This is a genomic window from Bacillus sp. AMCV2 (assembly GCF_056033925.1).
This window is the reverse complement of sequence record NZ_JBVYIB010000002.1, coordinates 92672-149552: the sequence shown is the minus strand read 5'-3', so window position 1 is coordinate 149552 and position 56881 is coordinate 92672. Positions and strand designations below refer to the sequence as shown.

Below are 56881 nucleotides of genomic sequence, written 5' to 3'. Positions count from 1 at the left end.
GCGTTTGCCAAGCGTGATCATTTTTTCAACTACAGAGCGAAGTTCTTTCGCACGTGTTTCAGTTGTTTCGATTCTTTCGTTGATGATCAAATCAGTTGTAAGATCACGAAGCATAGCTTTACGCTGTGCACTCGTACGTCCTAGTTTTCTGTATGACATGTGATGTCCCCTCCTTTATTGGAATGCTGTTTCTGAATAAAAAACACACGAAAATCCTAGTTCACAAGGGAAACTAGTCAATCGTCTTTGCGAAGTCCGAGTCCAAGTTCTTCTAGTTTCGCTTTCACTTCTTCAAGTGATTTGCGTCCTAGATTTCGAACTTTCATCATATCTTCTTCCGTCTTGTTCGCAAGCTCTTGAACCGTGTTAATACCCGCACGCTTTAAGCAGTTGTAAGAACGAACAGAAAGATCCAATTCTTCAATTGTCATTTCAAGAACTTTCTCTTTTTGATCTTCTTCTTTTTCAACCATGATTTCAGCATGTTGAGCTTCGTCAGTTAAACCAACGAATATATTAAGGTGTTCAGTTAAAATCTTTGAACCAAGCGCAATTGCTTCTTTCGGTCCAGTGCTTCCATCAGTCCAAACATCAAGTGTAAGTTTATCATAGTTTGCAACTTGGCCTACACGAGTGTTCTCTACCTGATAAGATACACGAGAAACTGGCGTATAGATAGAATCGATCGGAATCACGCCGATTGGCTGATCGTCTCTCTTGTTTGCGTCAGCAGGCGTATACCCACGTCCTCTTTGAGCAGTAAGGCGAACTCGGAAACTCGCATTCTCACCAAGAGTCGCGATATGAAGATCAGGATTTAAGATCTCTACATCACTATCGTGTGTAATATCAGCTGCCGTTACAGTTCCTTCACCCTGTACATCAATTTCTAGCGTCTTCTCTTCATCAGAGTAGATTTTCAATGCAAGCTTTTTAATGTGTAAGATAATCGTTGTAACATCTTCCACAACGCCTTCAATTGTCGAGAATTCGTGCAGTACACCATCTATCTGGATTGATGTTACAGCGGCACCAGGGAGTGAGGATAAGAGGATACGACGTAAGGAGTTACCCAGAGTTGTACCATATCCACGCTCAAGTGGCTCTACGACAAACTTACCAAATTTGGCATCGTCGCTGATTTCAACCGTTTCGATTTTTGGTTTTTCAATCTCGATCATTACTTAAAACCCTCCTTCAAAACGTCGAAACCTCGAATAGAATCATATGAGATTCCATCCGAAATTCCCCATTGTTTAGTCCCGTATGTGCTCAGGCAACGAGTCGGTGCATTCGTTTCATAAATAACTGTATCATAACCCATTATTGACAGGGACACAAAATCTATACAAACAAATTACACGCGGCGACGTTTTGGTGGACGGCATCCGTTATGAGGAACAGGAGTTACGTCTCTGATAGCAGTGACTTCTAGTCCAGCAGCTTGAAGTGCACGGATTGCAGCTTCACGGCCTGAACCAGGTCCTTTAACAGTAACCTCTAGAGTTTTAAGACCATGTTCGATTGAACCTTTAGCAGCTGTTTCTGCAGCCATTTGCGCAGCAAAAGGAGTAGATTTACGAGAACCTCTGAATCCTAAAGCTCCGGCACTAGACCAAGAAATAGCATTACCATGAGTGTCAGTGATCGTAACGATCGTGTTATTGAAAGTTGAACGAATATGAGCAATTCCAGACTCAATATTCTTTTTCACGCGACGTTTACGCGTGTTAGATTTACGAGCAGCAGCCATTGTTTAAGAACCTCCCTTACTTATTTTTTCTTGTTAGCTACAGTACGACGCGGACCTTTACGAGTACGCGCGTTGTTTTTAGAGTTTTGTCCGCGAACAGGTAATCCTCTGCGATGACGGATTCCGCGGTAGCTTCCGATTTCGATCAGACGTTTGATATTAAGAGAAACTTCACGGCGAAGGTCACCTTCTACTTTCAGTTTGTCAATAATATCACGGATTTTACCAAGTTCTTCTTCAGTAAGATCGCGCACACGAGTATCTTCTGAAACTCCAGCTTCTTTTAAAACTTGCTGAGCCGTTGTGCGGCCAATTCCGAAGATGTATGTTAAAGAAATAACAACACGTTTGTCACGTGGGATATCTACACCAGCAATACGAGCCATTCTCTGGGCACCTCCTTATAAATTATCCTTGTTTTTGTTTATGCTTTGGATTTTCACAGATCACCATTACTTTTCCTTTTCTGCGAATAACTTTACATTTTTCGCAGATTGGTTTAACTGATGGTCTCACTTTCATGTGTTTCCAACCTCCTTCAGTTTCCGGAGTGCTTTATTTGTAACGGTACGTAATCCTGCCACGAGTTAAGTCATATGGAGATAATTCTACCGTAACTTTGTCTCCAGGTAAAATGCGAATGAAGTGCATGCGGATTTTACCAGATACATGAGCCAAAACAGTGTGGCCATTTTCAAGTTCAACTTTGAACATCGCGTTTGGCAGTGTTTCGACTATAGTACCTTCCACTTCAATTACATCGTCTTTCGCCATTCAAGTGTTCTCCCTTCTTCAAATCAGTAACTTGCTTTCTGACAAATTTCAAAAGAAGTTTGTCACACGCCCTGTTTCGTTTATACTGTTCTGAACTTCCGGAGATACGCAATCATAAAGGGTTAAATGATTGATATTCTTTTTCTTAGGAGAATGAAATGTACGCTTTTCTCCGTCTGCTGTTAGTACATTGATGATGGTTAAAATTCCAACGACAAGCAGCAAGATGAATTCGGTCTTGCCAATGTTCCCCCAAGCTTTCTGCCCTATCAAGCTTGAAAAACATCTGTCTTCGGAATTATTTTCATCATCTAGACTCTCGTCAGTATATCAAAACCCGTTTCCGTAATCGCAATCGTATGTTCAAAATGAGCACACTTTTTCCCATCTACCGTAACAACCGTCCAGTTATCAGCCAATGTTTTCACGTAGCGGCTGCCAGCGTTCACCATAGGTTCAATAGCGAGAACCATGCCAGGTTTAAGCCGTGGTCCTTTGTTGGGCGGACCGTAATGAGGAATTTGCGGGTCCTCATGCAAGTCTTGACCAACACCATGTCCGACATACTCCCTAACAACTGAAAACTGCTCATTTTCGACATACGTTTGTATTGCGTGGGAAATATTCGACAAACGTTCACCTGGTTTTGCTTCCTGCAAGCCTTTATATAAAGACTCCTCTGTCACTTCCAGAAGTTTTTTGTCATCATCGCTGATGTTTCCTACCGGATATGTCCATGCAGAGTCACCATGATAACCATTTAATTTAGCACCGATATCAATACTGATGATGTCACCGTCCTTCAGCACCCTGCTGCCAGGTATGCCGTGAACCAGTTCTTCATTAACTGATACGCAAATGCTCCCGCGAAACCCATTATACCCCTTAAAAGATGGGATTGCACCCTGCTTCTTAATAAAACGTTCGGCAATTTGATCCAATTCTTTTGTCGAGATTCCTGGTTTAATGTGCCTTTTTAACTCTTCATGAGTTAAAGCCACGATTCGCCCTGCTTCCCGCATGATACCAAGTTCACGTGGGGTTTTACAGATAATCATTTTTTTAATCCTCCAAGAAGATCCTTCACATCTGCATAAACGTCTTGAATGTCCTGTTGGCCATTCACGTTTGCAAGATAACCTTTCTCTGAATAGAAATCGAGTAAAGGCTGAGTTTGCTTCATGTTTACCTCAAGCCGTTTAGAGACGGTTTCCTCATTATCATCTGCCCGTTGATAGAGTTCGCCTCCGTCTTTATCACAAATACCCGGCGTTTTCGGCGGATTAAAGACTAAATGATAGGTTGTGCCGCAAACACTGCAAATTCTGCGTCCAGTCAGACGTTCCATAAGAGCGTCTTTGTCGACTTCAATGTTAATGACATAATCAATCGGCTTGCCGTATTCCTCAAGAATTTCTTCAAGAGCTTCGGCTTGAGCGACTGTTCGCGGAAATCCGTCCAGAAGAAAACCTCTTTCACAATCATCTTTGCCAAGTCTCTCTTTTACAATTCCGATTGTGACTTCGTCAGGTACGAGCTCTCCCTTATCAATATAAGATTTTGCTTCGAGTCCGAGTGGTGTTTCTTCTTTCATAGCAGCACGGAACATATCTCCTGTTGAGATATGAGGAATCCCATAATCCTCAACAATTCGTTCGCCCTGTGTGCCTTTACCGGCACCAGGAAGCCCCATTAAGACTAAGTTCATTCGGATTTCCCCCGTCCTCTCTTTATTAAGAGGGAATGGATAAATCCATTTCCTCTAGTTTTTCATAAATCCACGGTAGTTTCGTTTCACCAACTGGCTTTCTAGTTGTTTCATTGTCTCCAAGGCTACCCCGACAACAATTAACAAAGATGTTCCGCCAATTTGTGCACTTTGAGGCAATCCAGCGAATTGAATGAAAAAGATAGGAAGAATGGAAATCACGGCTAAGAATATAGAACCCACAAACGTAAGTCGATACAAAATGCTCGTAATTCTATCTTGAGTCATTTTCCCTGGACGAACCCCCGGGATATAGCCACCCTGTTTTTTAAGGTTATCAGCCATTTGTTCAGGGTTTACCTGTACAAAAGCATAAAAGTACGTAAAGGCAATAATCAACGCAACATATATCGCCATACCCACCGGATGCGTATTATCAAAGTTGTTTTGAATCCACTTTGTCACATCGTTTGTTCCAAAGAATGACGCGATCGTCCGCGGCGTTATCAAAAACGCAACCGCAAAGATTACCGGAATAACCCCTGCAGGATTCACTTTCAATGGAAGGTGTGTAGACTGACCTCCGCCAGCAGGTGAACGACCTGTGCCTTTAGCATATTGAATCGCAATTTTCCGTACGGCTTGCTGAATGAAAATAACTCCAACAATAACTGCTAAAATCGCAATCACAAGAAGTGCGATTTTCACAATATGAATAAACAACTGATCGTTGCTACCGACAAATTGAGTCTCATATATTTGCCCAATTGTTTTTGGAATACTAGACACAATCCCCGCGAAGATAATGATCGATATTCCGTTGCCTACTCCATGAGAAGTAATTTGTTCCCCAAGCCACATTAAAAAGGCAGTTCCGCCAGTGAGCACTAAAGCAATGATAAGATATGTCGATACACCGGATTTTTCGATCAGCATACCGTTTGCCAGATTGTTGAATCCATATGACATACCTAACGCTTGGATGAAACCAAGCACAATCGTAAAGTACCTTGTGAACTGAGCTAATTTACGGCGGCCAACTTCACCTTGCTTAGACCACTCGGTAAACTTCGGTACAACATCCATCTGAAGCAGCTGAATGATGATCGAAGCCGTGATATAAGGAGTAATTCCCATTGCGAAAATGGAAAATTGGTAAAGCGCACCGCCGCCAAATGTATTAAGGAGATCAAAAACACCCATTTGAGACTGCGCCTGTAACGCTTCAGCGTTAACATAAGGCACAGGAATAAACGCACCTATGCGAAAGACGATAAGCATGAGTAAAGTGAATATGATTTTATTCCTGATATCACTCACACGCATAAAGTTGGAGATTGTTTTAAACAAGTTAGATCACCTCAGCTGTACCGCCAGCAGCTTCAACAGCTTCTTTCGCAGAAGCAGAGAATTTATTGGCTTTTACAGTTAATTTTTTCTCTAATTTACCGTTGCCAAGAATCTTTACTCCTGCATTAAGTTTGCTAATAACACCAGTCTCTAGAAGAAGTTCAGGAGTGACTTCCGTTCCTTCTGCAAAACCGTTCAATTTGTCTAGGTTGACTACAGCGTATTCCTTGCGGTTGATGTTAGTGAAACCGCGTTTAGGAAGACGTTGGAATAAAGGCATTTGTCCCCCCTCGAATCCAGGGCGTACACCGCCGCCAGAACGAGCGTTTTGACCTTTGTGACCTTTACCAGCTGTTTTACCGTTGCCAGAACCAATACCACGACCTACGCGATTACGCGTTTTGCGTGAACCTTCTGAAGGTTTTAATTCATGAAGTTTCATTAGGACACCTCCTTATCCGATCAAATATTTTTATTGTTCTTTAACAGAAACTAAATGAGATACTTTATTAATCATACCACGGATCGCAGCGTTGTCTTCATGAACAACAGTTTGGTTTGTTTTCTTTAAACCAAGTGTTCTTACAGTAACGCGTTGGTCTTCCGGGCGACCGATTACACTTCGTTTGAGGGTAATTTCTAATTTAGCCATTAATGTTCCCTCCTTATCCTAACAGTTCTTCTACAGATTTTCCACGAAGCTTCGCAACGTCTTCAGCACGTTTAAGTTCACTTAAACCTTGAAGTGTTGCACGAATCATGTTGATCGGTGTGTTAGAACCTAAAGACTTAGAAAGGATATCAGCTACACCAGCTAGCTCAAGTACCGCACGTACAGGGCCTCCAGCGATAACTCCAGTACCTTCAGAAGCAGGTTTTAACAAGATGTTACCTGCACCGAAACGTCCGATGATTTCGTGTGGAATTGTAGTTCCAACCATTGGTACTTCAATCAAATTCTTTTTCGCATCTTCAACAGCTTTGCGGATCGCTTCTGGTACTTCTTGTGCTTTACCAGTACCGAATCCTACGTGTCCGTTTTTGTCACCGACAACGACTAGAGCTGCGAAGCGGAAACGACGACCACCTTTAACAACTTTCGCTACGCGGTTAACCGTAACTAAGCGTTCTTCTAACTCTAATTTGCTTGGGTCAATACGACGCATAATCATGTGTCCCTCCTTCTTTTATTAAAATTTAAGTCCAGCTTCACGAGCGGCATCAGCCAAAGCTTTTACACGTCCATGGTATAAGTATCCGCCACGGTCAAATACTACGTCAGAAATGCCTTTTTCAGCAGCGCGTTTTGCAACTAATTCTCCAACTTTAGTAGCAGCAGAAGTATCTCCAGTGCTTTCAACGTTCAAGTCTTTATCGAGAGTAGATGCACTAGCAAGTGTTACACCATTTACATCATCGATGATTTGAGCGTAAATGTGCTTGTTAGAACGGAAAACGTTCAGGCGCGGTCTTTCAGCAGTACCGGAAAGTTTAGCGCGAACACGAGCGTGTCTTTTAAGACGAGCAGCATTTTTGCTAGTTTTCGTAATCATCTAGGTCACTCCTTTCTTCACTTTAAGCGATCTTACTTAGCAGATTTACCTTCTTTACGGCGAACAACTTCACCTTCGTAGCGGATTCCTTTACCTTTGTAAGGCTCTGGAGAACGTACAGCGCGGATGTTAGCAGCAATAGCTCCTACGCGTTCTTTGTCTGTACCTTTTACAACTACTTTTGTTTGAGAAGGAACTTCGATTTCGATGCCTTCTTCAGGAACGATCTCAACAGGATGAGAGTATCCAACGTTTAAAACAAGTTTATTTCCGGATTTAGAAGCACGGTAACCGACACCGACTAATTCCAAACCTCTTTCAAATCCTTTAGATACACCTTCAACCATGTTGCCAAGCAGACTGCGAGTCGTACCATGCAGGGCACGGTGCTCTTTTTGATCAGAAGGACGAGCGACTGTAAGCACATTGTCCTCTACTTTAATCTCCATATCAGGGTGAAACGTACGAGTTAATTCTCCTTTTGGTCCTTTCACAGCTACAGTGTTGTTATCATTTAACGTTACTGTAACATCAGAAGGAATCTCAAGTAGCTTCTTACCTACACGAGACATACCAAACACCTCCATTCATGTTAAACTTCTTACCAAACGTATGCTAGAACTTCTCCACCAGCTTGTTTTGCACGGGCTTCTTTGTCCGTTAAAACACCTTGTGATGTAGAAATAATCGCGATTCCAAGACCGTTAAGTACGCGAGGTACTTCATTAGATTTAGCATAAACACGCAAACCAGGCTTGCTGATTCTTTTAAGACCAGTGATAACGCGCTCGTTGTTTTGTCCGTATTTCAAGAAAACGCGGATGATACCTTGTTTGCTGTCTTCTACGAACTCAACGTCACGAATGAAACCTTCACGCTTTAAAATTTCAGCAATTTCTCTTTTCAATTTAGAAGCAGGAATTTCAAGCTTCTCATGACGTACCATGTTTGCATTGCGAATACGAGTTAGCATATCTGCAATTGGATCTGTCATAACCATTATATAATTACCTCCTTCCCTTTCTTGGGGATTACCAGCTGGCTTTTTTCACGCCAGGAATTTGTCCTTTATATGCAAGCTCACGGAAACAAATACGGCAAAGTTTAAATTTACGAATGACTGAATGCGGACGTCCGCAGCGTTCACAGCGTGTGTACTCTTGTACTTTAAACTTTGGTGTACGTTGTTGTTTCGCAATCATAGACTTTTTAGCCACGATTTCGCCTCCCTTTCATTGATTATTTCTGGAACGGCATACCTACTTGAGTTAATAGCTCACGAGCTTCTTCGTCAGTATTAGCAGTTGTTACGATAACGATGTCCATTCCGCGAACCTTTGTTACTTTATCGTAGTCAATTTCAGGGAAGATTAACTGTTCTTTGATACCAAGTGTGTAGTTACCGCGACCGTCGAAAGATTTTTTAGAAACCCCGCGGAAGTCACGTACACGCGGTAAAGATACAGAAATAAGTTTATCAAGGAAATCATACATGCGCTCTCCGCGAAGAGTTACTTTCGCACCGATAGGCATTCCCTCACGAAGACGGAATCCAGCAATTGATTTCTTCGCACGAGTAACGACAGGTTTTTGACCTGCGATAAACGTTAATTCTTCAACAGCACTGTCGATTGCTTTGGCGTTTTGAACAGCGTCACCAACACCCATGTTGATTACGATTTTTTCGATTTTAGGCACTTGCATGACTGAATCATAGTTGAACTTAGTCATTAAAGCAGGTGCAATTTCTTTATTGTACTTTTCTTTAAGGCGGTTCATGAGATAGACCTCCCTTCCTTTTAATACTATTTATCTAGAACTTGCCCAGATTTTTTTGCTACACGAACTTTTTTGCCATCTTCCACTTTGTATCCTACGCGAGTCACTTCACCTGTTTTAGGATCGAGCGGCATAACGTTTGATACATGAATTGGCGCCTCTTGATTAGAAATACCGCCTTGAGGGTTAGCTTGAGTTGGTTTAGAGTGTTTCTTTACCATGTTAACACCTTCAACTAAAACGCGGTCCTTTTTAGGGAAAGCAGCAAGGATTGTTCCTTGTTTGCCTTTATCTTTACCAGAGATAACCATAACTTTATCGCCTTTTTTTACATGCATCCTGATCGCACCTCCTTGAGTAAGGCATTTATTTCATTAGATAACTTCTGGAGCTAGAGAAACAATTTTCATAAAGTTGTTTTCACGCAATTCACGAGCAACTGGTCCGAAGATACGAGTTCCGCGTGGGCTCTTGTCGTCACGGATGATAACACATGCATTCTCATCGAAGCTGATGTATGAACCGTCACTTCTGCGCGCTCCGCTTTTAGTGCGAACGATAACAGCTTTTACGACTTCACCTTTTTTGACAACGCCTCCTGGTGTTGCTTGTTTAACCGTGCAAACAATTACATCACCAATGTTAGCTGTTTTGCGTCCAGAACCACCAAGAACTTTAATAGTAAGTACTTCACGTGCGCCAGAGTTGTCAGCTACTTTTAAACGAGTCTCTTGTTGAATCATTATTTGTTACCTCCCTTCGGAAAAAGAATTCCGAACTTTATTAGATAATAACAGCTTCTTCGACAACTTCAACTAGACGGAAACGCTTAGTTGCAGACAATGGACGAGTTTCCATGATCTTAACGATGTCACCGATTTTAGCTTGATTATTTTCATCATGTGCTTTGAATTTTTTTGAGTATTTTACGCGTTTACCGTAAAGTGTATGTTTTTTGTATGTCTCAACAACAACAGTAATGGTTTTATCCATTTTGTCAGAAACAACACGGCCTTGGTAAACTTTGCGTTGGTTACGTTCGCTCATGCTCACGACCTCCCCTCAGTGATTATTTATTAGCAGCAATTTCTCTTTCACGAATCACAGTTTTCATGCGCGCGATAGCTTTGCGCACTTCACGAATGCGAGCAGTATTTTCAAGTTGTCCTGTCGCTAATTGAAAGCGAAGATTGAAAAGTTCTTCTTTAAGAGACTTTACTTTTTGTTCAATTTCAGCAGTGGTAAGGTCACGAATTTCATTAGCTTTCATTTGATTCACCACCAATTTCTTCACGTTTTACGAACTTCGTTTTAATTGGCAATTTGTGAGATGCAAGGCGAAGCGCTTCACGAGCAACCTCTTCAGACACACCAGAAATTTCAAATAAAACTTTGCCCGGTTTTACAACAGCTACCCAACCTTCAGGAGCCCCTTTACCGGATCCCATACGTACCTCAAGTGGTTTAGCAGTGTAAGGTTTAGAAGGGAAAATTTTGATCCAAACTTTACCGCCACGTTTCATGTAACGAGTCATCGCAATACGTGCAGCTTCGATTTGACGGTTAGTAATCCAAGAAGCTTCAAGAGCTTGGATACCGAATTCACCGAAATGTACTTCAGTACCGCCTTTCGCACGGCCACGCATTTTTCCGCGATGCTCTCTGCGATATTTAACGCGTTTTGGTAATAACATATTATTTTCCTCCTTCCTCAGTTTTCTTCTTAGTAGGAAGAACCTCTCCACGATAGATCCAGACTTTCACACCAAGCTTACCGTAAGTAGTGTCAGCTTCAGATGTTGCATAGTCAATGTCCGCACGTAATGTGTGCAATGGAACAGTTCCTTCACTGTAGTATTCAGAACGAGCGATATCTGCACCGCCAAGACGACCAGAAACCATTGTTTTCACACCTTGTGCTCCAGCACGCATAGTACGTTGGATTTGTTGTTTCTGCGCACGGCGGAAAGAAACACGGTTTTCTAATTGACGAGCGATGTTGTCAGCAACTAACTGTGCATCAAGATCTGCTCTTTTGATTTCAAGAATGTTAATGTGTACACGCTTGCCAGTAAGGCTGTTAAGGGCTTTGCGAAGTGCTTCGACTTCAGAACCGCCTTTACCGATAACCATACCAGGCTTAGCTGTGTGGATCGTAATGTTAACGCGGTTTGCTGCACGCTCGATTTCTACTTTAGAAACAGAAGCGTCAGAAAGGCGTTTGCTAATGTATTCACGAATTTTTAAATCTTCGTGCAGGAAGTCAGCGTAATCTTTACCAGCGTACCACTTAGATTCCCAATCACGAATGACTCCGATACGAAGACCGACTGGATTTACCTTTTGACCCACTACTTATCCCTCCTTCTTTTCTGATACAACGATTGTAATGTGGCTCGTACGTTTGTTGATTTGGCTCGCACGTCCCATAGCACGTGGGCGAAATCTTTTTAACGTAGGGCCTTCGTCAACGAATGCTTGAGAAATAACCAGGTTGTTAGCGTCCATTTCATAGTTATGCTCAGCATTTGCAATAGCGGATTTTAATACTTTCTCGATAATTGGAGAAGCAGCTCTTGGTGTAAGGTTCAAGATTGATACTGCCTCACCTACTTGCTTGCCTCGAATCAGGTCCATTACTAGACGTGCTTTACGAGGAGCAATACGGACTGTTCTTGCAACAGCTTTAGCTTGCATTTAAAAGCCTCCTCTCTTAGCGTCTTGTTTTTTTGTCATCACTAGCATGACCTTTGTACGTACGAGTTGGAGCGAATTCACCCAACTTGTGCCCTACCATATCTTCAGAAATGAATACAGGCACGTGTTTACGTCCGTCATAGACTGCGATTGTGTGACCAATAAACTGTGGGAAAATAGTAGAACGACGAGACCAAGTTTTTACGACTTGTTTCTTGTCTGTTTCATTTAATTTCTCGATTTTAGTCATCAAGTGTCCATCGACAAATGGTCCTTTTTTTAAGCTGCGAGCCATTTTGGAACCTCCCTTCGTGATTGCACTACGGTCCGAAAAGAACCGTAGACAACCCCGTTATTTATTTTTACGACGACGTACGATAAATTTATCGGATTTGTTCTTTTTCTTACGAGTCTTGAATCCAAGAGTTGGTTTGCCCCATGGAGACATTGGTGATTTACGTCCGATTGGCGCACGTCCTTCACCACCACCGTGTGGGTGATCGTTAGGGTTCATTACAGAACCACGAACTGTAGGACGGATGCCTTTCCAGCGAGAACGTCCAGCTTTACCAATGTTGATAAGTTCGTGCTGTTCGTTACCTACTTGACCGATAGAAGCACGGCAAGCAGAAAGGATCATGCGAACTTCACCAGAGTTAAGACGTACAAGAACGTATTTACCTTCTTTACCAAGAACCTGAGCAGATGTACCAGCTGAACGTACAAGCTGTCCGCCTTTACCAGGTTTTAATTCAATGTTATGCACAACTGTACCAACAGGGATGTTGATAAGTGGAAGTGCATTACCTACTTTAATGTCAGCTTCAGGACCTGACATGATTTCAGTACCTACTTGAATTCCTTTAGGAGCAAGAATGTAACGTTTTTCTCCGTCTGCATAGTTGATTAGAGCGATGTTAGCTGAACGGTTTGGATCGTATTCAACTGTAGCAACGCGTCCAGGTATACCATCTTTATCGCGTTTGAAGTCGATAACACGGTATTGGCGTTTATGTCCGCCACCTTGGTGACGTACAGTCAATTTACCTTGGTTGTTACGTCCGCCTTTTTTGTGAAGGGGAGCAAGCAAGGATTTTTCCGGCTTGTCAGTCGTGATTTCAGCAAAATCTGAAGTTGTCATGCCACGACGTCCATTAGAGGTCGGTTTATACTTTTTAATCGCCATTTTGAATTTCCCTCCTTCTTTTTACAGATAATTAAGCTTCAAAAATTTCGATTTCTTTGCTGTCTGCAGTAAGTTTTATGATCGCTTTTCTGCGACGGCTAGTCATACCAGTGTAGCGTCCAACACGTTTTGATTTGCCTTTGTAGTTCATGATGTTGACTTTGTCAACTTTCACTCCAAAGATGCTTTCAACCGCGTCTTTCACTTCTGTTTTGTTAGCTCTTACATCAACTTCAAAAGTATATTTTTTTTCAGTCATTAAATCAGCAGAACGTTCAGTAATGACGGGGCGCTTTAGAACATCACGAGGATCTTTCATTATGCAAGCACCTCCTCTACTTTTTCAACCGCTGCTTTTGTAATCAGAAGCTTCTCGTGGTTGACAACGTCTAAAACGTTGATTCCGTTAGCTTCAACAACAGTAACTCCAGGAATGTTACGAGCAGATAATGCTACTGCTTCGTTTGCATCCGCAGTTACGATTAAAGCTTTTTTCTCAACAGATAATCCTTTAAGGATAGCTGCCATTTCTTTTGTTTTAGCCGTATCAAGAGTAAGATCTTCAAGAACGATGATGTTGTTGTCGATCACTTTAGAAGACAATACTGATTTGATTGCCAAGCGGCGAACTTTTTTAGGTAATTTATAAGAATAGCTGCGTGGTGTTGGGCCGAATACGACACCACCTCCGCGCCATTGCGGTGAACGGATTGAACCTTGACGGGCACGTCCAGTACCTTTTTGACGCCATGGTTTACGACCTCCGCCGCGTACTTCAGAACGATTTTTTACTTTGTGAGTTCCTTGACGTAAGGAAGCTCTTTGCATAAGAATAGCGTCGAATACAACACTCTCATTTGGTTCGATACCAAATACAGAAGCGTTTAATTCGATGTCACCAGCAGTAGAACCGTTTTGGTTGTATAATGCTACTTTTGGCATAATCAATTTCCTCCTTTCCTAAGAGAATTATTTAGATTTAACAGCACTTTTAACAGTGATTAAAGATTTCTTCGCACCAGGTACGTTACCTTTGATCAAAAGAAGATTGCGTTCTGCATCAACTTTTACGATTTCAAGGTTTTGAACAGTGATTTGCTCTCCGCCCATACGTCCAGGTAATAATTTACCTTTGAATACACGGTTAGGATCTACAGGTCCCATTGAACCAGGACGACGGTGGTAGCGTGAACCGTGAGACATAGGTCCGCGAGATTGTCCGTGGCGCTTGATCGCACCTTGGAAACCTTTACCTTTAGATACTCCTGTTACATCTACGATTTCTCCAGCAGAGAAAATTTCAACCTTGACTTCCTGACCAACTTCATACGCATCCATTTCCACTCCGCGTAATTCTTTAACGAAGCGCTTAGGAGCAGTTTCCGCTTTTGCAACGTGTCCTTTTTCAGGTTTGTTAGAAAGCTTTTCACGCTTGTCGTCAAAACCAAGCTGGATTGCTTCGTAACCGTCGTTTTCAGCTGTTTTCTTTTGAAGAACAACGTTTGGAGCAGCCTCGATAACAGTTACCGGAATAAGATCACCATTCTCAGCGAATACTTGCGTCATACCAATTTTTCTTCCTAAGATTCCTTTGGTCATTCGTCACACCTCCTATTAAGATCATTCTATATTTTAGAATTAAAGTTTAATTTCGATATCGACACCAGATGGTAAGTCTAATCGCATAAGAGCATCAACAGTTTGTGGTGTTGGGTTCACAATGTCGATTAAACGTTTATGTGTACGCATTTCAAATTGCTCACGAGAATCTTTGTATTTGTGCACCGCACGAAGGATTGTGTAAACTGATTTTTCAGTTGGCAACGGAATCGGACCAGATACGCTGGCACCAGAACGTTTTGCCGTTTCAACAATCTTCTCTGCAGATTGATCAAGGATTCTATGATCATATGCTTTCAAACGAATACGAATTTTTTGTTTTGCCATTATTTTCCCTCCTTTTCGCCTACATCACGTTAGACAGTTCTCCGTGAGAAAAACCTGAACACCTTGCCATGGCAAAGCGGCCGGGTGTGTCAGCAACCTCTCACTTCATCGCAGTCAAAGACCAACATACACCATTATACAGAAAATAGGCGCATGTTGCAAGACTTATTTAAAATATGCATGGTTTGCACACTTTTTTTATTATACAGGGGTTTTTCTTATTTATCAAGGATCTATCATAAATGGTGTCGTGCATGTCGACTTATTGTGTTCGCGAATAATGACGGCTCCTCAATATGCGGGGTGTGAGCTGAGTTCTCAAATTGAAACCAGCGCTTTTCGGGTGCCTCAAGTTTATGATAATACTGTTTCGATATTTCAGCAGGAACAATTAAGTCATGTTTCCCTGAAATGAAAACACACGGTACTTTAATAGAAGGAACTGATGTAAAAGCATTAAACCGGTACAACTCATCAGTTAAATGTTTTTTACTGAAGCGCAATCCATTGAGGAAGCTGTGCATGTTCCGCACTCCATACTCATTGCCAGTAAGCATTTGAAATAATACAGCTAGAGATTGACGATGACGGCGAGTGAATCCTCCCCTGCTTAGCTCGACACAAAACCGATAGATAAGGTGCTGGATATCCTGCTTCCAAGGCGGAGCACCAATGAAACGTGTGAGGAAAGATAATATGCTGGCTTTTTTTGATTCAGAAATTTCACGAATATGTTGATAAGCAGTTGATTCTTCATCGAGAGGGTTAACAACCTGGCTGATTCCATAATACGCGTAAAATAAATCAGGACACTGCTGCAGCACATGAAGCGCCAATATTGACCCCCAAGAATGACCGGCTAGGTAAAGTTTTGATTTTGAAAAATGAGCTAAAAGCCATTGAGTGACTTGGATTGTATCTTTAATGAAGTGATTTATTGTCATAGAGTGATGCGAAATTCGCTTAGAATAAGAAAGCCCCGATCCTCTCTGATCCCAATGAACTACTGTAAAATACTGTTCCAACTCTTTTTGATAATGTCTAACATATCCGATTTGCGGCGTTCCCGGCCCGCCATGTAAAAAAAGCAGCAATGGATTTTTCACGTCAACTCCATTAATCATCAGCATTTGCTTTGTATTTCCAATGCTTAGTTCTTTCATGATTGCGATTGATTTCTTTTCAGGAATCATAAATATTAACCCCTCGAATATGATAGATCCTATTATACAAGAAAAAGATAAGCAAACAAAAAACGAGACCCGCAGGGGTCTCGTTTAAAATCATACTATTACTCAGTGATTGTAGAAACTACGCCTGAACCAACAGTACGTCCGCCTTCACGAATAGAGAAACGAGTTCCTTCTTCGATAGCGATTGTAGAGATAAGTTCAACGTTCATTTCAGTGTTATCTCCAGGCATAACCATTTCTACGCCTTCTGGAAGATGGATGATACCAGTTACGTCAGTTGTACGGAAGTAGAACTGAGGACGGTAGTTAGAGAAGAATGGAGTATGACGTCCACCCTCTTCTTTAGAAAGAACGTAAACTTCAGCTTTGAATTTGCTGTGTGGAGTGATTGTACCTGGTTTAGCAAGTACTTGACCACGTTGGATTTCTTCACGAGATACACCGCGAAGAAGGGCACCAATGTTGTCACCAGCTTCAGCGTAATCAAGAAGCTTACGGAACATTTCAACACCTGTAACAGTTGTTTTCTTGTTCTCTTCTTGAAGACCGATGATTTCAACTTCGTCACCGACTTTAACTTGTCCGCGTTCTACACGGCCAGTAGCAACTGTACCACGACCAGTGATTGAGAATACGTCCTCAACTGGCATCATGAATGGTTTTTCAGTGTCGCGTTCTGGAGTTGGGATGTACTCATCAACCGCATCCATAAGTTCGAAGATTTTAGCTTCCCACTCAGCGTCTCCTTCAAGAGCTTTAAGAGCAGAACCTTTAACAACTGGTACATCATCGCCAGGGAAGTCGTATTCGCTAAGAAGATCGCGAACTTCCATTTCAACTAGTTCAAGAAGCTCTTCGTCGTCTACCATGTCGCATTTGTTTAAGAATACAACGATGTATGGTACACCAACGTTTTTAGAAAGAAGGATGTGCTCACGAGTTTGTGGCATTGGGCCATCAGCAGCAGATACTACAAGGATAGCTCCGTCCATTTGCGCAGCACCAGTGATCATGTTTTTAACATAGTCAGCGTGTCCTGGGCAGTCAACGTGTGCATAGTGACGAGTTTCAGTTTCGTACTCAACGTGTGCAGTAGAGATTGTGATACCGCGCTCGCGTTCTTCTGGAGCACCATCAATTTGATCGTACGCCATAGCTGTACCTTTACCAGATTTCTTATGAAGTACTGTTGTGATAGCAGCAGTTAAAGTTGTTTTACCATGGTCAACGTGTCCAATTGTACCAATATTGGCATGTGATTTGGAACGGTCGAATTTTTCTTTAGCCATTCTAAAATCCTCCTTAAGAGCTTTTAATTAGTAATGTATAGAGTGATAGGAAGTGAAAGAAAGCTTTCACTTCCTCATCTTACAATAGTAGTTATACTTGAGTTAAGCGGCAAAATCAATTATTCGCCTTTATTTTTTTTGATAATTTCTTCTGCGACGCTCTTCGGCACTTCTTCGTAGTGATCCATGTGCATAGTGAACGTACCGCGACCTTGCGTATTAGAACGAAGTGCAGTAGCGTAACCGAACATTTCAGCAAGAGGAACCATAGCGCGAACAACTTGAGCGTTACCGCGTGCTTCCATACCTTCTACGCGTCCGCGACGTGAAGTGATATCACCCATGATATCTCCCATGTATTCTTCTGGAATAACCACTTCTACTTTCATGATTGGTTCAAGAAGAACTGGGTTACATTTGCTGACTGCATTTTTCAATGCCATAGAAGCAGCAACTTTAAATGCCATTTCGTTTGAGTCAACATCATGGTAAGAACCGTCGAAAAGTTTAGCTTTAATGTCGATAAGCGGGAAGCCTGCTAGTACACCATTTTCAAGTGCATCTTCCAGACCTGCTTGAACAGCTGGGATGTATTCACGAGGAACAACCCCACCGACAATCGCATTTTCAAATTCAAAGCCAGCGCCTTCTTCGTTTGGTTCGAATTCGATCCAAACGTGTCCGAACTGACCGCGTCCACCAGACTGACGTACGAATTTACCTTCAACTTTTGCACCGGTACGGAATGTTTCACGGTACGCAACTTGAGGAGCACCAACATTGGCTTCTACTTTAAATTCGCGTTTCATACGGTCAACAATGATATCAAGGTGAAGTTCACCCATACCAGAGATGATCGTTTGGCCAGTTTCTGGGTTTGTTTGAGTACGGAATGTAGGATCTTCTTCAGCAAGTTTCGCTAAAGCGATACCCATTTTATCTTGGTCAGCTTTTGATTTAGGCTCAATAGCAACGTCGATAACTGGTTCTGGGAATTCCATTGACTCAAGGATAACAAGATCCTTCTCATCACATAGAGTATCTCCAGTAGTTGTATCTTTTAGACCTACAGCAGCTGCGATATCCCCTGCGTATACAGTAGAGATTTCTTCACGGCTGTTAGCGTGCATTTGAAGAATACGTCCAACACGCTCACGTTTGCCTTTAGTAGAGTTTTTCACGTATGAACCAGAATCAAGTGTTCCAGAGTACACACGGAAGAACGTCAACTTACCAACGTAAGGGTCAGTCATAACCTTAAATGCTAATGCAGAGAATGGCTCTTCGTCAGAAGAATGACGCTCAATCTCTTCATTTGTATCAGGACGTGTACCTTTGATTGCAGCAACGTCAGTTGGTGCAGGAAGGTAGTCAAGAACAGCATCAAGTACTAGTTGAACACCTTTGTTTTTGAAGGCAGAACCAACAAGAACAGGGTAGAATTCAACATTTAATGTACCTTTACGAATTCCTGCTTTTAACTCGTCAATTGTGATTTCTTCACCCTCAAGGTACTTATCCATAAGCTCTTCATCAAGCTCACATACAGCTTCAATAAGGCTGTTGCGAAGCTCTTCAGCTTGCTCTTTGTACTCTTCAGGGATTTCTTTTGCATCAGAACGAGTTCCGAGGTCATCTTCGTAGAAATACGCAACGTTTTCTACAAGGTCAATGATACCTTCGAAGTTATCTTCAGCACCGATCGGCAATTGAATTGCATGAGCGTTTGCTTGAAGACGGTCTCTTAAAGTTCCTACAGAGTAAAGGAAGTCTGCACCGATTTTGTCCATTTTGTTAACAAAAACGATACGCGGTACTCCATAAGTTGTTGCCTGACGCCAAACAGTTTCTGTTTGAGGCTCAACGCCTGATTGCGCGTCAAGTACAGCAACAGCACCATCAAGTACACGAAGAGAACGTTCAACTTCAACTGTGAAGTCTACGTGTCCTGGAGTATCGATGATGTTTACGCGGTATCCTTTCCACTGAGCAGTTGTCGCAGCGGAAGTGATTGTGATACCACGTTCTTGTTCCTGCTCCATCCAGTCCATTTGTGAAGCTCCTTCATGAGTTTCACCAATTTTGTGGATACGACCAGTATAGAACAAGATACGTTCTGTAGTAGTCGTTTTACCGGCATCGATGTGAGCCATGATACCGATATTACGAGTTTTTTCTAAGGAGAACTCTCTTGCCATTGGGTAATTTCTCCTTCCTTATTAGGAAATTGTGTTTTGTTAATCTATAAATCCTACCAGCGATAGTGAGCAAATGCTTTGTTTGCTTCAGCCATCTTATGAGTGTCTTCACGTTTCTTAACAGCAGCACCAGTGTTGTTAGCTGCGTCAAGGATTTCGTTAGCTAAACGCTCTTCCATCGTTTTTTCTCCGCGAAGACGAGCGTAGTTAACTAACCAGCGAAGTCCAAGAGTCGTACGACGTTCAGGACGAACTTCTACAGGAACTTGGTAGTTCGCACCACCTACACGGCGTGCTTTTACTTCAAGTACAGGCATGATGTTTTTCAATGCTTGTTCGAAAACCTCCATTGCATCATTGCCAGTACGTTCTTTAATGATATCGAATGACTTGTATAGGATTGTTTGAGACTTACCTTTTTTACCATCGATCATCATTTTGTTGATTAGACGAGATACAAGCTTAGAGTTGTAAATCGGATCAGGTAAAACATCTCTTTTTGCTACAGGACCTTTACGTGGCATCTGAATATCCTCCCTTCATCAATTATGCGTATTTTCGTATATTATTTTGCTTTAGGTTTTTTCGTACCGTATTTAGAACGGCCTTGTGCACGGTTTTCAACTCCAGCAGTATCAAGCGCACCACGAACGATGTGGTAACGTACCCCTGGTAAGTCTTTTACACGTCCGCCGCGGATAAGTACAACACTGTGCTCTTGCAGGTTGTGACCGATACCAGGAATGTAAGCAGTAACCTCGATTCCGTTAGTCAAACGAACACGAGCATATTTACGAAGTGCTGAGTTCGGTTTTTTCGGTGTCATTGTACCAACACGAGTACATACCCCGCGTTTTTGTGGAGAAGATACGTTAGTGTGCTCTTTTTTAAAGCTGTTGTATCCTTTGTTAAGTGCAGGAGACTTTGAGTTTTCTACTTTACTCACGCGTCCTTTGCGAATTAGCTGATTAATTGTAGGCATGAATTTTTCCTCCCTTCATTACGTTTTATAACCCACATACCCAGGTGGTTCATCAAAAGGCAAAAAACAATGTCTTTACACAAGATGGAATCTTACGCAAAAACAAAAGTACGTTATAAAATAATGGCAACAGCGGCTGCTCCTACCTCAATTCCGCAGGCTTTGCCGAGCTTTTTCATGGATTCAACCATTGAGACAGAGATACCTTGATCTTCAGCAAGTGAAACAACACTTGACGTGAGTATCGGATCTGCGTCTTTTGCAACGACTACTTCCTTTACTGAACCTCGCTTTAGAGCTTTCACTGTTTGCTTCGTACCAATAATAATTGATTTGGCCTGTGATACTTTATCATAAGACATAAACATATCCTCCAAAGTAACAGGTTTATTTCGAGCACCTTGGTTATATTATCATTCTAGGAGACGAATGTCAACAAGGTATGACATTTTTTAGTTTCTATCTTCTCATAGAGTGACTTTTTCATAAATATATCTGCTGAAAGACCGCAAAAACAGTCTTTCAGCAGAATGAAATCAGTTATTCAACCGGAACCATATCGTCAGTCGGCTGAACATTTGATACTGGTTTTACTTTACGGTATTTCATCATTCCTGTACCAGCTGGAACAAGCTTACCGATGATAACATTCTCTTTCAAGCCGAGAAGCTCGTCACGCTTACCTTTGATCGCTGCATCTGTAAGGACACGTGTTGTTTCCTGGAAGGAAGCAGCAGATAAGAATGAATCAGTTTCAAGAGATGCTTTTGTAATACCGAGTAAGACAGGACGGCCTGTAGCAGGTCGATTGCCTTCAAGCAATACCTTTTTGTTCGCTTCAGTAAATTGGTGAATATCAAGCAATGTACCTGGAAGCACATCAGTGTCACCAGCATCAATTACGCGTACTTTGCGAAGCATCTGGCGAACCATTACTTCTACGTGTTTATCACCGATTTCAACACCCTGCATACGGTAAACCTTTTGAACCTCATGGAGAAGATACTCTTGAACAGTCGTCAGGTCAGTCACTTTAAGAAGTTCTTTCGGATCGATTGAACCTTCTGTCAGTACTTGGCCTCGAGTAATTTTATCTCCTTCCGCTACTTTCAGGCGGGAGTTGTAAGGTGCCGTATAAGAACGTGTTTCCACTGCGCCTTGAACCACAATTTCCTGTTGCTTATCACGAACTTCATTGATCTCAACGACTGTACCGTCGATTTCTGTAATTGTTGCCTGACCTTTCGGATTACGCGCTTCGAAAAGCTCTTGGATACGCGGAAGACCCTGTGTGATATCGTCTCCGGCAACCCCGCCTGTATGGAATGTACGCATTGTTAACTGTGTACCAGGCTCACCGATTGATTGGGCAGCAATGATTCCGACAGCTTCACCGACTTCAACATCGGAGCCAGTTGCAAGATTTCGGCCATAGCATCGTTTACATACACCATGAGGCGTATTACATGTGAAGGCAGAACGGATCCACACTTCTTCAATGCCGGCTTCGACAATCTCCAGTGCTTTATCTTCATCAATCAGTTCGTTTTCATTCACAAGCACTTCACCTGTTTCAGGGTGCTTCACTTGTTTTCTTGCAAAACGTCCGATTAAGCGTTCTTCTAAGCGCTCAATTGTTTCGGTTCCTTCTTTAAGAGGCTTAGCAAGAATGCCTCGGTCAGTTCCGCAATCAGTTTCACGGATGATAACATCCTGCGCAACGTCAACGAGACGGCGTGTAAGGTAACCTGAGTCAGCAGTTTTAAGAGCGGTATCGGCAAGACCTTTACGCGCACCGTGTGTGGAGATAAAGTACTCCAATACTGTCAGACCTTCACGGAAACTTGATTTGATCGGCAACTCAATGATACGTCCAGCCGGGTTGGCCATCAGGCCGCGCATTCCGGCAAGCTGCGTAAAGTTAGATGCGTTACCACGGGCACCAGAGTCACTCATCATGTAGATCGGGTTGAGTTCATCAAGTGATTTCATCAGTTTGCCTTGGATAACGTCTTTTGCAGCACTCCAGATAGAGATGACTCTCTCATAGCGTTCTTCTTCAGTGATAAGACCGCGGCGGAACTGCTTCATAACGTTGTCAACTTTGCTTTGCGCTTCCTCAAGAATTTCTTGTTTATCATCGAGTACGACGATGTCAGAAACCCCAACTGTAATACCAGCTTTAGTTGAATATTTGAAGCCTAGGTTTTTCATGCGGTCAAGCATTTTAGACGTTTCCGTAATATGGAATCGTTTAAAGATTTCCGCGATGATTTTACCCAGAATGCCTTTTTTAAACGGCGCATTGATTGGCTGCTGTGCGATAACAGCTTTAACGTCAGCACCTTTTTCTAAGAAGAAACGGTCAGGTGTTTTCTCTTCAATGTTGCTCTTCGTTGGTTCATTCATGTAAGGGAATGATTCCGGAAGAATTTCATTGAAGACAAGCTTACCGACAGTTGTAATTAACAATTTTGAGCGCTGTTCTTCGGTAAATGTCACATTCTTAAGTGAGTTAGCTGCAACAGCTACTCTCGTATGAAGGTGAACATATCCGTTTTGATAAGCAAGAAGCGCTTCGTCTGTATTCTTGAAGACCATACCTTCACCGACAGCACCGGCACGCTCAAGTGTCAGGTAATAGTTACCTAGTACCATATCCTGAGACGGTGTTACAACCGGTTTACCATCTTTAGGGTTCAAGATGTTTTGAGCAGCAAGCATCAAGATGCGTGCTTCAGCTTGTGCTTCAGCAGATAATGGTACGTGAACCGCCATTTGGTCACCGTCAAAGTCAGCGTTGTAAGCTGTACATACGAGCGGGTGAAGACGGATTGCGCGTCCTTCAACAAGCGTTGGTTCAAACGCCTGGATACCTAATCTGTGAAGTGTAGGGGCACGGTTCAGCAGTACCGGATGCTCCTTAATAACTGATTCTAGTACATCCCAAACTTCAGGCTGTACGCGCTCAATTTTGCGTTTCGCACTCTTAATGTTGTGAGCAAGACCTTTTTCAACAAGTTCTTTCATAACGAAAGGTTTGAAAAGTTCAAGCGCCATTTCCTTCGGTAATCCGCATTGGTACATTTTCAAATGAGGACCAACAACGATTACAGAACGTCCGGAGTAATCGACACGTTTACCAAGAAGGTTTTGACGGAAACGGCCTTGCTTCCCTTTCAGCATGTGAGAAAGAGATTTTAACGGTCTGTTACCAGGGCCTGTTACAGGGCGTCCGCGGCGGCCGTTGTCAATTAAGGCATCGACAGCCTCTTGAAGCATACGCTTTTCGTTTTGAACGATGATGCTAGGCGCACCAAGGTCCAAAAGTCGTTTCAAACGATTGTTACGGTTGATGACACGACGATAAAGGTCATTCAAATCAGAAGTCGCAAAACGTCCGCCATCTAGCTGAACCATCGGTCTAAGCTCCGGAGGAATAACAGGAAGCACATCAAGGATCATCCAAGAAGGTTTGTTTCCTGAGTTACGAAAGGCTTCTAAAACTTCAAGACGTTTGATCGCACGAGTACGTCGTTGTCCTTGTGAAGTTTTCAGCTCTTCTTTTAACATATCAACTTCTTTGACAAGATCGATATCTTGAAGAAGTTTATGAATTGCTTCAGCACCCATAGATGCTTGGAATTTATTACCGTATTTATCAAGATAAGCACGGTATTCTTTCTCAGACAGAAGCTGTTTCTTTTCAAGCGGTGTATTCGCCGGATCAGTTACAACGTAAGAAGCAAAGTAAATGACTTCTTCTAAAGCACGAGGTGACATATCCAGCACAAGACCCATACGGCTTGGAATACCTTTGAAATACCAAATGTGGGAAACTGGGGCAGCCAGTTCAATGTGCCCCATTCTCTCACGACGGACTTTAGCCCGTGTTACTTCGACTCCGCAGCGGTCACAAACTACGCCTTTATAACGAACTCGCTTGTACTTCCCGCAATGACATTCCCAGTCCTTAGTCGGTCCGAAAATGCGTTCGCAGAATAGACCGTCCTTTTCAGGTTTTAACGTACGATAGTTTATCGTTTCAGGCTTTTTCACTTCACCAAAAGACCATGAACGGATTTTATCTGGTGAAGCAAGACCGATGTTCATATACTCAAAATTGTTCACATCTAGCAAGGGGCCTACCTCCCTTTTTATCTTCGGATTAACCGATGTCACTTGCCTTTATAACTAGAGATTATTCTTTTGTTACTACATCGCGTTCAACGTCTGCAGATGCTGTTTCTTCCGGCTCTTCATCACCTGATAATGCCAGGCCGTCAGCTTGTTTCGCATCTTCTTCGTCTTCTAAATCTCTCATTTCTATTTCTTCTTCATCACCAGAAAGGATTTTGACATCCATACCTAAGCTTTGAAGTTCTTTGATTAATACTTTGAATGATTCCGGAACACCTGGTTCAGGAACATTGTCGCCTTTAACGATGGCTTCGTATGTTTTCACACGTCCAACCACGTCATCAGACTTAACAGTCAGAATTTCTTGAAGTGTGTAAGCCGCACCGTAAGCTTCAAGTGCCCAAACCTCCATCTCACCAAAACGCTGTCCGCCAAATTGCGCTTTACCGCCAAGAGGCTGCTGCGTAACAAGTGAGTAAGGGCCTGTAGAGCGTGCATGAAGTTTATCGTCAACCATGTGAGCCAGTTTGATCATGTACATGATACCGACAGATACACGGTTATCAAACGGCTCTCCAGTACGTCCGTCGTAAAGCACTGTTTTGGCGTCACGAGACATGCCGGCTTCTTCAAGTGTTTCCCAGACATCCTCTTCTCGCGCTCCGTCAAATACAGGAGATGCAATGTGAATGCCAAGGTAACGAGCGGCCATACCCATGTGAAGTTCCAATACCTGCCCGATGTTCATACGTGATGGTACGCCCAGCGGGTTAAGCATGATATCAATTGGTGTGCCGTCAGGAAGGTAAGGCATATCTTCTTCAGGAAGAATCTTAGAGATAACACCTTTGTTACCGTGACGACCGGCCATTTTATCCCCTTCAGAAATCTTACGTTTCTGAACGATATATACGCGTACTAACTGGTTAACACCTGGAGGAAGTTCGTCTCCGTCTTCACGGTTGAAGACTTTAACGTCATGGATAATTCCGCCGCCGCCATGAGGCACACGAAGAGAAGTATCACGAACCTCGCGGGCTTTCTCGCCAAAGATGGCGTGAAGAAGGCGTTCTTCTGCAGTCAGTTCAGTTACGCCTTTAGGCGTTACTTTACCAACAAGAAGATCTCCGTCTTTTACTTCTGCCCCAATACGGATGATTCCGCGGTCATCAAGATTGCGAAGCGCATCTTCACCGACGTTTGGAATATCGCGAGTGATTTCTTCAGGTCCAAGTTTCGTATCACGTGCTTCTGATTCGTATTCTTCAATGTGGATAGATGTATAAACATCATCCTTCACTAGGCGTTCACTCATGATGATGGCATCCTCATAGTTGTAGCCATCCCATGTCATGAAGCCGACCATTACGTTACGGCCAAGTGCAAGTTCACCAAGCTCCATAGAAGGACCGTCAGCAAGGATTTCTCCTTTTACCACTTCATCGCCGACACTTACGATCGGACGCTGGTTGTAGCACGTACCTTGGTTAGAGCGGACAAATTTCAGCAGGCTGTATTTATCCAGGTTTCCTTTTACTTTTTGACCGTCTACTTCTTCATAACGGCGAACCCAAACGTTTTTCGCTTCTACGCGTTCAACGATACCAGGGTGTTTACAAATAACAGCGGCACCAGAGTCTTTTCCTGATACGTATTCCATACCAGTTCCAACAAATGGCGCTTCCGGCTGCATCAAAGGCACAGCCTGACGCTGCATGTTCGCTCCCATGAGGGCACGGTTGGAGTCATCGTTTTCTAAGAACGGGATACATGCTGTCGCAGCAGATACAACCTGCTTAGGCGATACATCCATGTAGTCTACACGATTTCTGGAAACAACAGTGTTCTCCCCGCGGAAACGAGCTACGATGCTGTCATCAATAAAGGCGCCTTCGTCATCAAGACGAGCATTCGCTTGAGCGACAACATAGTTATCCTCTTCATCAGCAGTTAAGTAATCGATTCTGCCCGTTACCTTCCCTGTTTCAGGGTCAACGCGGCGATATGGCGTTTCAATAAAGCCAAAACGGTTTACTTTTGCATAAGATGATAGTGAGTTGATCAAACCGATGTTCGGGCCCTCAGGCGTTTCAATCGGACACATACGGCCATAGTGGGAGTAGTGAACGTCACGCACTTCCATTCCGGCACGCTCACGTGTCAATCCGCCCGGTCCTAATGCTGACAGACGACGCTTGTGCGTTAATTCAGCAAGCGGGTTCGTCTGATCCATGAATTGAGAAAGCTGTGAGCTTCCAAAGAACTCTTTAATGGACGCAATAACAGGACGAATATTGATCAGTTGCTGAGGCGTAATTGTATTCGTATCTTGAATTGACATTCTCTCACGAACCACACGCTCCATACGGCTTAAACCGATACGGAATTGGTTCTGGAGAAGCTCGCCTACAGAACGTAAACGGCGGTTTCCAAGATGATCGATATCATCTGTGTCGCCTACTCCGTGCAGCAGGTTGAAGAAGTAGCTGATTGAAGAAATAATATCAGCAGGCGTGATGTTTTTAATCTCTTCTTCGATGTAAGCATTGCCGATTACATTAATAACCTGTTCTCCTTCTTGATCAGTCGGAGCAAAGATTTTAATTGATTGAAGAGTCACTTCATCTTCAACAACGCCGCCATTCGGATACAACTTTCTGAAACCGATTCCGTTTTCTAAGTATGGCAGTACTTTATCAAGTGTTCTTCTATCAAGAATCTGGCCTTTTTCAGCAAGGATTTCTCCTGTTTCAGGATCAACAAGCGTTTCAGCAAGTCTCTGATTGAAGAGGCGATTCTTAATATGAAGTTTTTTATTAATTTTATAGCGTCCTACATTGGCAAGATCGTATCGTTTCGGATCAAAGAAACGAGAATCAAGCAAGCTTTTCGCATTTTCTACTGTAGGCGGCTCTCCAGGACGGAGACGCTCGTAAATTTCCAGCAACGCTTTGTCGCTGTTTTCTGTGTTATCTTTATCAAGCGTATTTCGCAAGTATTCGTTTTCTCCTATGAGATCAAGAATCTCTTGATCGGAGCCGAAGCCGAGAGCACGCAAAAGAACCGTAACCGGCAACTTACGTGTGCGATCAATGCGGACATAAACAACATCTTTCGCATCAGTTTCGTATTCTAACCATGCGCCACGGTTTGGAATGACAGTTGCGGTAAAACCTTTTTTACCGTTTTTGTCTACTTTACCACTGAAATATACACTTGGAGACCGAACAAGCTGGGAAACGATAACACGTTCCGCACCGTTAATGATAAAAGTACCTGTATCTGTCATAATAGGGAAATCACCCATGAAGACATCTTGGTCTTTTACCTCTCCAGTTTCTTTGTTAATTAAACGAACCTTCACTCTTAGCGGAGCTGAGTAAGTCACATCACGTTCTTTTGATTCCTCTACAGGATATTTAGGCTCACCTAAACTATAATCAATGAACTCAAGAGAGAGGTTACCAGTGAAATCCTCAATTGGTGATATGTCTTGAAACATCTCTCTAAGACCCTCATCAAGAAACCACTGATAAGAAGAGGTTTGAATTTCAATGAGATTTGGTAATTCTAACACTTCGCTAATGCGAGCATAGCTTCTGCGCTGGCGGTGTCGTCCATACTGAACTAGTTGACCTGTCAACTGATTCACCCCTCAAATCATGCGTATTATATGTGTAATAAGCATTTCTTCCAAAGAAAGAAAATACTTTTACAAGACAAAAGAAAAAAGGGTTTCTAATTAAGAAAACCACATCCAAAAACAAATACCGATTTTATTAGCATTTCCATACTTGTATAATTTATACATAGATATTGACAATTCATCATATCAAGCAAAATATATACATTGGCATTTTACAATATTAACATAGTTAAAATACCGAGTCAAACTTTTTTTGCTTTTATGATATAATAGCCTTTCTTTTTTTGAACGACAGAAACTTCATCGAACAGTTCCTCGAGCTTTTCAATGGCAGAAGGCGCGCCTTGCTTTTTCTGTATGACGATCCACAATTCACCTGAAGCTTTTAAGTGTTCAGCGCTTTTCTCAAAGATAGCATGGACAACTTTTTTTCCGGCTCGGATTGGGGGATTTGTAAGAATAGAAGCAAATGTTTGAGCAGAATCAACGTTTGAAAACAAATCACTTTGATAAATCTTAACGTTTGTTATTCCGTTATGTTCCGCATTTTCATTTGATAGTTCTACGGCTCTCTCATTAACGTCAATCATGTGGATAGTCCGGTCTTTAAAGTCGCTGGCGAGCGATAAACCAATCGGGCCGTATCCGCAGCCTACATCCAAAATGCCGCCCTCAACCTCAGGCTCTTCAAAAGAATCAATCAGCAGGCGGGAGCCGAAATCAACTTCTTTTTTAGAAAAAACCCCGCTGTCGCTGGTAAACGTGAAATCTTTATTCCGAAGCCTAAAAGACCAGGTTTGCTTGTTGCTTTTCACTGAAGGTTTTTCTGAATAATAGTGCTCACTCATTATTAGAACCTCCTTTTTTCATGGCTTAAAGAATGGCAAAGAAAAAGCTCGCCTCATAAAAGCGAGCTTCCCCTACAGGTAAGTGAAGATTACTTAACTTCTACAGAAGCGCCAACTTCTTCAAGTTTAGCTTTAAGCTCTTCAGCTTCTTCTTTAGCAATACCTTCTTTAAGTGGTTTTGGAGTGTTGTCAACAAGTTCTTTAGCTTCTTTCAAGCCAAGACCAGTGATTTCACGTACAACTTTGATAACTTTGATTTTTTGAGATCCTGCACCAGCAAGGATAAGATCGAATTCGCTTTGCTCTTCAGCAGCTCCGCCTGCAGCAGCTCCGCCAGCTACAGCTACAGGAGCAGCAGCAGTTACGCCAAATTCTTCTTCGATTGCTTTTACTAGGTCGTTCAATTCAAGTACAGTTGCTTCTTTAACGGAAGCAATGATTTCTTCGATATTTAAAGCCATTTGTAATTCCTCCATTTTGTTTTAATTTATGAAAAACTGATTAGATTAAGCGCCTTGTTCTTCCTTTTGTTCTGCCACAGCTTTTGCAGCAAGAGCAAGGTTGCGAACTGGAGCTTGAAGTACGCTAAGCAACATAGAAAGCAAGCCTTCGCGTGATGGAAGTTCAGCAAGAGCTTTCACTTCTTCAACAGTAGAAACTTTACCTTCGATAACGCCAGCTTTGATTTCAAGAGCTTCGTGATTTTTAGCGAAGTCATTAAGAACTTTAGCCGGAGCGACAACATCTTCAGTGCTGAATGCGATCGCGTTCGGTCCAGTTAAGAAATCATTCAAACCATTAAGCTCAGCTTGTTCAACCGCACGGCGAGTCATCGTATTTTTGTAAACTTTGAACTCAACGTTAGCTTCGCGAAGCTGTTTACGAAGTTCAGTTACTTCAGAAACGTTAAGTCCGCGATAGTCAACGATGATCGTTGATTTACTTTCTTTCAGTTTAGAAGCAATTTCTTCAACAACAACTTTTTTTGTTTCAATTGCGCTGCTCATGGTTACACCTCCTGTAGATTCTTGTGTAACACTTATACCGTTAGGTGATCACGACTGAGACGACGGATTCCATATAAAAAGCCTCCATGAGACATGGAGGCTGTATATACAAGCATACGTAACGTAATAGCTGTGATAATATACACCTCGGTAGGATAATTAAGCGGTTAGGCCCCTACTGTCTACGGTATAAATGATATTCTATTTTACAACATTTTGAATAATATCAGAATGTTGATGTCATGTCAATATTATTTTACGTTAAAAGTTGAAGAGTCTACTTTGACACCAGGTCCCATAGTAGAAGTTACAGCAACGTTTTTCACGTAAACGCCTTTAGCTGCAGCAGGTTTAGCTTTAAGGATTGTATCGTACATTGTTGTGAAGTTCTCAACAAGTTTTTCATCCTCGAAAGAAACTTTACCGATAGGAACATGAATGTTTCCAGCTTTATCAACGCGGTATTCAACTTTACCAGCTTTGATTTCGCCGATAGCTTTTTCAACTTCGAAAGTAACTGTACCAGTTTTAGGGTTTGGCATTAAACCTTTTGGTCCAAGTACACGACCGATTTTACCAACTTCACCCATCATGTCAGGTGTAGCTACGATAACATCGAAATCGAACCAGCCTTGTTGAATTTTGTTGATGTAGTCAGTATCGCCTACGAAATCTGCACCAGCAGCTTCAGCTTCTTTCGCTTTTTCGCCTTTTGCGAAAACGAGAACGCGCTGAGTTTTACCAGTTCCGTTTGGAAGCACAACTGCTCCACGGATTTGCTGGTCGTTTTTACGAGGGTCAACCCCTAAACGGAAAGCCACTTCAACTGTAGCGTCGAATTTAGCTGTGTTTGTTTTTTTAACGAGAGCTACTGCTTCAGAGACGTCGTAAGCTTTAGAACGGTCTACAAGCTTAGCAGCTTCAACGTACTTTTTACCTTTTTTAGCCATTTTAAAATTTCCTCCTTATGTGGTTATAGCGGAATAACCTCCCACGAATAAGGGTTGCGAACTTGTTAAAACTCGCAACCCGACAAGAAACAAATTAATCCTCGATTACAATACCCATACTGCGGGCAGTACCTTCAACCATGCGCATTGCCGCTTCAACGTCTGCTGCGTTTAAGTCAGGCATTTTCGTTTCAGCGATTTCGCGTACTTTATCGCGCTTAACGGTTGCCACTTTATTACGGTTTGGTTCACCAGAACCAGACTCAATTCCAGCTGCTTTTTTAAGCAATACTGCAGCAGGTGGAGTTTTTGTAATAAATGTAAATGAACGGTCTTCGTAAACCGAAATTTCAACAGGAATGATTAAACCAGCTTGGTCAGCTGTACGAGCGTTAAACTCCTTACAGAATCCCATGATGTTAACACCGGCTTGACCAAGTGCAGGTCCAACTGGTGGTGCTGGGTTAGCTTTTCCAGCAGGAATTTGCAATTTTACAACTTTAACTACTTTTTTAGCCACGAGACACACCTCCTTAAGTCCGTGATGTGGTAATAGGGTAAACCCTCCCACTCAAGGTTTCATTCTTTATATGAATGACGAAATATCATGCTAGTTGCCTTGGATAAGTCCAAGACGTACCTTTGCTATATTATCATTTATATATAGCAATTTCAAGTTTTTTCACATTACAATTTATCGATTTGGGTAAATTCCAGCTCAACCGGCGTTTCACGGCCAAACATATTAACGAAAACTTTGACCTTGCTTTTATCATAATCAATCTCTTCAATTGATCCTGTAAAGTTAGCAAAAGGTCCGTCTATTACTTTCACTGTCTCTTTCAGTTCAAAGTCAATATCAGTTTTGCGTTCATCCATGCCCATTCTCTTCAGAATGGTTTCTGCTTCGCCCGGAAGAAGCGGCGTCGGTTTTGAACCTGACCCGGCAGATCCTACGAATCCAGTAACGCCCGGCGTGTTGCGGACAACATACCAAGAGTCGTCTGTCATTACAATTTCAACAAGCACATAACCAGGGAATACTTTCTTTTTCACGACTTTTTTCTTGCCGTTTTTGATATCCGTTTCTTCTTCTTCGGGTACGACTACACGGAAAATTTTATCCTGCATCCCCATTGATTCAACACGTTTTTCCAAGTTGGCTTTTACTTTATTCTCATAACCAGAGTACGTGTGAACAACATACCAATTCTTTTCCATTCTATTCAGGACTGTCCAGTCCTTCCCTCCCCGCATTTGGTTTTAGTGAATTACCATAACGCTTCAAAAAATAGGCGGCAAGCCTATGATTACTATCATTTTAAGCCACAATAAAAAACCCGCTGAACGGGTTTTGGCAAGTAATATTATGATCTATTATAGCACGTATTGCTGATCATTATTCAACTATTAAACGAATTAATTGAGAAATTCCTGTGTCAAGGAGGGCAAAAAAGATAACAAAAAAGATAACTGTTGAAATTACCGTAATGGTATAACGCGTTAACTCTTTTCCTTTAGGCCAGCTTACCTTTTTCATTTCTTTCCCAACATCTTTAAAGAATTTCATAATACGCATGTAAAAGACCTCCACAATTTAAAAGCGCAAAAACTATTTTGTTTCAAGATGAGCTGTATGTGAATTGCAAGTACTGCAGTATTTCTTTACTTCTAATCGCTCAGCCGCTGATGCAGAGCTCTTCATTGTCGTATAATTACGGTTTCCGCATGTCTTGCATGCTAACGTAATCTTTTTTCTCATGTCATTACACCTTTTTCTAAATAGACATTAGTTCTTATCTTTAGTAACATATCATAGTCAGAAAAATACTGTCAATATAGCATAAATTCCTATTACAAACTGATTTCGCGAATTTCCAAGTACTTCTCCAGCTTGCGTTTCACACGCTGAAGGGCATTGTCGATCGATTTCACATGTCGGTTCAGTTCATCAGAAATCTCTTGGTAACTTCTCCCGTCGAGATATAAGACGAGTACTTTTCTCTCTAAATCACTTAATAGTTCACCCATTTTCATTTCAATATCATCAAATTCTTCCTGATTAATGATCATTTCCTCAGGATTTAAGGTTTTCGCTCCTGAAATGACATCCAGCAGCGTTCGGTCTGATTCTTCATCAAAAATCGGTTTATCTAATGAGACGTAGGAATTCAAAGGAATGTGTTTCTGGCGAGTAGCTGTCTTTATTGCGGTAATAATTTGGCGGGTAATACATAATTCTGCGAAAGCTTTGAATGAGGTAAGCTTGTCCTCTTTGAAGTCACGAATAGACTTATAGAGGCCTATCATGCCTTCCTGAACAATATCCTCTCTGTCCGCCCCTATTAAGAAATAGGATCTTGCTTTTGCCCGAACAAAGTTTCGGTACTTCGTAATCAAGTAATCTAACGCATCACTGTCCCCAACATGAACCTTTTCAATGACCTGCTCGTCCTCCAACTGGCAAAACTGCTCTTTGTTGAATTTTCCCTTGTTGTTCTGTAGATTCACTCCGATCCCCCCGGCGCACGTAGATAGAAATATTATACAGTATTAGGCAAAAAAGCGTCAACTTAATCTAAGTCTCCCCGCCTCCACTTTTCAAACGTTTTCAAAACCTCTTCCGATAAAGCAATTTTACCCGCCGGCTTTTCGGAAGTGATTTTTCTTACCCGTCTCTCTATTCGCCTTTCAATCGTTTCTACCTCTCTCAAAAGCTCCCGGGCCGATTTCCGCAATGCCCCCTGTCCGAAAATCGCCCACTGCTCAGTATAGTCAGAGGTCGCAACGTGAATTTGAGTCGCAATATTATTCAAAGCCTGAGCGAGCTTTTCTATCCGCTCATCAGCCGTCTCATTTTCTTTTGTAAAAATTACTTCAACTCGATGGTTGGTCTGTTTTTTCTCAAGCCCTTTTACGAGATGCGCGTCAAAAACAACAATAACCCTGTTTCCTGTATACGATTGATATTCCGCCATTTTCTGAATCAGTACGTCTCTCGCCTCTTCAAAACTGTTCGCTTTTAAATCCTTCAGCTGCGGCCAGGCTCCAATCATGTTGTACCCGTCTACTAACAGGATATCCATGGGTCTTTATTCTCCCAGAGGGTTTCGTTTCCGGTAGACTTCATACATCAAAAGACCAGCCGCGACAGATGCATTTAGTGAAGTTACCTTTCCGGCCATCGGGAGTTTAATGAGAAAATCGCACTTTTCCTTCACAAGGCGGCCCATCCCTTTTCCTTCACTTCCGATGACTAGAGCCAAAGGCATATTGCCGTCCATATTGCGGTAATCCTCACGCGCGGACGCATCCGTTCCGACAACCCAGATTCCCCGCTCTTTCATCTCTTCTAACGTCCGTGCCAAATTGGTGACTCTTGCTACAGGAATGTGCTCAATTGCTCCTGTTGAAGCTTTTGCCACTGTTGTTGTCAGCCCGACAGCTCTCCGTTTTGGAATAACGATGCCATGAGCGCCGACCGCATCTGCTGTCCTCATAATGGAACCCAGATTATGAGGGTCTTCAAGCTCGTCCAGAATGAGGAAGAAAGGCTGTTCATTTTTTTCTTCAGCTGCTTTATATAAATCGTCCAGTTCTGCATATTCATACGCTGCAACCTGTGCCACTACGCCCTGATGCTGTCCTGTCACCATTTGATCGAGTTTTTTTCTCGGGACGTATTGAATCGTGATTCCCTGCTTTTTGGCAAGCTCAATCACTTGCTGTGCTTGTCCCTTTACGGTGTTTTCCGCCATCCACAGCTTATACAGCTTCCGATCAGATTTTAACGTCTCGATCACTGCATTTTTCCCTATGACGTAATCATGTTGCTGACTCATTTGTTTTCCTCCCTGACGTCCCGAATTGTATAGCTTCGGCTACGAGCTGACTAAGTCGTTCCTCTTTTTTCTCTAGAAAAAGGTAGCCCAGAAGCGCTTCAAATGCTGTACTGTAGCGGTACGTCTGAACATCTGTATTTTTAGGTGTTGTCCCTGACTTGGCATTTCTGCCTCTTTTCAGCACCGCTTCCTCTTCTTCCGTAAAAAATGATTGATTCTGCAGAAAAAATAGGATCTCAGCCTGTGACTTTGCTGAAACAATCCGGCTTGATTTCTTATGAAGATCATTTGGTTTGGTAAAGCCCTGCTTAAGCAGGTGATGCCTGACATACACTTCAAAAATGGCATCACCTATATAAGCAAGCGCAAGACCGTTAAGCTGCTTAGAATCTTTTATCGTATCAAATTCAAGCATCTGTTATTCTCCCCGTTTCCAGCGAGTGCCTTGAGCCGTATCTTCAAGAATGATATTCATGCTTTTCAGCTGGTCGCGGATCTGGTCTGACAATGCAAAATCGCGATTCCGGCGCGCTTCATTTCGCTTTTCGATTAAGTCTTCAATCTCTTGATCGAGAAGTTCCTGCTCACCCAACGAAAAACCGAGGACAGAAACAATGCGGTCAAACATCTCAATAAACGCCGTAATCACATGATCAGCCGTATGATCTTTCTGAAGATAATAATTGGCGTGTTTCGCTAAGTCAAACAAGACTGAAATGGCATTCGCCGTATTAAAATCATCGTCCATCGCTTCTTCGAATGCTTTGCGGTGTTCTTCAACTTTTTCAAGCCATTGATCGTCATCTTCGGTTAAATTCGTACTGCTGTTCAGACGGTGCTGAAGATTGCTGTACGCTGTTTTTAAGCGGTTGAACGCGCTTTTCGTATTCTCCAGAAGCTCTTCTGAATAGTTAATCGGATGGCGATAATGAACAGATAGCATAAAGAATCTTAAAAGCTGCGGATCATGCTGTTTAATGATGTCATGGACAAGCACAAAGTTGCCTAGTGATTTTGACATTTTTTCATTATCAATATTGATATAACCATTATGAAGCCAGTACTTCGCAAACGTTTTGCCTGTCAGCGCCTCAGATTGCGCAATTTCGTTTTCATGGTGAGGGAATGTTAAATCCTGTCCGCCCGCATGGATATCAATCTGGTCACCGAGATACTTTTTCACCATTGCTGAGCATTCAATGTGCCAGCCCGGACGTCCTTTCCCCCAAGGACTATCCCAAGAGATTTCTCCTTCTTTTGCCGCTTTCCACAGTGCGAAATCAAGAGCATCTTCTTTTTTCTCGCCGACTCGGATGCGTGCACCTGATCTAAGTTCATCGATTGATTGCTGAGAAAGCTTTCCGTACCCTTCAAACGCTCTGGTTTTGAAATATACGTCACCTTCTGATTCATATGCGTAGCCCTTTTTCACGAGCTGAACTACGAATTCGATAATGGCATCCATGTTCTCCATTACTCGCGGATGAAGATCGGCTTTTCGGCAGCCGAGCGCACCTACGTCTTCAAAGTATGCTTTAATAAAACGCTCTGAAATGGTGGGTACATCCTCACCGAGTTCATTTGCCGCTTTAATTAATTTATCGTCTACGTCTGTGAAGTTAGAGACATACTGCACATCATAGCCTTTATACTCTAAATAGTTTCGAACCGTATCGTAAACGATTGCCGGACGCGCGTTCCCGATATGAATGTAATTGTAAACCGTGGGTCCGCATACATACATTTTCACTTTTCCCTCTTCAATAGGAACGAATGTTTCCTTCTGTCTAGTCAATGTATTATAAAGTGTGATTGTCATTTTTGATTGATCCTTTCTTTTCTGTCTTCAAGTTCTGCCTTCAGCTCTAAAATCTGCTGTTCCAAAGACTTAAAGCGGTCAGCAACTGGATCGGGCAAATCCTGGTGGTTTAAATCGCGTCTTACTTTCTTGCCATTTTGTACAACGACCCGCCCAGGGATACCGACAACTGTTGAAAAATCAGGAACATCATGCAGCACTACTGAACCAGCGCCAATCTTTGAGCCTTCACCGACCGTAATAGAACCGAGCACTTTAGCACCTGTGGCTATCAATGCGTCATCTTTAATCGTTGGGTGCCTTTTTCCCTTTTCTTTCCCCGTTCCCCCGAGGGTAACCCCCTGAAAAACGGTTACGTTATTGCCGATTTCACATGTCTCCCCAATGACAACCCCCATGCCGTGGTCTATGAAAAATCTTCTCCCGATTGTAGCGCCGGGATGGATTTCTATCCCGGTAAAAAATCGGCTTACTTGAGATATAAGGCGTGCAAGGAAATAAAATTTTCGTTTATATAAAGCATGTGCAATCCGATGCGCCCATATAGCATGTAAACCGGAATAAGTTAAAATCACTTCAAAATAGCTTCTTGCTGCGGGATCTTGATCGAACACAGTATCAATGTCTTCTTTGAGCATTCTAAAAAACACATGCTTCCCCCCGTTTCTCTATCTGATTTCCTCTACCCAATAAAAAAAGCGTCTCTGCATGTAAACATGACAGAGACGCTTTAACCGCGCGGTTCCACTCTGTTTGAAAAGCAGACTTCTGCTCTCCCAACTTCAGCCTGTAACGGCGGCGGCCGCCTTTGAATACTGATTTCAAAAAACGTTCTTCAAAGGTCTAAAGGGCGCACTTCTAAAACCCGGCTCATGGATCTCTCTCAGCCAATGGAGATCCTTTCTGTAATGGCCTAAAGCTTTATACTCTTCCCTGTCAACAATCATTTATTTAGATATTTTTCAAACGCTGAATTGCAGTCTCTTTACCGATCAATTCAATTGATTGCGGCAGTTCCGGACCGTGAGTTTGCCCTGTTACAGCAACACGAATCGGCATAAACAGTTTTTTTCCTTTATGGCCAGTTTCTTTCTGCACTGCTTTGATCGATGCTTTGATGTTATCCGGAGTGAACTCCTCAAGCTCTTCAAGCTTCGCTGCGAATGTGCTGAGCACTTCAGGAACCTGTTCTTCTTCCAGAACAGCTTTCGCTTCTTGATTATACTCGATCTCATCCGTAAAGAACAAATCAGTCAGCTCAACAATTTCCGCACCGTAGCTTAATTGCTCATGATACAGGGAAATCAGTTTACGAACCCATTCTTGTTCTTCAGCAGAAAGCTCAGTGCCAACTTTGCCGGCTTTTTGCAAATGCGGAAGCGTCAATTCAACAACCTGATCAAGATCCAGCTTCTTCACATATTGGTTGTTAACCCATTTTAGCTTATGCATATCAAACAAAGCTGGTGATTTAGATAAACGATTTACATCAAAAATTTCAATAAACTGTTCTTTTGTGAAAAGCTCTTCTTCTCCAACAGGTGACCAGCCTAACAGGCCGATAAAGTTGAACAGTGCTTCTGGCAGGTAGCCAAGCTCTTTGTACTGCTCGATGAATTGAATAATGGATTCATCACGTTTGCTGAGCTTTTTACGGCTTTCGTTTACGATCAGCGTCATGTGTCCGAACTGAGGAATATCCCATCCGAATGCTTGATAAATCATAATCTGTTTCGGTGTGTTAGAAATATGATCCTCACCGCGCAGCACGTGTGTCATTTTCATTAAGTAGTCATCAATCGCTACCGCAAAGTTGTAAGTCGGCGTTCCGTCCTTTTTCACAATAACAAAGTCGCCGATGCCATCTGATTCAAAAGAAATTTCACCTTTTACGATATCATTGAAGGCGATGATTTTCCCTTCCGGCACTCGGAAACGAATACTCGGTTTTCTGCCTTCAGCGATAAATTTCTCCTGTTCTTCCTGAGTCAGGTCTCTGTGTTTTCCGGAATAACGAGGCATTTCTCCGCGGGCAATCTGTTCTTCACGCTCTTTTTCAAGCTCTTCTTCCGTACAGTAACATTTATAAGCAAGCCCTTTTTCAAGAAGCTCTTCATAGTACACTTTATAGATATCGTTACGCTCTGACTGACGGTATGGGCCGTACTCTCCTCCGACATCCACACTCTCATCCCAGTCAATACCTAGCCACTTCAGATAATTCAGCTGGCTTTGTTCTCCGCCCTCAATATTGCGCTTTTTATCAGTATCCTCAACTCGAATGATAAACTTACCGCCTTGATTGCGGGCAAATAAATAATTAAAAAGCGCCGTTCTGGCATTTCCAATATGCAAATGTCCGGTTGGACTCGGTGCATAACGGACGCGTACTTCGTTTCCCATTTTCAAATACTTCCTTTCATGTCATGTATGGCCTCAGGCAAAAATGTATGAATCTATTCTACCACCAAATAGACCCGGCATCAAAACAAGTTAGCCTTTTTGTATCAGTACTGTCGCCTGAGCCGCTATTCCTTCCGCCCGGCCTGTAAATCCAAGCTTTTCTGTCGTTGTTGCTTTTACATTTACTTGAGAAACATCTGCCTCAAGGCCTTCAGCAATTCTTTTTCTCATATCTTCTATGTACGGCAGCATCTTCGGCTTTTGCGCTATGATGGTGCAATCAATGTTCCCAAGGACATACCCCTTCTGTTTCACGATTCCCCAGACATGCTGAAGTAATTTGAAAGAATCTGCGTCCTTGAACTCGGGATCTGTGTCAGGAAAATGCTTGCCGATGTCTCCTTCACCCACAGCTCCCAGGCAGGCGTCAGCGACGGTATGCAGCAATACGTCTGCATCAGAATGGCCAAGCAGCCCTTTTTCGTACGGGATTTCAATTCCGCCAATAATGAGAGGACGGCCCTCCACTAATTGATGCACATCAAATCCTTGTCCAATTCTAAACATGTTTATTCCCACTTTCTGATTCCATGATAGCTTCAGCTGACGTCAAATCGTCTGGCGTCGTCAGCTTAATATTTGTATAGCTGCCTTCTACAACACGGACCGAACCGCCCTCCATCTGTTCAACGAGGCTGGCGTCATCCGTCCCTAAAAATCCCTTGCGCTCGGCCTCAGCGTGAGCCTTCATCAATAAAGAAAGACGAAAAGCTTGTGGCGTTTGGACAGCCCACAAGCTTGAACGTTCAATCGTCTCACTGACTTGTAAATCTTGAACGCGTTTAATCGTATCTTTTACCGGAACAGCAAGGATGGCCGCTCCTGTCTGTTCCGCCTCTGCGATCAGTTCGTCAATTTGTTCATGTTTTATAAATGGGCGGGCACCGTCATGTACAAGGACAATCTTTTCCTGCTTTACGGCTTTCAGCCCCTTATACACACTGTGCTGACGCTCTTCTCCGCCTGCAACAAGCTCAATCGAAGTTTGAAACGGGTAATCGGACAGCAATTGCTGAAAGTGCTCCCGCTCCTGCTCGTTAATCACCAAAATGATTTTATCGCACTGCCGGTGGCTGTCAAACACTCTTAACGTGTGTATGATCACCGGGTCTCCTTTCAGCTCAATGAACAGTTTATTTCTCCCTGCCTTCATCCGCTTTCCCTGTCCGGCTGCAGGAATCACCACTTCATAACTCATTGTTTCTTCTCCCTTTACAGCGCCTTCTCCAACAGCTTAGGCTTCGCAAAAATCATTCGTCCCGCTGCTGTCTGCAGCACACTTGTGACGAGTACATCAATATGCTTGCCGATATAATTCCGTCCTTCTTCAACGACAATCATCGTACCGTCATCCAAGTAGGCAACTCCCTGATTATGCTCTTTCCCGTCCTTAATGACCTGAACATTCATTTCCTCGCCAGGAAGCACAACAGGCTTGACCGCATTGGCAAGGTCATTAATGTTTAATACTGCTACCTTCTGAAGCTCGCACACTTTATTTAAATTAAAATCATTCGTCACGACGACCCCGGATGTCAGCTTAGCAAGTTTGACGAGCTTGCTGTCAACCTCCTGAATATCTTCAAAGTCGCCTTCGTAAATTTCAACTTCAATGTCTAATTCTTTCTGAATGCGGTTCAGGATATCAAGACCGCGGCGTCCTCTGTTTCGTTTTAAAACATCTGAAGAGTCTGCAATATGCTGCAATTCCTCAAGAACAAACTGCGGAATCACGATAACTCCCTCTAAAAAACCAGTCTGACAAATATCTGCTATTCTCCCATCAATAATAACACTAGTGTCCAAAATTTTCAGCTTCTTGTCTTGAACCTCATGTTCTTCATCAGCTGTTCCTTTTTTCTTTTGCATTCTGGCGGAAATGGAAAACAGGCTGATCAATTCATCCTTTTTCTTAAAGCCCACCTGGAAGCCGAGATAACCGAGGAAGAAAGCCAAAAATACAGGAATTATTGTGCTGAATATGCGGTAAGGTATATTGTCTAAAGGAATAACATTTACGATAAGATAAGCAATTATAAGTCCAAAAACTAAGCCAAGACTTCCAAATAACAAATCTGGAACCGGCGCTTTTAACAATGAATCCTCTATCCACTTCACCCAGTTCACAACGTATTCTGTACCCCATATACTGATGAGAAAAAAGATAATTGCTCCTATTGCCGCAGACGTATATGCGTTTGTTATTAAAGGTATGTCCTGTATATTTAACAGTACAAACAATTCAGGTATCAAAAATATACCAACAACGCCGCCAAAAATAATGAAGAACGCCTGAACTATTCGTTTTAACATACCCCCACCTCCTTTTTTAACATTTTAATTTCACAAAGTCTTATGCATCCTACGAATATCAGAATAAACAAAAACCAACATTAATATACCCGTATTCATAAGGTTTTAACCGAAATCACAGTTGTCTGTCTAAATAATGCTTCTCTTGCAGGCGTTTTAATCCTTTTTTGATTTTTTGGGCTCGTACTTCACCGATTCCCTCTACTTCATCTAATTCTTCTGCACTCGCCTCAATAATCCTTGGTAGGACTCCAAATGCTTCTACAACATTTTCAACAATCGGCATCGGAAGACGCGGTATCTTATTTAACAGCCTGTATCCTCTCGGCAATACATAATCATCAAGATTAGTAGAAGCAGGGTAACCGAGAAGCTTATACACAATGGAATCATCCAGCAGATCATAACTGGACATATCCTGCAGCTCCTTCAAGAGAACAAACGGATCTTTAATCTTTTCTTTTACATAGTCCTTAATAAATAAAGCGGCCTCTTCTTCCATATCCGTAATCAATTCAATGACTTGCAGTTTGATCAGATGTCCTTCTGTCCCCAGCTCTTTGATATACATATTAATTTCGTTTTTGATTCTCAGTACCATTTCATAACGATGCATGACAGACAAGACATCACTGAAGGTAACAAGTTCCTCAAACTCTAACGCGTTCAGTGCATTAATCGTTTTATCGAGGATTGTCTTATATTTTTCAAGTGTTTGAATGGCTTGGTTCGCCTTGGTTAAAATAAATCCTATGTCTTTTAGTGTATACTTCATGTTTTCCTGATATAACGTTATGACATTTCTTCTTTCAGAAATTGCGATCACAAGACAGCCAGTTTGCTTAGCTACTCTTTCGGCAGTTCTGTGCCGCATTCCTGTTTCTGATGAAGAAATTGTGGCATCCGGCATCAGCTGAGTATTCGCGTAGAGGATTTTTTGACCCGAATCACTTAAAATGATCGCTCCATCCATTTTAGCCAGCTCATATAAATGCGCCGGAGAAAAAGCCGTGTTTATGTGAAAGCCGCCGTCCACCACTTCTTTTACTTTATCATTATATCCAACAACAATCAGACCGCCTGTATTTGCTCTCAAGACGTTTTCCATCCCCGCTCTGAGCGGTGTACCCGGAGCAACAAACTGCAATATAGATGACAGGTCTAACTCGTGTTTCGCCCCTTTTTTCTCTTTTTCCATCTATTATCCTCCTAATGAAGTACGAAGCGCTTCTGCAACATTTGCTACTCCGATAACCTCAATCCCTTTTGGTTTTGTCCATCCATCCAGATTTGCCGCGGGTATGATCATGCGTTTAAAACCAAGCTTTGCCGCTTCTTTCACACGCTGTTCAATTCTTGAAACCCGCCGGACTTCTCCGGTTAATCCCACTTCTCCAATAAAACAATCTGCAGGATTTGGAGGTGTGTCTCTAAAGCTTGATGCGATACTAATCACAATGGCAAGATCAATTGCCGGTTCATCAAGCTTAACGCCGCCAGCCACTTTCAAATAAGCATCCTGATTTTGCAGCAGCAGCCCTACTCTTTTTTCTAACACAGCCATTAACAGAGAAACCCTGTTATGGTCTATTCCCGTTGCCATACGCCTTGGGTTGCCAAAGCTTGTTGGCGAGATAAGCGCCTGAATTTCAACAAGAATCGGTCTAGTGCCCTCCATAGAGGCAGTGATACTCGAGCCTGCGGAACCAGCAGAGCGTTCTTCTAAGAAAATTTCTGAAGGATTCAAAACCTCAGTGAGCCCCTCTTCCCGCATTTCAAAAATGCCCATTTCGTTTGTAGATCCGAAACGGTTTTTTACAGCCCGCAAAATACGGAAAGTATGGTGGCGTTCTCCCTCAAAATATAAAACAGTGTCAACCATATGCTCCAACAGTCTCGGACCTGCAATAGACCCTTCTTTCGTCACGTGCCCTACGATAAAAATCGGAATACCTTTTGTTTTTGCAATTTTCATCAGCTCAGCGGTACATTCTCTGACTTGTGACACACTGCCTGGAGCCGATGTAATATCGCTTTGGTAAACCGTCTGAATAGAGTCAACAACGACAAACGCTGGATTCATCTCTTGTATAGCAGACGAAATATACTCCATATCGGTTTCAGATAAAACATGCAGTGACGGATTATTAATGCCGAGCCGGTCTGCTCGCAGCTTCGTTTGCTTTACAGATTCTTCTCCCGAAATATACAGCACACTGTTTGATGAACCTGATAATTGAGCGGAAACCTGCAGTAATAGCGTTGACTTTCCGATACCAGGATCACCGCCGATTAAAACGAGGGAGCCTTTAACGACACCTCCCCCGAGTACTCTGTTAAACTCGCCAAGCTGTGTTTTGACGCGGGGTTCTTCTGATGTTTCGATTGATGTAATAGGTGAAGGTTTCTGTACAGTTTGAACAGAATGAGAAAAAGCCGCTCTCCGATTGGCCGGTGCTTTTTTAATCATTTCTTCCACCATTGTATTCCAAGCACCGCAGCCCGGACATTTCCCCATCCATTTTGGAGACTCGTAGCCGCAGGATTGGCAGATGAATTTCGATTTTGTTTTAGCCATATATAGTGTAAGACCTCTCCCTTGTTCTATTTCTTGATATGAAAGTGAGGCATACACTTACATGCTGTATGCCTCATTTCCGTCTTCTATATTAATTCGTTTTAGCAGTCGTTTTTACGACAAATTCGCCATCTTCTACATCAAGAACAATATGCTGTCCTTTATGAATATTTCCTCTGAGGAGTTCTTCAGATAAACGATCCTCGACATGTTTTTGGATCGCTCTTCTTAACGGACGGGCACCGTATTCCAGATCAACGCCCTCTTCCGCGACTTTCGCTTTTGCAGCATCTGTCAATTCGATAGAAAGATCTTGTTCTTTCAAGCGTTTCGTTAATTGATCAGACATTAATGACACAATTTCAGTAAGATGTTTTTTCTCAAGTGAATGGAAGACAATGATTTCATCAATACGGTTGATGAACTCAGGTCTGAACGCTCGTTTCAATTCACCCATCACTTTATCTTTCATGTCTTTATGATTTTGAGTTTCATCCTGAACGTTAAAGCCGACATATTTATTGCGTTTCAGCTCACTTGCTCCGACGTTTGATGTCATGATCAGAATGGTATTGCGGAAATCGACTGTGCGTCCTTTAGAATCAGTCAATCGTCCGTCTTCAAGAACTTGCAGAAGGATATTGAAGACATCAGGGTGCGCTTTCTCGATCTCATCAAGAAGCACGACAGAGTAAGGTTTTCTTCTGACTTTCTCTGTCAATTGACCGCCTTCATCATATCCCACATATCCCGGAGGTGAACCAACAAGTCTTGAAGTTGAGTGTTTTTCCATGTATTCAGACATATCAATTCTGATCATGGATTCTTCATCGCCAAAAATGGATTCAGCGAGTGCTCGTGCAAGCTCTGTTTTACCTACACCTGTAGGGCCTAAGAAAATGAATGAGCCGATTGGGCGTTTAGGATCTTTCAACCCTGCTCTCGCACGTCTGACGGCTTTTGCAACAGCTACAACTGCCTCATCCTGGCCGATGACGCGGGAATGAAGAATGTTTTCCATATTGAGAAGCTTATCAGTTTCAGTTTGGGCGATTTTAGATACAGGCACACCGGTCCAGCTGGATACAACCATCGCAATATCATCCACAGTAACCTCTGAGTTTTCCTGCCCTTGCTTCTCTTTCCATGATTTCTTCGTATCCTCTACTTGCTCGCGCAGGCGTTGTTCAGTATCACGCAAGGAAGCAGCTTTTTCAAACTCTTGGCTTTGCACTGCCGCATCCTTCTCTTTACGAACCTCATCAAGCTTCTGCTCAAGCTCTTTTAAGTTAGGAGGCGTTGTAAATGAGCGCAGTCTCACCTTTGAACCTGCTTCATCGATCAAGTCAATTGCTTTATCCGGAAGGAAGCGGTCAGAAATATATCTGTCAGAAAGCTTAACCGCAGCTTCAATGGCATCATCAGTGATAGAAACGCGGTGGTGGGCTTCGTATCTGTCACGCAGACCTTGTAAAATTTGAATACTTTCATCTACAGATGGCTGATCAACCTGAATCGGCTGAAAACGGCGTTCCAGTGCTGCATCTTTTTCAATATATTTACGGTACTCATCAAGAGTCGTTGCACCAATACATTGGAGTTCGCCGCGAGCAAGTGATGGTTTTAAAATATTAGATGCATCAATAGCACCTTCTGCTCCGCCTGCCCCGATTAGTGTATGGAGCTCATCGATGAATAGAATGATATTTCCTGCCTGGCGAATTTCATCCATGACCTTCTTCAGGCGATCCTCAAATTCTCCACGGTATTTTGTGCCGGCAACAACTGTTCCCATGTCTAATGTCATCACACGTTTATCACGCAAAATTTCGGGTACTTCATTATTGATAATTTGCTGTGCCAAACCTTCTGCGATAGCCGTTTTACCTACACCTGGTTCCCCTATGAGAACAGGGTTGTTTTTCGTTCTGCGGCTTAACACTTCAATGACACGCTGGATCTCCTTGCTTCTGCCGATTACAGGGTCAAGACTGTCTTCCTTCGCAATAGCAGTTAAGTCTCTTGCCAAGCTGTCAAGCGTAGGCGTATTCGCATTGCTGTTTGTTCCTGCCGCTGATGATCCTGTTTCATTACTTCCTAGAAGCTGGAGCACCTGCTGTCTTGCTTTATTTAAGCTGACACCGAGATTATTCAGAACTCTCGCAGCAACACCTTCTCCTTCACGAATCAGACCAAGAAGAATATGTTCTGTTCCAACATAAGAATGACCGAGTTTTCTTGCTTCATCCATTGAAAGCTCAATGACTTTTTTAGCTCTAGGAGTATAATGAATCGTTTGAGACATTTCCTGCCCGCGCCCGATCAAACTTTCTACTTCTTTCTGAATTTTATCTGAACCGAGTCCAAGCGCTTGAAGAGCTTTAGCAGCAATGCCCTCTCCTTCTCTTACCAGTCCTAATAAAATATGCTCAGTGCCAATGTTATTATGACCTAACCGAAGTGCTTCTTCCTGTGCTAGCGCCAGTACTTTTTGAGCTCGTTCTGTAAATCTTCCAAACATCATATCGATTCATCCTCCTGTCTTTTCCCATTCATTTCTAAGTGAAGCCGTTCTCTGATGAGAGCCGCTCTTCGAATGTCCCTTTCGTTCGGACGCAAAGCGCCTCCCGAGTATTGCTGTAAAAACCCTGGCTGCGTCAAAATCATAAGTTCGTTAAGTATGTTGCTTGAAAGTCCTTTTATAATGCCTAGGTCTATGCCTAACCGAACATCTGAAAGGCACTTTGCAGTTTCTTTCGATTCTATCATCCGGCAATTAGACAAGACCCCATAAGACCGATATACCCGATCCTCGAGTTCGATTTTAGAAGTTTGATAAATCGCTTCTCGGGCAGATCGTTCTTGTTCAATCAACTGAGCAGCAACACTGTTAAGATCCTCTACAATATCCTGCTCTGACTTACCAAGCGTGATCTGATTTGAAATTTGAAAGATATTCCCTACTGCTTCGCTGCCTTCCCCATAAATTCCTCTAACAACTAAGCCTAATTGATTAATTGCCGGTATAATTCGATTTATTTGCCTAGTTAAAACCAATGCCGGCAGATGCATCATGACCGAAGCCCTTAAACCTGTACCTACGTTTGTAGGACAGCTGGTTAAGTATCCTCTTTGCTCATTGAATGCATAATCAACTTTTTCTTCAATCCAGTCGTCGACCTGGTTTGCGGCTTTCATTGCTTCTAAAAGCTGAAATCCAGGGAAAAGACACTGAATTCTAATATGGTCCTCTTCATTTAGCATGACGCTTACTTCCTCATTTTCAGAAAGCAAACAGCCGCCAAAAGGAGACTCTGTCAGATTCGGGCTGATTAGATGTTTTTCAACAAGTACACGCTTCTCTAAAGGCTGTGCATCATTCATTCTAATCAAAACAAATTTGCCGATTCCGGGAATTTCTTGCTCTGAAAACTGATCTTCAAATTGCTGTATGATGGATGAGGCTTCTTCATTGGAATACCGCGTAGGGAACCGAATATGCTCAAAGTTCCTTGCTAAACGTATGCGGCTGCTGAGTACAATGTCACTTTCAGGTCCTTTCTGCTTCATCCAACTGCTTAGTGCGTCCTGAATAAAATGCTTTAGCGACATTACTCCTGTTCCTCCTCACTATCTGTACTTTTGAGTGATTGTTCTAATGAACGAATTTGATCTCTTACATGAGCTGCATTTTCAAATTCTTCTTGATGGATTAAGGATTCTAATTCCTTTTTTAGCATATCAATCTGCCGTCTGACATGAAGATTGCCGCCTATTCGTTTCGGTATCTTACCTGCATGCACAGTGTTTCCGCTGTGCACTTTACGTAGGATTGGTGTAATGTTGCTATGAAATGTTTTGTAACATTCAGAACATCCAAAACGGCCAATTTTTCTGAATTGCTGAAAAGTCATTCCGCATTTCGGACAAGCAGATATTTGCTCCGAGTGACTGAACATTTGAGTTCCTGCATTTTGAAATGAAGAATCCATGTTCAGTAAACCCGAAAGTAAATTATGAATAGAGAAACCCTGATTTGCACTTATACCATATGAATCACTATTTTCTTTGGCACATTGTTCACAAATATGAACTTCTATTTTTTCTCCGTTAACAACCTTTGTAAAGTGAAAAGTGGCTGGTCTCTCGTGGCACTCTTGACAAATCAATCTTTTCACCCGCTTATTTTAATTTTAAAGAAGTCAGCATTGCCTTCATCATTCTTGCTCTTAATTCATCACGTTCAGGTAAGTCAATGTGTAAAACTGAGCGGTCCATTACGCTGACCATCATTTTTGCTTCTCTTTCTGAAATTACCTTGTCTTCTAATAGCCTTAAAATAATGTCATCAGAGGCTGCTTGAGACAAATGGGTATTAATTTGAGAAATAATATTATTGATCAGGACAACTTCATTGTTCATTTTAATTTTAATGATTCTGATGTAACCGCCGCCCCCGCGTTTGCTCTCAACAATATATCCTCTTTCGCTTGTAAATCTGGTGTTGATGACATAATTTATTTGGGAAGGAACGCATTGAAATTTATCTGCAATTTCACTTCGTTTAATCTCTAAAATTTCCTTGCCATTTTGATCTAACACTCGTTTTAAATATTGTTCAATGATGTCAGAAATATTATGTCCCACTCAACCCCCTCCTTTACTGACTTTGACTATATTTGACTATAATCTTACTATAAGCCGTTTCTCGAGAATTTTCAACTTTCTCGCTCTATCCTTTATTATTTCCATTTTCGCGGTCCACAAAACCTGATTGCTGATTTAAAATTCGGTATAAAGTTATTATATTATACAGTTAAGTGGAATTTTATGATACCAATAAACCAAAATACAAAAAACCCAGCTCAATGAGCTGGGTTTAAGCTTGCTTGGCGGCGTCCTACTCTCACAGGGGGAAACCCCCGACTACCATCGGCGCTGAAGAGCTTAACTTCCGTGTTCGGTATGGGAACGGGTGTGACCTCTTCGCTATCGCCACCAAACAAATTGAGAGTGTTCTCTCAAAACTAGATAACAGGTGTGACATCATTCAAAAATATGGTTAAGTCCTCGATCGATTAGTATCTGTCAGCTCCATGTGTCGCCACACTTCCACCTCAGACCTATCAACCTGATCATCTTTCAGGGATCTTACTTCCTTGCGGAATGGGAAATCTCATCTTGAGGGGGGCTTCATGCTTAGATGCTTTCAGCACTTATCCCGTCCGCACATAGCTACCCAGCGATGCCCTTGGCAGAACAACTGGTACACCAGCGGTGCGTCCATCCCGGTCCTCTCGTACTAAGGACAGCTCCTCTCAAATTTCCTGCGCCCGCGACGGATAGGGACCGAACTGTCTCACGACGTTCTGAACCCAGCTCGCGTACCGCTTTAATGGGCGAACAGCCCAACCCTTGGGACCGACTACAGCCCCAGGATGCGATGAGCCGACATCGAGGTGCCAAACCTCCCCGTCGATGTGGACTCTTGGGGGAGATAAGCCTGTTATCCCCGGGGTAGCTTTTATCCGTTGAGCGATGGCCCTTCCATGCGGAACCACCGGATCACTAAGCCCGACTTTCGTCCCTGCTCGACTTGTAGGTCTCGCAGTCAAGCTCCCTTGTGCCTTTACACTCTGCGAATGATTTCCAACCATTCTGAGGGAACCTTTGGGCGCCTCCGTTACCTTTTAGGAGGCGACCGCCCCAGTCAAACTGCCCACCTGACACTGTCTCCCCGCCCGATAAGGGCGGCGGGTTAGAAGGTCAATACAGCCAGGGTAGTATCCCACCGATGCCTCCACCGAAGCTGGCGCTCCGGTTTCCAAGGCTCCTACCTATCCTGTACAAGCTGTACCAACATTCAATATCAGGCTGCAGTAAAGCTCCACGGGGTCTTTCCGTCCTGTCGCGGGTAACCTGCATCTTCACAGGTACTATAATTTCACCGAGTCTCTCGTTGAGACAGTGCCCAGATCGTTGCGCCTTTCGTGCGGGTCGGAACTTACCCGACAAGGAATTTCGCTACCTTAGGACCGTTATAGTTACGGCCGCCGTTTACTGGGGCTTCAATTCGCACCTTCGCTTACGCTAAGCGCTCCTCTTAACCTTCCAGCACCGGGCAGGCGTCAGCCCCTATACTTCGCCTTACGGCTTCGCAGAGACCTGTGTTTTTGCTAAACAGTCGCCTGGGCCTATTCACTGCGGCTCTCTCGGGCTTGCACCCTAACAGAGCACCCCTTCTCCCGAAGTTACGGGGTCATTTTGCCGAGTTCCTTAACGAGAGTTCTCTCGATCACCTTAGGATTCTCTCCTCGCCTACCTGTGTCGGTTTGCGGTACGGGCACCTCTCACCTCGCTAGAGGCTTTTCTTGGCAGTGTGGAATCAGGAACTTCGCTACTATATTTCGCTCGCCATCACAGCTCAGCCTTATGGGAAACGGATTTGCCTATTTCCCAGCCTAACTGCTTGGACGCGGATATCCAATACCGCGCTTACCCTATCCTCCTGCGTCCCCCCATTGCTCAAATGGTGAGGAGGTGGTACAGGAATATCAACCTGTTGTCCATCGCCTACGCCTTTCGGCCTCGGCTTAGGTCCCGACTAACCCTGAGCGGACGAGCCTTCCTCAGGAAACCTTAGGCATTCGGTGGAGGGGATTCTCACCCCTCTTTCGCTACTCATACCGGCATTCTCACTTCTAAGCGCTCCACCAGTCCTTCCGGTCTGGCTTCACAGCCCTTAGAACGCTCTCCTACCACTGTTCGAAGAACAGTCCGCAGCTTCGGTGATACGTTTAGCCCCGGTACATTTTCGGCGCAGAGTCACTCGACCAGTGAGCTATTACGCACTCTTTAAATGGTGGCTGCTTCTAAGCCAACATCCTGGTTGTCTAAGCAACTCCACATCCTTTTCCACTTAACGTATACTTTGGGACCTTAGCTGGCGGTCTGGGCTGTTTCCCTTTCGACTACGGATCTTATCACTCGCAGTCTGACTCCCAAGGATAAGTCATTGGCATTCGGAGTTTGACTGAATTCGGTAACCCGGTAGGGGCCCCTAGTCCAATCAGTGCTCTACCTCCAAGACTCTTACCTTGAGGCTAGCCCTAAAGCTATTTCGGAGAGAACCAGCTATCTCCAGGTTCGATTGGCATTTCACCCCTACCCACACCTCATCCCCGCACTTTTCAACGTGCGTGGGTTCGGGCCTCCATTCAGTGTTACCTGAACTTCACCCTGGACATGGGTAGATCACCTGGTTTCGGGTCTACGACCACGTACTCATGCGCCCTATTCAGACTCGCTTTCGCTGCGGCTCCGCATCTTCTGCTTAACCTTGCACGGGATCGTAACTCGCCGGTTCATTCTACAAAAGGCACGCCATCACCCGTTAACGGGCTCTGACTACTTGTAGGCACACGGTTTCAGGATCTCTTTCACTCCCCTTCCGGGGTGCTTTTCACCTTTCCCTCACGGTACTGGTTCACTATCGGTCACTAGGGAGTATTTAGCCTTGGGAGATGGTCCTCCCGGATTCCGACGGAATTTCACGTGTTCCGCCGTACTCAGGATCCACTCAGGAGAGAACGAAGTTTTGACTACAGGGCTGTTACCTCCTATGGCGGGCCTTTCCAGACCTCTTCATCTACCTCGTTCTTTTGTAACTCCGTACAGAGTGTCCTACAACCCCAAGAGGCAAGCCTCTTGGTTTGGGCTGATCCCGTTTCGCTCGCCGCTACTCAGGGAATCGCATTTGCTTTCTCTTCCTCCGGGTACTTAGATGTTTCAGTTCCCCGGGTCTGCCTTCTCATATCCTATGAATTCAGATATGGATACCACTCCATTACGAGTGGTGGGTTTCCCCATTCGGAAATCTCCGGATCAAAGCTTGCTTACAGCTCCCCGAAGCATATCGGTGTTCGTCCCGTCCTTCATCGGCTCCTAGTGCCAAGGCATCCACCGTGCGCCCTTTCTAACTTAACCGTTAAAAAGAATCACTATGTGATATCTTGTGTTACTAATTGAATGTGATGTCTACTGTTATCTAGTTTTCAAAGAACACGTTTCGAAGGAATGATCCTTCAAAACTAAACAAGACAGGGAACGTTCTGTTTATAAGACCCAAGGTCTTATATTCCGTATAATATCCTTAGAAAGGAGGTGATCCAGCCGCACCTTCCGATACGGCTACCTTGTTACGACTTCACCCCAATCATCTGTCCCACCTTCGGCGGCTGGCTCCTAAAAGGTTACCTCACCGACTTCGGGTGTTACAAACTCTCGTGGTGTGACGGGCGGTGTGTACAAGGCCCGGGAACGTATTCACCGCGGCATGCTGATCCGCGATTACTAGCGATTCCAGCTTCACGCAGTCGAGTTGCAGACTGCGATCCGAACTGAGAACAGATTTGTGGGATTGGCTTAACCTCGCGGTTTCGCTGCCCTTTGTTCTGTCCATTGTAGCACGTGTGTAGCCCAGGTCATAAGGGGCATGATGATTTGACGTCATCCCCACCTTCCTCCGGTTTGTCACCGGCAGTCACCTTAGAGTGCCCAACTGAATGCTGGCAACTAAGATCAAGGGTTGCGCTCGTTGCGGGACTTAACCCAACATCTCACGACACGAGCTGACGACAACCATGCACCACCTGTCACTCTGCCCCCGAAGGGGACGTCCTATCTCTAGGATTGTCAGAGGATGTCAAGACCTGGTAAGGTTCTTCGCGTTGCTTCGAATTAAACCACATGCTCCACCGCTTGTGCGGGCCCCCGTCAATTCCTTTGAGTTTCAGTCTTGCGACCGTACTCCCCAGGCGGAGTGCTTAATGCGTTAGCTGCAGCACTAAGGGGCGGAAACCCCCTAACACTTAGCACTCATCGTTTACGGCGTGGACTACCAGGGTATCTAATCCTGTTCGCTCCCCACGCTTTCGCTCCTCAGCGTCAGTTACAGACCAGAGAGTCGCCTTCGCCACTGGTGTTCCTCCACATCTCTACGCATTTCACCGCTACACGTGGAATTCCACTCTCCTCTTCTGCACTCAAGTTCCCCAGTTTCCAATGACCCTCCCCGGTTGAGCCGGGGGCTTTCACATCAGACTTAAGAAACCGCCTGCGAGCCCTTTACGCCCAATAATTCCGGACAACGCTTGCCACCTACGTATTACCGCGGCTGCTGGCACGTAGTTAGCCGTGGCTTTCTGGTTAGGTACCGTCAAGGTACCGCCCTATTCGAACGGTACTTATTCTTCCCTAACAACAGAGCTTTACGATCCGAAAACCTTCATCACTCACGCGGCGTTGCTCCGTCAGACTTTCGTCCATTGCGGAAGATTCCCTACTGCTGCCTCCCGTAGGAGTCTGGGCCGTGTCTCAGTCCCAGTGTGGCCGATCACCCTCTCAGGTCGGCTACGCATCGTTGCCTTGGTGAGCCATTACCTCACCAACTAGCTAATGCGCCGCGGGTCCATCTGTAAGTGGTAGCCGAAGCCACCTTTTATGTTTGAACCATGCGGTTCAAACAACCATCCGGTATTAGCCCCGGTTTCCCGGAGTTATCCCAGTCTTACAGGCAGGTTACCCACGTGTTACTCACCCGTCCGCCGCTAACATCAGGGAGCAAGCTCCCATCTGTCCGCTCGACTTGCATGTATTAGGCACGCCGCCAGCGTTCGTCCTGAGCCAGGATCAAACTCTCCGATAAAGTAGTTTGACTGACTACGCACATCGCTGTGCGATTTTTAAAAACTGAATTAACAGGTACGTTTTGTCTTGTTTAGTTTTCAAAGATCATTTTTTGTCCGCTTTGTTAAAGCAACTTTGTTAGTATACAATATCACTTCTTCAAAGTCAACAACTTTTTTAAAAAAACTTTTGGTGGAGCCTAGCGGGATCGAACCGCTGACCTCCTGCGTGCAAAGCAGGCGCTCTCCCAGCTGAGCTAAGGCCCCATAAAAATGGTCGGGAAGACAGGATTCGAACCTGCGACCCCATGGTCCCAAACCATGTGCTCTACCAAGCTGAGCTACTTCCCGATTTCCCATCTATTCTATTAAAAGATATGGCGCGCCCGAGAGGAGTCGAACCCCTAACCTTTTGATCCGTAGTCAAACGCTCTATCCAATTGAGCTACGGGCGCAAAACATAATGCCGAGGGCCGGACTTGAACCGGCACGGTAGTCACCTACCGCAGGATTTTAAGTCCTGTGTGTCTGCCAATTCCACCACCCCGGCGTGGATGGTATAGTTGGAGCGGAAGACGGGATTCGAACCCGCGACCCCCACCTTGGCAAGGTGGTGTTCTACCACTGAACTACTTCCGCAGACAGGATGTCCAGTTTTTCTAACTGTTATCCTATATAATGCGGGTGAAGGGACTTGAACCCCCACGTCATAAAGACACTAGATCCTAAGTCTAGCGCGTCTGCCAATTCCGCCACACCCGCGTAAAATGGTGAGCCATGAAGGACTCGAACCTTCGACCCTCTGATTAAAAGTCAGATGCTCTACCAACTGAGCTAATGGCTCTTCTACAAGAGACTTGAGTATTATATCATATAAAAGTGGTGCCGGCAAGAGGACTTGAACCCCCAACCTACTGATTACAAGTCAGTTGCTCTACCAATTGAGCTACACCGGCATAATGGTGGAGGATGACGGGCTCGAACCGCCGACCCTCTGCTTGTAAGGCAGATGCTCTCCCAGCTGAGCTAATCCTCCATAATTGCACTAACGTGCAATTGCTTGGCGGCGTCCTACTCTCACAGGGGGAAACCCCCGACTACCATCGGCGCTGAAGAGCTTAACTTCCGTGTTCGGTATGGGAACGGGTGTGACCTCTTCGCTATCGCCACCAAACAAATTGAGAGTGTTCTCTCAAAACTAGATAACAGGTGTGACATCATTCAAAATGTGGTTAAGTCCTCGATCGATTAGTATCTGTCAGCTCCATGTGTCGCCACACTTCCACCTCAGACCTATCAACCTGATCATCTTTCAGGGATCTTACTTCCTTGCGGAATGGGAAATCTCATCTTGAGGGGGGCTTCATGCTTAGATGCTTTCAGCACTTATCCCGTCCGCACATAGCTACCCAGCGATGCCCTTGGCAGAACAACTGGTACACCAGCGGTGCGTCCATCCCGGTCCTCTCGTACTAAGGACAGCTCCTCTCAAATTTCCTGCGCCCGCGACGGATAGGGACCGAACTGTCTCACGACGTTCTGAACCCAGCTCGCGTACCGCTTTAATGGGCGAACAGCCCAACCCTTGGGACCGACTACAGCCCCAGGATGCGATGAGCCGACATCGAGGTGCCAAACCTCCCCGTCGATGTGGACTCTTGGGGGAGATAAGCCTGTTATCCCCGGGGTAGCTTTTATCCGTTGAGCGATGGCCCTTCCATGCGGAACCACCGGATCACTAAGCCCGACTTTCGTCCCTGCTCGACTTGTAGGTCTCGCAGTCAAGCTCCCTTGTGCCTTTACACTCTGCGAATGATTTCCAACCATTCTGAGGGAACCTTTGGGCGCCTCCGTTACCTTTTAGGAGGCGACCGCCCCAGTCAAACTGCCCACCTGACACTGTCTCCCCGCCCGATAAGGGCGGCGGGTTAGAAGGTCAATACAGCCAGGGTAGTATCCCACCGATGCCTCCACCGAAGCTGGCGCTCCGGTTTCCAAGGCTCCTACCTATCCTGTACAAGCTGTACCAACATTCAATATCAGGCTGCAGTAAAGCTCCACGGGGTCTTTCCGTCCTGTCGCGGGTAACCTGCATCTTCACAGGTACTATAATTTCACCGAGTCTCTCGTTGAGACAGTGCCCAGATCGTTGCGCCTTTCGTGCGGGTCGGAACTTACCCGACAAGGAATTTCGCTACCTTAGGACCGTTATAGTTACGGCCGCCGTTTACTGGGGCTTCAATTCGCACCTTCGCTTACGCTAAGCGCTCCTCTTAACCTTCCAGCACCGGGCAGGCGTCAGCCCCTATACTTCGCCTTACGGCTTCGCAGAGACCTGTGTTTTTGCTAAACAGTCGCCTGGGCCTATTCACTGCGGCTCTCTCGGGCTTGCACCCTAACAGAGCACCCCTTCTCCCGAAGTTACGGGGTCATTTTGCCGAGTTCCTTAACGAGAGTTCTCTCGATCACCTTAGGATTCTCTCCTCGCCTACCTGTGTCGGTTTGCGGTACGGGCACCTCTCACCTCGCTAGAGGCTTTTCTTGGCAGTGTGGAATCAGGAACTTCGCTACTATATTTCGCTCGCCATCACAGCTCAGCCTTATGGGAAACGGATTTGCCTATTTCCCAGCCTAACTGCTTGGACGCGGATATCCAATACCGCGCTTACCCTATCCTCCTGCGTCCCCCCATTGCTCAAATGGTGAGGAGGTGGTACAGGAATATCAACCTGTTGTCCATCGCCTACGCCTTTCGGCCTCGGCTTAGGTCCCGACTAACCCTGAGCGGACGAGCCTTCCTCAGGAAACCTTAGGCATTCGGTGGAGGGGATTCTCACCCCTCTTTCGCTACTCATACCGGCATTCTCACTTCTAAGCGCTCCACCAGTCCTTCCGGTCTGGCTTCACAGCCCTTAGAACGCTCTCCTACCACTGTTCGAAGAACAGTCCGCAGCTTCGGTGATACGTTTAGCCCCGGTACATTTTCGGCGCAGAGTCACTCGACCAGTGAGCTATTACGCACTCTTTAAATGGTGGCTGCTTCTAAGCCAACATCCTGGTTGTCTAAGCAACTCCACATCCTTTTCCACTTAACGTATACTTTGGGACCTTAGCTGGCGGTCTGGGCTGTTTCCCTTTCGACTACGGATCTTATCACTCGCAGTCTGACTCCCAAGGATA

The 56881-nt window shown here is 43.9% G+C and carries 62 protein-coding genes, 9 tRNA genes, 5 rRNA genes, 1 pseudogene and 2 other annotated features (2 of these 79 cut by a window edge); all 77 genes and pseudogenes read right to left on the bottom strand.

Features of this window, described 5'->3' with window-relative positions; translation table 11 throughout:
• Nucleotides 1-159 carry the 5' end (the start) of a 50S ribosomal protein L17 gene (gene rplQ / locus AC0OMA_RS00915; protein WP_003225836.1) on the bottom strand. 204 nt of this gene lie to the left of the window's left edge, so the window shows 159 of its 363 coding nt (coding positions 1-159); its start codon is at nt 157-159; its stop codon lies beyond the left edge, outside the window.
• Between the two features lie 77 nt (nt 160-236).
• Entirely contained in the window at nt 237-1181 is a 945-nt protein-coding gene (locus tag AC0OMA_RS00910) for a DNA-directed RNA polymerase subunit alpha (protein WP_003225835.1), read from the bottom strand.
• A gap of 176 nt (nt 1182-1357) precedes the next feature.
• Nucleotides 1358-1753, bottom strand: coding sequence for a 30S ribosomal protein S11 (gene rpsK, locus AC0OMA_RS00905; protein WP_009966385.1), 396 nt, complete (start codon nt 1751-1753; stop codon nt 1358-1360).
• Nucleotides 1754-1773: 20 nt separating this feature from the next.
• Nucleotides 1774-2139, bottom strand: a complete 366-nt coding sequence (rpsM, locus tag AC0OMA_RS00900; protein ID WP_003235095.1) for a 30S ribosomal protein S13 — start codon at nt 2137-2139, stop codon at nt 1774-1776.
• Nucleotides 2140-2161: 22 nt separating this feature from the next.
• Entirely contained in the window at nt 2162-2275 is a 114-nt protein-coding gene (gene rpmJ / locus AC0OMA_RS00895; protein WP_003156543.1) for a 50S ribosomal protein L36, read from the bottom strand.
• A gap of 33 nt (nt 2276-2308) precedes the next feature.
• The gene (infA, locus tag AC0OMA_RS00890; protein WP_003156508.1) at nt 2309-2527 is read right to left on the bottom strand and encodes a translation initiation factor IF-1; all 219 of its coding nucleotides are present in this window, start codon (nt 2525-2527) and stop codon (nt 2309-2311) included.
• Nucleotides 2505-2773 (bottom strand): annotated as a pseudogene (locus AC0OMA_RS00885) (ribosome-binding protein ybzG). Before AC0OMA_RS00885 ends, infA begins: the two are co-directional and overlap by 23 nt.
• 65 nt (nt 2774-2838) lie before the next feature.
• Nucleotides 2839-3585: a type I methionyl aminopeptidase gene (gene map / locus AC0OMA_RS00880; protein WP_015482707.1), complete on the bottom strand. Its 747-nt coding sequence runs from the start codon at nt 3583-3585 to the stop codon at nt 2839-2841.
• On the bottom strand, nt 3582-4235 hold the full coding sequence (locus AC0OMA_RS00875; protein WP_003241987.1) for an adenylate kinase: 654 nt from the start codon (nt 4233-4235) through the stop codon (nt 3582-3584). The genes map and AC0OMA_RS00875 overlap by 4 nt, the downstream gene beginning before the upstream one ends.
• A gap of 54 nt (nt 4236-4289) precedes the next feature.
• Entirely contained in the window at nt 4290-5585 is a 1296-nt protein-coding gene (gene secY, locus AC0OMA_RS00870; RefSeq protein ID WP_024571501.1) for a preprotein translocase subunit SecY, read from the bottom strand.
• A 1-nt stretch (nt 5586) separates the two neighbouring features.
• Nucleotides 5587-6027, bottom strand: coding sequence for a 50S ribosomal protein L15 (rplO, locus tag AC0OMA_RS00865; RefSeq protein ID WP_003225819.1), 441 nt, complete (start codon nt 6025-6027; stop codon nt 5587-5589).
• 30 nt (nt 6028-6057) lie between these two features.
• Complete coding sequence (gene rpmD, locus AC0OMA_RS00860; protein ID WP_003156497.1) at nt 6058-6237, bottom strand: 50S ribosomal protein L30; 180 nt, start codon at nt 6235-6237, stop codon at nt 6058-6060.
• Nucleotides 6238-6250: 13 nt separating this feature from the next.
• Nucleotides 6251-6751 carry a 30S ribosomal protein S5 gene (gene rpsE / locus AC0OMA_RS00855; protein WP_003328273.1) on the bottom strand — a complete coding sequence of 167 codons (501 nt, stop codon included), beginning with the start codon at nt 6749-6751 and terminating at the stop codon, nt 6251-6253.
• Nucleotides 6752-6775: 24 nt separating this feature from the next.
• On the bottom strand, nt 6776-7138 hold the full coding sequence (gene rplR, locus AC0OMA_RS00850; protein ID WP_003225816.1) for a 50S ribosomal protein L18: 363 nt from the start codon (nt 7136-7138) through the stop codon (nt 6776-6778).
• Nucleotides 7139-7170: 32 nt separating this feature from the next.
• Nucleotides 7171-7710, bottom strand: a complete 540-nt coding sequence (gene rplF, locus AC0OMA_RS00845; RefSeq protein WP_004399690.1) for a 50S ribosomal protein L6 — start codon at nt 7708-7710, stop codon at nt 7171-7173.
• A gap of 29 nt (nt 7711-7739) precedes the next feature.
• A complete protein-coding gene (gene rpsH / locus AC0OMA_RS00840; RefSeq protein ID WP_003241998.1) occupies nt 7740-8138 on the bottom strand; it encodes a 30S ribosomal protein S8 in 399 nt (132 codons plus the stop codon).
• 31 nt (nt 8139-8169) lie between these two features.
• Nucleotides 8170-8355 carry a 30S ribosomal protein S14 gene (gene rpsN, locus AC0OMA_RS00835; protein WP_003156488.1) on the bottom strand — a complete coding sequence of 62 codons (186 nt, stop codon included), beginning with the start codon at nt 8353-8355 and terminating at the stop codon, nt 8170-8172.
• Nucleotides 8356-8377: 22 nt separating this feature from the next.
• On the bottom strand, nt 8378-8917 hold the full coding sequence (gene rplE / locus AC0OMA_RS00830; protein WP_003225809.1) for a 50S ribosomal protein L5: 540 nt from the start codon (nt 8915-8917) through the stop codon (nt 8378-8380).
• A 26-nt stretch (nt 8918-8943) separates the two neighbouring features.
• Nucleotides 8944-9255, bottom strand: a complete 312-nt coding sequence (rplX, locus tag AC0OMA_RS00825; RefSeq protein WP_003156486.1) for a 50S ribosomal protein L24 — start codon at nt 9253-9255, stop codon at nt 8944-8946.
• A gap of 36 nt (nt 9256-9291) precedes the next feature.
• The gene (gene rplN, locus AC0OMA_RS00820; RefSeq protein ID WP_003225805.1) at nt 9292-9660 is read right to left on the bottom strand and encodes a 50S ribosomal protein L14; all 369 of its coding nucleotides are present in this window, start codon (nt 9658-9660) and stop codon (nt 9292-9294) included.
• Between the two features lie 40 nt (nt 9661-9700).
• Nucleotides 9701-9964 (bottom strand): 30S ribosomal protein S17, encoded by a 264-nt coding sequence (gene rpsQ, locus AC0OMA_RS00815; protein WP_003225804.1) that lies wholly within the window; start codon nt 9962-9964, stop codon nt 9701-9703.
• 22 nt (nt 9965-9986) lie between these two features.
• The gene (gene rpmC / locus AC0OMA_RS00810; protein ID WP_003156482.1) at nt 9987-10187 is read right to left on the bottom strand and encodes a 50S ribosomal protein L29; all 201 of its coding nucleotides are present in this window, start codon (nt 10185-10187) and stop codon (nt 9987-9989) included.
• Nucleotides 10177-10611: a 50S ribosomal protein L16 gene (gene rplP / locus AC0OMA_RS00805; protein ID WP_003225801.1), complete on the bottom strand. Its 435-nt coding sequence runs from the start codon at nt 10609-10611 to the stop codon at nt 10177-10179. Before rplP ends, rpmC begins: the two co-directional genes overlap by 11 nt.
• A 1-nt stretch (nt 10612) precedes the next feature.
• Nucleotides 10613-11269: a 30S ribosomal protein S3 gene (rpsC, locus tag AC0OMA_RS00800; RefSeq protein ID WP_003242001.1), complete on the bottom strand. Its 657-nt coding sequence runs from the start codon at nt 11267-11269 to the stop codon at nt 10613-10615.
• A gap of 3 nt (nt 11270-11272) precedes the next feature.
• Nucleotides 11273-11614: a 50S ribosomal protein L22 gene (rplV, locus tag AC0OMA_RS00795; protein ID WP_003156475.1), complete on the bottom strand. Its 342-nt coding sequence runs from the start codon at nt 11612-11614 to the stop codon at nt 11273-11275.
• 16 nt (nt 11615-11630) lie between these two features.
• Nucleotides 11631-11909: a 30S ribosomal protein S19 gene (gene rpsS / locus AC0OMA_RS00790; protein WP_003156472.1), complete on the bottom strand. Its 279-nt coding sequence runs from the start codon at nt 11907-11909 to the stop codon at nt 11631-11633.
• A 57-nt stretch (nt 11910-11966) separates the two neighbouring features.
• On the bottom strand, nt 11967-12800 hold the full coding sequence (gene rplB, locus AC0OMA_RS00785; RefSeq protein ID WP_003225795.1) for a 50S ribosomal protein L2: 834 nt from the start codon (nt 12798-12800) through the stop codon (nt 11967-11969).
• A gap of 31 nt (nt 12801-12831) precedes the next feature.
• A complete protein-coding gene (gene rplW / locus AC0OMA_RS00780; RefSeq protein ID WP_474221814.1) occupies nt 12832-13119 on the bottom strand; it encodes a 50S ribosomal protein L23 in 288 nt (95 codons plus the stop codon).
• Nucleotides 13119-13742: a 50S ribosomal protein L4 gene (gene rplD / locus AC0OMA_RS00775; RefSeq protein ID WP_004399658.1), complete on the bottom strand. Its 624-nt coding sequence runs from the start codon at nt 13740-13742 to the stop codon at nt 13119-13121. The genes rplW and rplD overlap by 1 nt, the downstream gene beginning before the upstream one ends.
• 27 nt (nt 13743-13769) lie before the next feature.
• The gene (gene rplC, locus AC0OMA_RS00770; protein ID WP_004399671.1) at nt 13770-14399 is read right to left on the bottom strand and encodes a 50S ribosomal protein L3; all 630 of its coding nucleotides are present in this window, start codon (nt 14397-14399) and stop codon (nt 13770-13772) included.
• A 39-nt stretch (nt 14400-14438) separates the two neighbouring features.
• Nucleotides 14439-14747 (bottom strand): 30S ribosomal protein S10, encoded by a 309-nt coding sequence (gene rpsJ / locus AC0OMA_RS00765; RefSeq protein ID WP_003156464.1) that lies wholly within the window; start codon nt 14745-14747, stop codon nt 14439-14441.
• A 236-nt stretch (nt 14748-14983) separates the two neighbouring features.
• Nucleotides 14984-15940, bottom strand: coding sequence for an alpha/beta fold hydrolase (locus AC0OMA_RS00760; RefSeq protein WP_181218089.1), 957 nt, complete (start codon nt 15938-15940; stop codon nt 14984-14986).
• 98 nt (nt 15941-16038) lie between these two features.
• Nucleotides 16039-17229, bottom strand: a complete 1191-nt coding sequence (gene tuf, locus AC0OMA_RS00755; RefSeq protein ID WP_003235058.1) for an elongation factor Tu — start codon at nt 17227-17229, stop codon at nt 16039-16041.
• A 119-nt stretch (nt 17230-17348) separates the two neighbouring features.
• Entirely contained in the window at nt 17349-19427 is a 2079-nt protein-coding gene (gene fusA, locus AC0OMA_RS00750; protein WP_003235056.1) for an elongation factor G, read from the bottom strand.
• Between the two features lie 53 nt (nt 19428-19480).
• A complete protein-coding gene (gene rpsG / locus AC0OMA_RS00745; RefSeq protein WP_003225784.1) occupies nt 19481-19951 on the bottom strand; it encodes a 30S ribosomal protein S7 in 471 nt (156 codons plus the stop codon).
• Nucleotides 19952-19992: 41 nt separating this feature from the next.
• Entirely contained in the window at nt 19993-20409 is a 417-nt protein-coding gene (gene rpsL / locus AC0OMA_RS00740; protein WP_003225781.1) for a 30S ribosomal protein S12, read from the bottom strand.
• 113 nt (nt 20410-20522) lie between these two features.
• Nucleotides 20523-20771 (bottom strand): 50S ribosomal protein L7ae-like protein, encoded by a 249-nt coding sequence (locus AC0OMA_RS00735; RefSeq protein ID WP_003225778.1) that lies wholly within the window; start codon nt 20769-20771, stop codon nt 20523-20525.
• 178 nt (nt 20772-20949) lie between these two features.
• The gene (rpoC, locus tag AC0OMA_RS00730) at nt 20950-24549 is read right to left on the bottom strand and encodes a DNA-directed RNA polymerase subunit beta' (protein ID WP_004399688.1); all 3600 of its coding nucleotides are present in this window, start codon (nt 24547-24549) and stop codon (nt 20950-20952) included.
• Between the two features lie 61 nt (nt 24550-24610).
• Nucleotides 24611-28192 carry a DNA-directed RNA polymerase subunit beta gene (rpoB, locus tag AC0OMA_RS00725; RefSeq protein WP_009966326.1) on the bottom strand — a complete coding sequence of 1194 codons (3582 nt, stop codon included), beginning with the start codon at nt 28190-28192 and terminating at the stop codon, nt 24611-24613.
• Between the two features lie 245 nt (nt 28193-28437).
• Nucleotides 28438-29043 carry a class I SAM-dependent methyltransferase gene (locus AC0OMA_RS00720; RefSeq protein WP_015252989.1) on the bottom strand — a complete coding sequence of 202 codons (606 nt, stop codon included), beginning with the start codon at nt 29041-29043 and terminating at the stop codon, nt 28438-28440.
• Nucleotides 29044-29132: 89 nt separating this feature from the next.
• The gene (rplL, locus tag AC0OMA_RS00715; RefSeq protein ID WP_003156436.1) at nt 29133-29504 is read right to left on the bottom strand and encodes a 50S ribosomal protein L7/L12; all 372 of its coding nucleotides are present in this window, start codon (nt 29502-29504) and stop codon (nt 29133-29135) included.
• A 45-nt stretch (nt 29505-29549) separates the two neighbouring features.
• Nucleotides 29550-30050 (bottom strand): 50S ribosomal protein L10, encoded by a 501-nt coding sequence (rplJ, locus tag AC0OMA_RS00710; protein ID WP_003235042.1) that lies wholly within the window; start codon nt 30048-30050, stop codon nt 29550-29552.
• 65 nt (nt 30051-30115) lie between these two features.
• Nucleotides 30116-30256 (bottom strand) — a sequence feature (ribosomal protein L10 leader region).
• Between the two features lie 45 nt (nt 30257-30301).
• The gene (gene rplA / locus AC0OMA_RS00705) at nt 30302-31000 is read right to left on the bottom strand and encodes a 50S ribosomal protein L1 (RefSeq protein WP_003235040.1); all 699 of its coding nucleotides are present in this window, start codon (nt 30998-31000) and stop codon (nt 30302-30304) included.
• Between the two features lie 94 nt (nt 31001-31094).
• Nucleotides 31095-31520: a 50S ribosomal protein L11 gene (gene rplK / locus AC0OMA_RS00700; protein ID WP_003156430.1), complete on the bottom strand. Its 426-nt coding sequence runs from the start codon at nt 31518-31520 to the stop codon at nt 31095-31097.
• A 167-nt stretch (nt 31521-31687) separates the two neighbouring features.
• Nucleotides 31688-32221, bottom strand: coding sequence for a transcription termination/antitermination protein NusG (gene nusG / locus AC0OMA_RS00695; RefSeq protein WP_003225764.1), 534 nt, complete (start codon nt 32219-32221; stop codon nt 31688-31690).
• A 178-nt stretch (nt 32222-32399) separates the two neighbouring features.
• A complete protein-coding gene (gene secE / locus AC0OMA_RS00690; RefSeq protein ID WP_004399676.1) occupies nt 32400-32579 on the bottom strand; it encodes a preprotein translocase subunit SecE in 180 nt (59 codons plus the stop codon).
• Nucleotides 32580-32612: 33 nt separating this feature from the next.
• Nucleotides 32613-32762, bottom strand: coding sequence for a 50S ribosomal protein L33 (rpmG, locus tag AC0OMA_RS00685; protein ID WP_003156421.1), 150 nt, complete (start codon nt 32760-32762; stop codon nt 32613-32615).
• Nucleotides 32763-32854: 92 nt separating this feature from the next.
• On the bottom strand, nt 32855-33511 hold the full coding sequence (sigH, locus tag AC0OMA_RS00680; RefSeq protein ID WP_003225758.1) for an RNA polymerase sporulation sigma factor SigH: 657 nt from the start codon (nt 33509-33511) through the stop codon (nt 32855-32857).
• Between the two features lie 62 nt (nt 33512-33573).
• Nucleotides 33574-34086, bottom strand: a complete 513-nt coding sequence (gene rae1, locus AC0OMA_RS00675; RefSeq protein WP_003235032.1) for a ribosome-dependent mRNA decay endonuclease Rae1/YacP — start codon at nt 34084-34086, stop codon at nt 33574-33576.
• A gap of 6 nt (nt 34087-34092) precedes the next feature.
• Nucleotides 34093-34842: a 23S rRNA (guanosine(2251)-2'-O)-methyltransferase RlmB gene (gene rlmB, locus AC0OMA_RS00670; RefSeq protein ID WP_014475598.1), complete on the bottom strand. Its 750-nt coding sequence runs from the start codon at nt 34840-34842 to the stop codon at nt 34093-34095.
• Nucleotides 34826-35257, bottom strand: coding sequence for a mini-ribonuclease 3 (locus AC0OMA_RS00665; RefSeq protein ID WP_004399685.1), 432 nt, complete (start codon nt 35255-35257; stop codon nt 34826-34828). Before AC0OMA_RS00665 ends, rlmB begins: the two co-directional genes overlap by 17 nt.
• 3 nt (nt 35258-35260) lie before the next feature.
• Nucleotides 35261-36661: a cysteine--tRNA ligase gene (gene cysS, locus AC0OMA_RS00660; RefSeq protein WP_474221813.1), complete on the bottom strand. Its 1401-nt coding sequence runs from the start codon at nt 36659-36661 to the stop codon at nt 35261-35263.
• Nucleotides 36658-37311: a serine O-acetyltransferase gene (gene cysE / locus AC0OMA_RS00655; protein ID WP_003225749.1), complete on the bottom strand. Its 654-nt coding sequence runs from the start codon at nt 37309-37311 to the stop codon at nt 36658-36660. Before cysE ends, cysS begins: the two co-directional genes overlap by 4 nt.
• A gap of 68 nt (nt 37312-37379) precedes the next feature.
• Nucleotides 37380-37610, bottom strand: a binding site (T-box leader).
• Nucleotides 37611-37612: 2 nt separating this feature from the next.
• Nucleotides 37613-39064 carry a glutamate--tRNA ligase gene (gene gltX / locus AC0OMA_RS00650; protein ID WP_014478617.1) on the bottom strand — a complete coding sequence of 484 codons (1452 nt, stop codon included), beginning with the start codon at nt 39062-39064 and terminating at the stop codon, nt 37613-37615.
• 90 nt (nt 39065-39154) lie between these two features.
• Complete coding sequence (ispF, locus tag AC0OMA_RS00645; protein ID WP_003225745.1) at nt 39155-39631, bottom strand: 2-C-methyl-D-erythritol 2,4-cyclodiphosphate synthase; 477 nt, start codon at nt 39629-39631, stop codon at nt 39155-39157.
• Nucleotides 39624-40322 carry a 2-C-methyl-D-erythritol 4-phosphate cytidylyltransferase gene (ispD, locus tag AC0OMA_RS00640; protein ID WP_015382584.1) on the bottom strand — a complete coding sequence of 233 codons (699 nt, stop codon included), beginning with the start codon at nt 40320-40322 and terminating at the stop codon, nt 39624-39626. Before ispD ends, ispF begins: the two co-directional genes overlap by 8 nt.
• A gap of 14 nt (nt 40323-40336) precedes the next feature.
• Nucleotides 40337-41437 (bottom strand): PIN/TRAM domain-containing protein, encoded by a 1101-nt coding sequence (locus AC0OMA_RS00635; protein ID WP_003235014.1) that lies wholly within the window; start codon nt 41435-41437, stop codon nt 40337-40339.
• A 115-nt stretch (nt 41438-41552) separates the two neighbouring features.
• Entirely contained in the window at nt 41553-42635 is a 1083-nt protein-coding gene (gene disA / locus AC0OMA_RS00630) for a DNA integrity scanning diadenylate cyclase DisA (RefSeq protein ID WP_003225736.1), read from the bottom strand.
• A 3-nt stretch (nt 42636-42638) separates the two neighbouring features.
• Entirely contained in the window at nt 42639-44015 is a 1377-nt protein-coding gene (gene radA, locus AC0OMA_RS00625) for a DNA repair protein RadA (RefSeq protein WP_014475593.1), read from the bottom strand.
• Nucleotides 44016-44106: 91 nt separating this feature from the next.
• Complete coding sequence (gene clpC, locus AC0OMA_RS00620) at nt 44107-46539, bottom strand: ATP-dependent protease ATP-binding subunit ClpC (protein ID WP_014475592.1); 2433 nt, start codon at nt 46537-46539, stop codon at nt 44107-44109.
• On the bottom strand, nt 46536-47627 hold the full coding sequence (locus AC0OMA_RS00615) for a protein arginine kinase (RefSeq protein ID WP_003235007.1): 1092 nt from the start codon (nt 47625-47627) through the stop codon (nt 46536-46538). The genes clpC and AC0OMA_RS00615 overlap by 4 nt, the downstream gene beginning before the upstream one ends.
• On the bottom strand, nt 47627-48184 hold the full coding sequence (gene mcsA / locus AC0OMA_RS00610) for a protein-arginine kinase activator protein McsA (protein WP_015252993.1): 558 nt from the start codon (nt 48182-48184) through the stop codon (nt 47627-47629). The genes AC0OMA_RS00615 and mcsA overlap by 1 nt, the downstream gene beginning before the upstream one ends.
• Before the next feature lie 13 nt (nt 48185-48197).
• Complete coding sequence (ctsR, locus tag AC0OMA_RS00605; RefSeq protein ID WP_003225724.1) at nt 48198-48662, bottom strand: transcriptional regulator CtsR; 465 nt, start codon at nt 48660-48662, stop codon at nt 48198-48200.
• Between the two features lie 240 nt (nt 48663-48902).
• Nucleotides 48903-49018, bottom strand: a 5S ribosomal RNA gene (gene rrf / locus AC0OMA_RS00600).
• Nucleotides 49019-49073: 55 nt separating this feature from the next.
• Nucleotides 49074-52001, bottom strand: a 23S ribosomal RNA gene (locus AC0OMA_RS00595).
• 170 nt (nt 52002-52171) lie between these two features.
• Nucleotides 52172-53721, bottom strand: a 16S ribosomal RNA gene (locus tag AC0OMA_RS00590).
• A 171-nt stretch (nt 53722-53892) separates the two neighbouring features.
• A tRNA-Ala gene (locus tag AC0OMA_RS00585) sits at nt 53893-53968 on the bottom strand.
• Nucleotides 53969-53975: 7 nt separating this feature from the next.
• Nucleotides 53976-54052: transfer RNA gene (locus tag AC0OMA_RS00580), tRNA-Pro, on the bottom strand.
• 27 nt (nt 54053-54079) lie between these two features.
• Nucleotides 54080-54156, bottom strand: a tRNA-Arg gene (locus AC0OMA_RS00575).
• A gap of 9 nt (nt 54157-54165) precedes the next feature.
• A tRNA-Leu gene (locus AC0OMA_RS00570) sits at nt 54166-54251 on the bottom strand.
• Between the two features lie 14 nt (nt 54252-54265).
• Nucleotides 54266-54340: transfer RNA gene (locus tag AC0OMA_RS00565), tRNA-Gly, on the bottom strand.
• Nucleotides 54341-54380: 40 nt separating this feature from the next.
• Nucleotides 54381-54463 (bottom strand) — tRNA-Leu (locus tag AC0OMA_RS00560).
• Nucleotides 54464-54469: 6 nt separating this feature from the next.
• Nucleotides 54470-54545: transfer RNA gene (locus AC0OMA_RS00555), tRNA-Lys, on the bottom strand.
• A 36-nt stretch (nt 54546-54581) separates the two neighbouring features.
• Nucleotides 54582-54657 (bottom strand) — tRNA-Thr (locus AC0OMA_RS00550).
• 4 nt (nt 54658-54661) lie between these two features.
• A tRNA-Val gene (locus tag AC0OMA_RS00545) sits at nt 54662-54737 on the bottom strand.
• Between the two features lie 22 nt (nt 54738-54759).
• Nucleotides 54760-54875: ribosomal RNA gene (rrf, locus tag AC0OMA_RS00540) — 5S ribosomal RNA — on the bottom strand.
• A gap of 54 nt (nt 54876-54929) precedes the next feature.
• A 23S ribosomal RNA gene (locus AC0OMA_RS00535) occupies nt 54930-56881 on the bottom strand (it continues 976 nt past the right edge of the window).
• Together the 16S, 23S and 5S rRNA genes with 9 tRNA genes alongside form the textbook arrangement of a ribosomal RNA operon.

Coding starts and splice junctions, on each gene's coding strand:
- AC0OMA_RS00910 (WP_003225835.1), bottom strand. CDS start 1,181: ATGATCGAGATTGAAAAACCAAAAATCGAAACGGTTGAAATCAGCGAC.
- rpsK (WP_009966385.1), bottom strand. CDS start 1,753: ATGGCTGCTGCTCGTAAATCTAACACGCGTAAACGTCGCGTGAAAAAG.
- rpsM (WP_003235095.1), bottom strand. CDS start 2,139: ATGGCTCGTATTGCTGGTGTAGATATCCCACGTGACAAACGTGTTGTT.
- rpmJ (WP_003156543.1), bottom strand. CDS start 2,275: ATGAAAGTGAGACCATCAGTTAAACCAATCTGCGAAAAATGTAAAGTT.
- infA (WP_003156508.1), bottom strand. CDS start 2,527: ATGGCGAAAGACGATGTAATTGAAGTGGAAGGTACTATAGTCGAAACA.
- map (WP_015482707.1), bottom strand. CDS start 3,585: ATGATTATCTGTAAAACCCCACGTGAACTTGGTATCATGCGGGAAGCA.
- AC0OMA_RS00875 (WP_003241987.1), bottom strand. CDS start 4,235: ATGAACTTAGTCTTAATGGGGCTTCCTGGTGCCGGTAAAGGCACACAG.
- rplO (WP_003225819.1), bottom strand. CDS start 6,027: ATGAAACTTCATGAATTAAAACCTTCAGAAGGTTCACGCAAAACGCGT.
- rpmD (WP_003156497.1), bottom strand. CDS start 6,237: ATGGCTAAATTAGAAATTACCCTCAAACGAAGTGTAATCGGTCGCCCG.
- rpsE (WP_003328273.1), bottom strand. CDS start 6,751: ATGCGTCGTATTGACCCAAGCAAATTAGAGTTAGAAGAACGCTTAGTT.
- rplR (WP_003225816.1), bottom strand. CDS start 7,138: ATGATTACGAAAACTAGCAAAAATGCTGCTCGTCTTAAAAGACACGCT.
- rplF (WP_004399690.1), bottom strand. CDS start 7,710: ATGTCTCGTGTAGGTAAGAAGCTACTTGAGATTCCTTCTGATGTTACA.
- rpsH (WP_003241998.1), bottom strand. CDS start 8,138: ATGGTTATGACAGATCCAATTGCAGATATGCTAACTCGTATTCGCAAT.
- rplE (WP_003225809.1), bottom strand. CDS start 8,917: ATGAACCGCCTTAAAGAAAAGTACAATAAAGAAATTGCACCTGCTTTA.
- rplX (WP_003156486.1), bottom strand. CDS start 9,255: ATGCATGTAAAAAAAGGCGATAAAGTTATGGTTATCTCTGGTAAAGAT.
- rplN (WP_003225805.1), bottom strand. CDS start 9,660: ATGATTCAACAAGAGACTCGTTTAAAAGTAGCTGACAACTCTGGCGCA.
- rpsQ (WP_003225804.1), bottom strand. CDS start 9,964: ATGAGCGAACGTAACCAACGCAAAGTTTACCAAGGCCGTGTTGTTTCT.
- rpmC (WP_003156482.1), bottom strand. CDS start 10,187: ATGAAAGCTAATGAAATTCGTGACCTTACCACTGCTGAAATTGAACAA.
- rplP (WP_003225801.1), bottom strand. CDS start 10,611: ATGTTATTACCAAAACGCGTTAAATATCGCAGAGAGCATCGCGGAAAA.
- rplV (WP_003156475.1), bottom strand. CDS start 11,614: ATGCAAGCTAAAGCTGTTGCAAGAACAGTCCGTATTGCTCCTCGTAAA.
- rpsS (WP_003156472.1), bottom strand. CDS start 11,909: ATGGCTCGCAGCTTAAAAAAAGGACCATTTGTCGATGGACACTTGATG.
- rplB (WP_003225795.1), bottom strand. CDS start 12,800: ATGGCGATTAAAAAGTATAAACCGACCTCTAATGGACGTCGTGGCATG.
- rplW (WP_474221814.1), bottom strand. CDS start 13,119: ATGAAAGATCCTCGTGATGTTCTAAAGCGCCCCGTCATTACTGAACGT.
- rplD (WP_004399658.1), bottom strand. CDS start 13,742: ATGCCAAAAGTAGCATTATACAACCAAAACGGTTCTACTGCTGGTGAC.
- rplC (WP_004399671.1), bottom strand. CDS start 14,399: ATGACCAAAGGAATCTTAGGAAGAAAAATTGGTATGACGCAAGTATTC.
- rpsJ (WP_003156464.1), bottom strand. CDS start 14,747: ATGGCAAAACAAAAAATTCGTATTCGTTTGAAAGCATATGATCATAGA.
- AC0OMA_RS00760 (WP_181218089.1), bottom strand. CDS start 15,940: ATGATTCCTGAAAAGAAATCAATCGCAATCATGAAAGAACTAAGCATT.
- tuf (WP_003235058.1), bottom strand. CDS start 17,229: ATGGCTAAAGAAAAATTCGACCGTTCCAAATCACATGCCAATATTGGT.
- fusA (WP_003235056.1), bottom strand. CDS start 19,427: ATGGCAAGAGAGTTCTCCTTAGAAAAAACTCGTAATATCGGTATCATG.
- rpsG (WP_003225784.1), bottom strand. CDS start 19,951: ATGCCACGTAAAGGTCCTGTAGCAAAAAGAGATGTTTTACCTGATCCG.
- rpsL (WP_003225781.1), bottom strand. CDS start 20,409: ATGCCTACAATTAATCAGCTAATTCGCAAAGGACGCGTGAGTAAAGTA.
- AC0OMA_RS00735 (WP_003225778.1), bottom strand. CDS start 20,771: ATGTCTTATGATAAAGTATCACAGGCCAAATCAATTATTATTGGTACG.
- AC0OMA_RS00720 (WP_015252989.1), bottom strand. CDS start 29,043: ATGAGTGAGCACTATTATTCAGAAAAACCTTCAGTGAAAAGCAACAAG.
- rplL (WP_003156436.1), bottom strand. CDS start 29,504: ATGGCTTTAAATATCGAAGAAATCATTGCTTCCGTTAAAGAAGCAACT.
- rplJ (WP_003235042.1), bottom strand. CDS start 30,050: ATGAGCAGCGCAATTGAAACAAAAAAAGTTGTTGTTGAAGAAATTGCT.
- rplA (WP_003235040.1), bottom strand. CDS start 31,000: ATGGCTAAAAAAGGTAAAAAGTACGTTGAAGCTGCTAAGCTTGTAGAC.
- nusG (WP_003225764.1), bottom strand. CDS start 32,221: ATGGAAAAGAATTGGTATGTTGTTCACACGTACTCTGGTTATGAGAAT.
- secE (WP_004399676.1), bottom strand. CDS start 32,579: ATGCGTATTATGAAATTCTTTAAAGATGTTGGGAAAGAAATGAAAAAG.
- rpmG (WP_003156421.1), bottom strand. CDS start 32,762: ATGAGAAAAAAGATTACGTTAGCATGCAAGACATGCGGAAACCGTAAT.
- rae1 (WP_003235032.1), bottom strand. CDS start 34,086: ATGGATATCCTGTTAGTAGACGGGTACAACATGATTGGAGCCTGGCCG.
- rlmB (WP_014475598.1), bottom strand. CDS start 34,842: ATGAGTCAGCAACATGATTACGTCATAGGGAAAAATGCAGTGATCGAG.
- AC0OMA_RS00665 (WP_004399685.1), bottom strand. CDS start 35,257: ATGCTTGAATTTGATACGATAAAAGATTCTAAGCAGCTTAACGGTCTT.
- cysS (WP_474221813.1), bottom strand. CDS start 36,661: ATGACAATCACACTTTATAATACATTGACTAGACAGAAGGAAACATTC.
- gltX (WP_014478617.1), bottom strand. CDS start 39,064: ATGGGAAACGAAGTACGCGTCCGTTATGCACCGAGTCCAACCGGACAT.
- ispF (WP_003225745.1), bottom strand. CDS start 39,631: ATGTTTAGAATTGGACAAGGATTTGATGTGCATCAATTAGTGGAGGGC.
- ispD (WP_015382584.1), bottom strand. CDS start 40,322: ATGAGTTATGAAGTGGTGATTCCTGCAGCCGGACAGGGAAAGCGGATG.
- AC0OMA_RS00635 (WP_003235014.1), bottom strand. CDS start 41,437: ATGTTAAAACGAATAGTTCAGGCGTTCTTCATTATTTTTGGCGGCGTT.
- disA (WP_003225736.1), bottom strand. CDS start 42,635: ATGGAAAAAGAGAAAAAAGGGGCGAAACACGAGTTAGACCTGTCATCT.
- radA (WP_014475593.1), bottom strand. CDS start 44,015: ATGGCTAAAACAAAATCGAAATTCATCTGCCAATCCTGCGGCTACGAG.
- clpC (WP_014475592.1), bottom strand. CDS start 46,539: ATGATGTTTGGAAGATTTACAGAACGAGCTCAAAAAGTACTGGCGCTA.
- AC0OMA_RS00615 (WP_003235007.1), bottom strand. CDS start 47,627: ATGTCGCTAAAGCATTTTATTCAGGACGCACTAAGCAGTTGGATGAAG.